Source organism: Crenobacter oryzisoli (assembly GCF_030385785.1).
Lineage (GTDB): Bacteria > Pseudomonadota > Gammaproteobacteria > Burkholderiales > Chromobacteriaceae > Crenobacter_A > Crenobacter_A oryzisoli.
In genome coordinates, this window is the sequence record NZ_JAUEDK010000023.1 from 1 (window position 1) to 54926 (window position 54926).

The following is a 54926-nucleotide window of genomic DNA, read 5'->3' on the forward strand; positions in this document are numbered from 1 at the left end:
GAAAAGTTCGAGCGGACAAAACCGCACGTAAACGTTGGCACCATCGGTCACGTGGACCATGGTAAGACCACTCTGACTGCAGCGATCACCACCATTCTGTCGAAGAAGTTCGGTGGCGAAGCCAAGGGCTACGACCAGATCGACAGCGCGCCGGAAGAAAAGGCTCGTGGTATTACTATTAATACCGCGCACGTTGAATACGAAACCGAAAGCCGTCACTACGCACACGTAGACTGCCCGGGCCACGCCGACTATGTGAAGAACATGATCACTGGCGCTGCGCAGATGGACGGCGCGATCCTGGTGTGCTCGGCCGCTGACGGTCCGATGCCGCAGACCCGCGAACACATCCTGCTGTCCCGTCAGGTAGGCGTTCCGTACATCATCGTCTTCCTGAACAAGGCTGACCTGGTGGACGACGCTGAACTGCTGGAACTGGTGGAAATGGAAGTGCGCGACCTGCTGTCGTCGTACGACTTCCCGGGCGACGACACCCCGATCATCGTGGGTTCTGCTCGTCTGGCGCTGGAAGGCGACCAGTCCGAATACGGCGAGCCGGCGATCTTCCGCCTGGCCGACGCTCTGGACAGCTACATCCCGACCCCGGAGCGTGCTGTTGACAAGCCGTTCCTGCTGCCGATCGAAGACGTGTTCTCGATCTCGGGTCGCGGCACCGTAGTAACCGGTCGCGTAGAGCGCGGTATCGTCAAGGTCGGTGAAGAGCTGGAAATCGTGGGCCTGAAGGCTACCGCCAAGACCACCTGCACCGGCGTGGAAATGTTCCGCAAGCTGCTGGACCAGGGTCAGGCCGGCGACAACGTGGGCGTGCTGCTGCGCGGCACCAAGCGTGAAGATGTAGAGCGTGGTCAGGTTCTGGCCAAGCCGGGCAGCATCACCCCGCACACCAAGTTCGAAGCTTCGGTGTACGTGCTGAGCAAAGAAGAGGGTGGTCGTCATACCCCGTTCTTCGCGAACTACCGCCCGCAGTTCTACTTCCGTACCACCGACGTGACCGGTGCCATCTCCCTGAAAGAGGGTGTGGAAATGGTTATGCCGGGTGACAACGTGGAGTTCTCGGTTGAACTGATCGCTCCGATCGCCATGGAAGAAGGTCTGCGCTTCGCTATCCGCGAAGGTGGCCGTACCGTCGGCGCCGGCGTGGTTGCTAAGATCATCGCTTAATTGTTGATCTAAAGGTTTTAGGCCAGTAGCTCAATTGGTAGAGTATCGGTCTCCAAAACCGAGGGTTGGGGGTTCGAGACCCTCCTGGCCTGCCAAATAAGACTAACCGGCGAATTTTCGCCGGTTGGTCTTTTGTCGCATACGCGCAAGAGATATTCCCCTCATGGAAATGCAAGACAAAATCAAACTGGTGCTGGCGGGCCTCTTGGTCGTTGCTGGTATTGCTGGTTTCTATCTGATTCCTGAGACGCAGGGCATTCTGCGTGTGCTGGCCTTCGTGGCCGGTCTGGTTGCTGCCGCCGGGGTGATTTGGGTGTCGCAGCCGGGCAAGGCGTTTGCCGGTTACGCGCAGGAATCGGTGGGCGAAGCTCGCAAGGTAGTGTGGCCCTCCCGCAAGGAGGCGATGCAGATGACCGGGCTGGTCTTCCTGTTCGTGCTGGTGCTGTCGCTGTTCATGTGGTCGGTCGATTCGACCTTGTCCTGGGTGTTCTATGACTTGCTGCTGGGTCGGGGTTAACTGATGGCTAAACGTTGGTATGTTGTGCACGCCTATTCGGGTTTCGAAAAGAGCGTGCAGAAGGCGCTTCGCGAGCGTATCGACCGCGAAGAGAAGCAGGACCTGTTTGGTCAGATCCTAGTGCCGGTAGAAGAGGTGGTCGACGTCAAGAATGGTCGTCGCTCAATCACCGAGCGCAAGTTCTTCCCGGGTTATGTGTTGGTCGAGATGGAAATGACCGACGACACTTGGCACTTGGTGAAGAGCACGCCGAAAGTGACCGGCTTCGTTGGTGGTACCGCCAACCGTCCGGCGCCGATTTCCGCGAAGGAAGTCGAGGCGATCATGCAGCAGATGCAGGAAGGCGTCGAAAAGCCGAAGCCGAAGGTGTTGTTCGAGGTGGGTGAGCGCGTGCGCGTCACCGAGGGTCCGTTCACCGACTTCAATGGTTCGGTCGACGAGGTCAACTACGAGCGCAACAAGCTGCGCGTGTCGGTGCAGATCTTCGGTCGCGACACCCCGGTCGAGCTGGAATTCAGTCAGGTCGAAAAGCTGTAAGCGATTGCTTTGTGATTTCAATGGAAGCGTGTATACTTACGCGCTTTCGTCGGGAAGCGGGTGCTGTTGCCCGCGTTAAACCCATCTTAGGAGCCTCATTGTGGCAAAGAAAATTGTCGGCTACGTAAAGCTGCAAGTGCCCGCTGGTAAAGCCAACCCGTCGCCACCGATCGGTCCGGCGCTGGGTCAGCGTGGCCTGAACATCATGGAATTCTGCAAGGCGTTCAACGCCGCGACCCAAGGCATGGAGCCGGGTCTGCCGATTCCGGTGGTTATCACCGCCTACGCGGACAAGTCCTTCACCTTCGTGATGAAGACCCCGCCGGCCACCATTCTGCTGAAGAAGGCCGCTGGTATCCAGAAGGGTAGCCCGAAGCCGCATACCGACAAGGTTGGTAAGGTGACCCGCGCTCAGCTGGAAGAGATTGCCAAGACCAAGCAGCCGGATCTGACCGCTGCTAACCTGGATGCCGCTGTGCGCATCATCGCTGGTTCGGCCCGCTCGATGGGTCTGGAAGTGGAGGGTCTGTAAGATGGCTAAGCTGTCCAAACGTCTGCAGGCGCTGAAATCCAGCGTTGATCGCAACAAACTGTACCCGGTTGAAGAAGCCCTCGCGCTGGTGAAGGGCGCCGCTACCGCCAAGTTCGACGAGTCGATCGACATCGCCGTGAACCTGGGCGTGGATCCGCGTAAATCCGACCAGGTTGTGCGTGGTTCGGTTGTGCTGCCGCGTGGTACCGGTAAGTCGGTGCGCGTTGCCGTGTTCGCCCAAGGCGCGAACGCCGAAGCCGCCAAGGCTGCTGGTGCTGAAGTGGTTGGTTTCGAAGACCTGGCCGAGCAAGTTAAAGCCGGCAATCTGGACTTCGACGTTGTGATCGCTTCGCCGGACGCAATGCGTATCGTCGGCCAGCTGGGTCAGATCCTCGGCCCGCGTGGTCTGATGCCGAACCCGAAGGTTGGCACCGTGACCCCGAACGTCGCCGAAGCCGTGAAGAACGCTAAGGCAGGTCAAGTTCAATACCGTACCGACAAGGCCGGTATCGTTCACGCCACCATCGGCCGCGCTTCGTTCGAGGCCGATGCCTTGCGCGAGAATCTGACCGCTCTGGTTGATGCCCTGGTGAAGGCCAAGCCGGCCGCCGCCAAGGGCCAGTACCTGCGCAAAGTCGCCGTGTCCAGCACCATGGGCGTGGGCGTTCGCGTAGATACCGCTACCGTTACTGCCTAAGTAATGGTAATAGGCGGGCCGCCCGGCTCGCCAAGGCTTTGGGCTGGAGGCAGGCGTGCCTGCCTCCAGATTGTCAAAGACCGTAGGAGCCTTCCGGCTTAATCGCTGCTCGCAGCATCCTACGCAGATGGTGAACCCGAACAGCAGGCTTTATATCTGTTGTCGTAATCAGAGCCCATGTAGCTCAGGGGTAGAGCACTCCCTTGGTAAGGGAGAGGTCGGCAGTTCAATTCTGCCCATGGGCACCAGTTACGATGACGGAAATCCGTAATGTCTCCTGAAACTGGTCGCCGCTGCACTGAAGGGGAATGGCGCAAGCTGTTCCGTTCATGACTAGGAGGTAGACCTTGAGTCTCAATATCGAAGCCAAGAAGGTGGTAGTGGCTGAAGTGGCGGCAGAAGTTGCCAACGCTCAGACCATCGTTATCGCCGAATACCGCGGCGTCGGAGTGGGCAGCATGACCCAGCTGCGTGCGAAAGCGCGTGAGCAGGGCGTGTACCTGCGTGTTCTGAAGAACACGCTGGCTCGCCGCGCAGTGGAAGGCACCCCGTTTGCTGGTCTGGCCGAACATATGGTCGGTCCGCTGGTCTACGGTGTTTCCGCTGACCCGGTGGCAGCTGCCAAAGTTCTGCATCAATTCTCCAAGCAGGACGACAAATTTGTCGTCAAGGCCGGTTCCTACGATGGCAAGGTGCTGAACGTCGCTCAGGTTGCTGAGCTTGCGTCCATCCCGGGTCGCGAAGAGCTGCTGTCCAAGCTGCTGTACGTTATGCAGGCTCCGGTTGCTGGTCTGGCTCGCGCTCTGGCCGCTGTGGCAGAGCAGAAGCAGGCCGAAGCCGCTTAATCCGATTTGCTTTAAACGAATACCGATTCAGGAGTTTTACAAATGGCTATTACTAAAGACGACATCCTCGAAGCCGTTGCCGCTATGCCGGTTATGGAACTGAACGAGCTGGTTAAGGCGTTCGAAGAGAAGTTCGGCGTATCCGCTGCTGCCGTTGCCGTTGCCGGCCCGGCTGCTGGTGGCGCTGCCGCTGCTGAAGAAAAGACCGAGTTCGACGTGGTTCTGACCGCTGCTGGCGATCAGAAAGTGAACGTGATCAAGGTTGTTCGTGCTCTGACCGGTCTGGGCCTGAAAGAAGCCAAAGACCTGGTAGACGGCGCTCCGAAGACCCTGAAGGAAGCCGTGTCGAAGGCCGAAGCCGACGATATCGTGAAACAGCTGATCGAAGCTGGCGCGAAAGCAGAAGTGAAGTAAGCTTCCTATACAGGAAGAGCGTTAGGGCTGGCGGAGTAATCCGCCAGCCTTGTTGCGCTTGTTAGCGTCAAGCTGACAAACGTCAGCATTACAATTGCGCATGACTGCTGACCTTTGGTTGCTTGCGCCACCCCACCTCGATGGAGACTCTATGAGTTATTCGTTTACTGAGAAGAAACGTATCCGCAAGAGTTTTGCGAAACGTGCCAGCGTTCTCGATGTCCCCTTCCTGTTGGCGACCCAGATTGATTCGTACACCGAGTTCTTGCAGCTTGGCACACCGTTCGATCAGCGCAAGGATGTGGGCCTGCAGGCGGCATTCAAATCGATCTTCCCGATCAATAGCCACAATGGCTATGCGCGTCTGGACTTCGTCCACTACGTGCTGGGCGAGCCGCCGTTCGATATGCAGGAATGCCAGCTGCGAGGCATTACTTACGCTGCTCCGCTGCGTGCGCGGATTCGTCTGACGATCCTCGACAAAGAGTCGTCCAAGCCGGTGGTGAAGGAAGTGCGCGAGAACGAGGTGTACATGGGCGAGATCCCGCTCATGACCACCAACGGTTCGTTCATCATCAACGGTACCGAGCGGGTCATCGTGTCCCAGCTGCACCGTTCCCCGGGCGTGTTCTTTGAGCACGACCGCGGCAAGACCCACTCGTCCGGTAAGCTGCTGTTCTCCGCCCGCGTGATTCCATACCGCGGCTCCTGGCTTGACTTCGAATTCGATCCGAAGGACCTGTTGTACTTCCGTATCGACCGCCGCCGCAAGATGCCGGGCACGATCCTGCTGAAGGCGCTGGGCTACACCGAAGAGCAGATCCTGGCCGAATTCTACGACGTCGACACCTTCTACCTGACCGACAACGGCGTGTACATGAAGGTGGTGGCCGATCGTCTGAAGGGCGAAGTCGCCAAGAACGACATCGTGGCGCCGGATGGCAAAGTGATCGTCCAGAAGGACAAGCGCATCACCGCCAAGAACATCCGCGACATCGCTGCGGCGAACATCGACCGGATCGAAGTGCCGTTCGATACGCTGGTGGGCAAGATGCTGGCCAAGAACGTGGCGAATCCGGAAACCGGTGAAGTGCTGGCGCGAGCCAACGACGAGATCACCGACGACCTGGTGGCCAAGCTCGATATCCACGAAGTGCCGGAAATCGAGGTGCTGTACATCAACGACCTGGACCAGGGCGGCTACATCTCGCAGACGCTGCGCAGCGACGACATCCAGGACCGTCAGCAGGCCCGCGTGGCGATCTACCGCATGATGCGTCCGGGCGAACCGCCGACGGAAGACGCGGTTGAGCTGCTGTTCAACCGTCTGTTCTTCAGCGAAGATTCGTACGACCTGTCGCGCGTCGGTCGCATGAAGTTCAACACCCGCACCTACGAGCACAAGCTCGACGAGAAGTCGCCGGAATGGTTCCGCTCGCTGCTGGCTGACAAGTTTGGTCACCGTCGCGGTGTGATGGACGGCATCCTGTCGACCGAAGACATCGTGTCGGTGATGGCGATCCTGGTTGAACTGCGCAACGGCCGTGGCGAAGTGGACGATATCGATCACCTCGGTAACCGCCGCGTGCGTTCGGTGGGTGAACTGGCCGAGAACCAGTTCCGCGCCGGTCTGGTGCGTGTCGAGCGCGCGGTGAAGGAACGCCTGAATCAGGCCGAGTCCGACAACCTGATGCCGCACGACCTGATCAATGCCAAGCCGGTGTCGGCCGCGATCAAGGAATTCTTCGGTTCCTCGCAGCTGTCGCAGTTCATGGACCAGACCAACCCGCTGTCGGAAATCACCCACAAGCGTCGTGTCTCGGCCCTGGGCCCGGGCGGTCTGACCCGCGAACGCGCCGGCTTCGAAGTGCGTGACGTACACCCGACCCACTACGGCCGCGTCTGCCCGATCGAGACCCCGGAAGGCCCCAACATCGGTCTGATCAACTCGCTGTCGGTGTTTGCTCGTACCAACGAATACGGCTTCCTGGAGACCCCGTACCGTCGCGTGATCGACAGCAAGGTGACCGACCAGATCGACTACCTGTCGGCGATCGAGGAAGGCCGCTATGTGATCGCTCAGGCCAACGCCGAGCTGGACGACGAAGGCACGCTGATCGACGAGCTGGTGACCTGCCGCGAGAAGGGCGAAACCATCCTGTCCACCCCGGACCGCGTCCAGTACATGGACGTGGCGACCGGCCAGGTGGTATCGGTGGCCGCCTCGCTGATTCCGTTCCTGGAACACGATGACGCCAACCGTGCACTGATGGGCGCCAACATGCAGCGTCAGGCCGTGCCGTGTCTGCGCCCGGAAAAGCCGTTCGTCGGCACCGGTATCGAGCGCTCGGTGGCGGTCGACTCGGGTACCACCGTGATCGCCCGTCGTGGCGGCGTGGTCGACTATGTCGATGCGACCCGTGTGGTGGTGCGCGTCAACGACGAAGAAGCGACCGCTGGTGAAGTGGGTGTGGATATCTACAACCTCACCAAGTTCACTCGCTCCAACCAGAACACCAACATCAACCAGCGTCCGCTGGTGAGCGTCGGCGATATGATCGCCCGTGGCGACGTGGTGGCTGACGGCGCCTCGACCGACCTGGGCGAGCTGGCGTTGGGTCAGAATATGACCATCGCCTTCATGCCGTGGAACGGCTACAACTTCGAGGACTCGATCCTGATCTCGGAGAAGGTCGTTGCCGAAGACCGTTACACCTCGATCCACATTGAGGAACTGTCGGTTGTTGCGCGCGACACCAAGCTGGGGCCGGAAGAAATCACCCGAGACATCCCGAACCTGTCCGAGCGCATGCAGAACCGCCTGGACGAGGCCGGCATTGTCTACATCGGTGCCGAAGTGGAAGCCGGTGACGTGCTGGTCGGCAAGGTGACACCGAAGGGTGAAACCCAGCTGACTCCGGAAGAGAAGCTGCTGCGCGCGATCTTCGGTGAGAAAGCGTCCGACGTGAAGGACACCTCGCTGCGCGTGCCAACCGGCATGGTCGGCACCGTGATCGACGTACAGGTATTCACCCGTGAAGGCATCGAGCGCGACAAGCGCGCCCAGTCGATCATCGACGCGGAACTGAAGCGCTACCGCCTCGACCTGAACGACCAGTTGCGTATTTTCGCCAACGACGCGTTCAGCCGTATTGAGCGCCTGATCGTCGGCAAGGTGGCCAACGGTGGTCCGAAGCGTCTGGCCAAGGGCACCGAGATCACCACTGCTTACCTGGAAGAGCTGCCGTCCAAGCACGACTGGTTCGACATCCGTATGAGCGACGAAGACGTTGCCAAGCAGCTCGAACTGATCAAGGACAGCCTGGCGCAGAAGCATGAAGAATTCGACCTCAAGTTCGATGACAAGAAGCGCAAGCTGACCCAGGGCGACGAACTGCCGCCGGGCGTGCAGAAGATGGTCAAGGTCTATGTGGCAGTGAAGCGTCGCCTGCAGGCCGGTGACAAGATGGCTGGTCGTCACGGTAACAAGGGTGTGGTATCGCGCATCCTGCCGATCGAAGACATGCCGTACATGGCCGACGGCCGTCCGGTCGACATCGTGCTGAACCCGCTGGGCGTACCGTCTCGTATGAACATCGGTCAGATTCTCGAAGTGCACCTGGGCTGGGCCGCCAAGGGTATCGGCGAGCGCGTCAACAAGATGTTGGCCGAACAGCGCGACATCGCCGAGCTGCGCAGCTACCTCGAGTCGGTTTACAACGAAACCGGCAAGAAGGAAGAGCTCGCCAGCTTCAGCGACGCCGAGATCCGCACGCTGGCCGAGCACCTGAAGAAGGGTATGCCGTTCGCGACCCCGGTATTCGACGGTGCCAAAGAAGCCGAGATCATGCGCATGCTGGACCTCGCCTACCCTGACAGCGACCCGATGACCGAGCAGCTGGGCTTCAACGATTCGAAGACCCAGATGAACCTGTACGACGGCCGCTCGGGCGAAGCCTTCGATCGCAAGGTCACTGTCGGCGTGATGCACTACCTGAAGCTGCACCACCTGGTCGACGACAAGATGCACGCCCGTTCCACCGGCCCGTACTCGCTGGTGACCCAGCAACCGCTGGGTGGTAAGGCACAGTTCGGTGGTCAGCGTTTCGGTGAGATGGAAGTGTGGGCGCTGGAAGCGTATGGCGCCGCCTACACCCTGCAGGAAATGCTGACGGTGAAGTCGGACGATGTGACCGGTCGTACCAAGGTGTACGAGAACATCGTCAAGGGCGAGCACAAGATCGACGCCGGCATGCCGGAATCGTTCAACGTGCTGGTGAAGGAAATCCGTTCGCTAGCGCTCGACATCGACCTGGAACGCTATTGATCACTGCGTGAGGTGTGGAGTGCGAAGGTTGGCCAGTGGCCGGCCTTCGCGCCTGATCCTCACCCCGCACGGGAGTAAAAATGAAAGCTTTGCTCGATCTCTTTAAGCAAGTAACGCAAGAAGAAGAATTCGACGCGATCAAGATCGGCATCGCCTCGCCCGAGACGATCCGCTCCTGGTCCTTCGGTGAAGTCAAGAAGCCGGAAACCATCAACTACCGTACCTTCAAGCCGGAACGCGACGGCCTGTTCTGCGCGCGCATCTTCGGCCCGGTGAAGGATTACGAGTGCTTGTGCGGCAAATACAAGCGCTTGAAGCACCGCGGCGTGATCTGCGAGAAGTGCGGCGTCGAAGTGACCCTGTCCAAGGTGCGCCGCGAGCGCATGGGCCACATCGAACTGGCCTCGCCGGTCGCTCACATCTGGTTCCTGAAGTCGCTGCCGTCGCGTCTGGGCATGGTGCTCGACATGACGCTGCGCGACATCGAGCGCGTGCTGTACTTCGAAGCGTTCGTGGTGACCGAGCCGGGCATGACCAGCTTGCAGCGCGGCCAACTGCTGTCGGAAGAAGACTATCTCGACTTGGTTGACGAGCACGGTGAGGAATTCACCGCGCTGATGGGCGCGGAGGCCGTGCGCGACCTGCTGCGCAAGCTCGACCTGACCTCCGAGATCGAACAGCTGCGCCGCGACCTGGAATCGACCGGTTCCGACACCAAGATCAAGAAAATCGCCAAGCGCCTGAAGGTGCTCGAGGCGTTCCAGCGCTCCGGCATGAAGCCGGACTGGATGATCCTGGAAGTGCTGCCGGTGCTGCCGCCGGAACTGCGCCCGCTGGTGCCGCTGGACGGCGGTCGTTTCGCGACCTCCGACCTGAACGATCTGTACCGTCGCGTGATCAACCGGAACAACCGTCTGAAGCGCCTGCTCGAGCTGCGCGCGCCGGACATCATCGTGCGCAACGAGAAGCGCATGCTGCAGGAATCGGTGGACTCGCTGCTGGACAACGGCCGTCGCGGCAAGGCGATGACCGGTGCCAACAAGCGTCCGCTGAAGTCGCTGGCCGACATGATCAAGGGTAAGGGCGGTCGCTTCCGTCAGAACCTGCTGGGTAAGCGCGTGGACTACTCCGGTCGTTCGGTGATTACCGTGGGCCCGTACCTGCGTCTGCACCAGTGCGGCCTGCCGAAGAAGATGGCGCTGGAACTGTTCAAGCCGTTCATCTTCCACAAGCTGGAAGTGATGGGCCTGGCGTCCACCATCAAGGCGGCCAAGAAGCTGGTCGAGCAGGAAGTGCCGGAAGTGTGGGACATCCTCGAGGACGTGATCCGCGAGCATCCGGTGCTGCTGAACCGTGCGCCGACCCTGCACCGCCTGGGCATCCAGGCGTTCGAGCCGGTGCTGATCGAAGGCAAGGCGATCCAACTGCACCCGCTGGTCTGCGCGGCGTTCAACGCCGACTTCGACGGTGACCAGATGGCCGTTCACGTGCCGCTGTCGCTGGAAGCGCAGATGGAAGCCCGCACCCTGATGCTGGCCACCAACAACGTGCTGTCGCCGGCCAACGGCGAGCCGATCATCGTACCGTCGCAGGATATCGTATTGGGTCTGTACTATATGACCCGCGACAAGGTGAACGGCAAGGGTGAAGGCATGGTGTTCGCCGACACCAAGGAAGTGCATCGCGCCTACGAAACCCGTCAGGTCGAGCTGGCCACCCGCATCACCGTCCGCCTGAAAGAATGGGAAAAGGACGAGCAGGGCGAATTCCAGCCGGTGGTCCGTCGCTACGAAACCACGGTCGGCCGAGCGCTGCTGTCGGACATCCTGCCGAAGGGCCTGCCGTTCGAGAACATCAACAAGGCGCTGAAGAAGAAAGAGATCTCCAAGCTGATCAACGTCTCCTTCCGTCGTTGCGGCATCCGCGACACGGTGATCTTCGCCGACCAGCTGATGTACACCGGTTTCGCCTTCTCGACCCGCGGCGGCATCTCGATTTGCGTCGACGACATGCAGATCCCGGCCAAGAAGGTCGAACTGCTGGCCGAAGCGCAGAAAGAAGTCAAAGAGATCGAAGAGCAGTACCGTCAGGGTCTGGTGACCCAGGGCGAGCGCTACAACAAGGTGGTGGACATCTGGGGTCGCATCGGCGACAAGATCGCCAAGGCGATGATGGACGACCTGTCGAAGCAGAAGGTCATCGACCGCGACGGCAACGAAGTCGACCAAGAGTCGTTCAACTCGATCTACATGATGGCCGACTCCGGTGCGCGGGGTTCCGCGGCACAGATCAAGCAGCTGGCCGGTATGCGGGGCCTGATGGCCAAGCCGGACGGCTCGATTATCGAGACGCCGATTACCGCGAACTTCCGCGAAGGTCTGACCGTACTGCAGTACTTCATCTCGACCCACGGTGCCCGTAAGGGTCTGGCGGATACCGCGCTGAAGACTGCGAACTCGGGTTACCTGACCCGTCGTCTGGTCGACGTGACGCAGGATCTGGTGGTGATTCAGGACGATTGCGGCACCTCGAACGGCTTCGTGATGAAGGCGGTGGTGCAGGGCGGTGACGTGATCGAAGCGCTGCGCGACCGTATCCTCGGCCGCGTGACCGCGGTTGACGTGGTGGATCCGTCCACCGGCGAAACCCTGGTCGAAGCCGGCACGCTGCTCGACGAAACGCTGGTCGACCAGATCGACGGCTCGGGCGTCGACGAAGTGAAGGTGCGTACCGCGATCACTTGCGACACCCGCTATGGCCTGTGCGCCAAGTGCTACGGTCGCGACCTGGCCCGCGGCAAGTCGGTGAACGCCGGCGAAGCGGTCGGTGTGATCGCCGCCCAGTCGATCGGTGAGCCGGGTACCCAGCTGACCATGCGTACCTTCCACATCGGTGGTGCCGCGTCGCGTTCCGCCGCAGCCAGCCAGGTTGAAGGTAAGTCGAACGGTACCGTGCGCTTCTCCAGCCAGATGCGTTACGTCACCAACAGCAAGGGCGAGCTGATCGTGATCACCCGCTCCGGCGAAGTGGTGATCCACGACGACATCGGCCGCGAGCGCGAGCGCCACAAGGTGCCGTACGGTGCGACGCTGATGGTGACCGACGGTCTGGTGATCAAGGCCGGCGCCGTTTTGGCGACCTGGGACCCGCACACCCGCCCGATCATCACCGAGTACGCTGGTCGCGTGAAGTTCGAGAACGTCGAGGAAGGCAACACCGTTGCCAAGCAGACCGACGATGTGACCGGTCTGTCGACCTTGGTCGTGATCGATCCGAAGCGCCGCGCCGGTTCGCAGAGCAAGCTGCTGCGTCCGCTGGTGAAGCTGCTCGACGAGAACGGCAACGAAGTGCGCAACAGCGGTTCGGACACGGCCGTGTCGATCACCTTCCAGGTGGGCGCGATCATCACCGTGCGCGACGGTCAGGAAGTGGGCAAGGGCGAAGTGCTGGCGCGTATCCCGCAGGAAACCACCAAGACCCGCGACATTACCGGTGGTCTGCCGCGTGTGGCCGAACTGTTCGAAGCGCGTGCACCGAAAGACGCCGGCATGCTGGCCGAAGTCACCGGTACCGTGTCGTTCGGTAAGGACACCAAGGGCAAGCAGCGTCTGATCATCACCGATCTGGACGGCAATGCGATGGAAAGCCTGATTCCGAAGGACAAGCACGTGCTGGTGCACGACGGACAGGTGGTGAACCGCGGCGAAATCATCGTCGACGGTCCGGTCGATCCGCACGACATCCTGCGCCTGCAGGGTATCGAGGCGCTGTCGCGCTACATCGTCCAGGAAGTGCAGGAGGTCTACCGTCTGCAGGGTGTGAAGATTAACGACAAGCACATCGAGGTGATCATCCGCCAGATGCTGCGTCGCGTGAACATCTCCGACTCGGGCAACACCGACTTCATTCAGGGCGAACAGGTGGAGCGTGCCGAAGTACTGGCCGCCAACGACCGCATGGTGGCCGAAGGCAAGGAGCCGGCGCATTACGAGAACGTGCTGTTGGGTATCACCAAGGCCTCGCTGTCGACCGACTCGTTCATCTCGGCGGCGTCGTTCCAGGAAACTACCCGCGTGCTGACCGAAGCGGCAATCATGGGCAAGAAGGACGACCTGCGCGGCCTGAAGGAAAACGTGATCGTCGGCCGTCTGATCCCGGCGGGTACCGGTCTGGCTTACCACCGCAGCCGTCGCCGTCAGGGCGAAGAGGGTGGTCTCGAGCAACTGATGCTGGAGCCGTCGACCGAATCGGTCGAAACCAACGAGTAAGCCTCGCGAACAGCCCGGTTCGCCGGGCTTGCAAAAAACGCTGCCAATTCAACGATTAACGCTGAAGGGGCAGCGTTTTTCTCATTGACGCTGCTTGACTGATTAAAATATAATCCGCTGCTTGGCGGTATGGTGCCGCCAGTTTTACCTCAATTAGGAACTGAAGTAATGCCAACCATTAACCAACTCGTGCGCAAGGGCCGCGTCGCCATCAAGGCGAAGAGCAAGGTCCCGGCACTGGAATCCTGCCCGCAGAAGCGCGGCGTGTGCACCCGTGTGTACACCACCACCCCGAAGAAGCCGAACTCGGCTCTGCGTAAGGTGTGCAAAGTGCGTCTGACCAACGGTTTCGAAGTGATTTCGTACATCGGCGGTGAAGGCCACAACCTGCAGGAACACTCGGTAGTGCTGATCCGCGGCGGTCGTGTAAAAGACTTGCCGGGTGTGCGTTACCACACCGTCCGCGGTTCGCTGGATACCGCTGGCGTGAAAGATCGTAAGCAGGCCCGTTCGAAGTACGGCGCCAAGCGTCCGAAGTAAGCTTCGGCATCTGTCGGCAGCCCGTGGCTGTCGAGTAAGTGACCGCTTGATTGGGTGGTCATGAGCCCATTGCTCAACTGAATAAATTTAAGGAATTACCATGCCGAGACGCAGAGAAGTCCCGAAGCGCGATGTATTGCCGGATCCGAAGTTCGGTAGCCAAGACCTGTCGAAGTTCATGAACGTTGTCATGATCGACGGCAAGAAGTCGGTAGCCGAACGCATCATCTACGGCGCGCTGGACCAGATCGCCAAGAAAACTGGCAAGGACGCCATCGAAGTGTTCAACACTGCGATCGCGAACGCCAAGCCGGTTGTCGAAGTAAAGAGCCGCCGTGTCGGTGGCGCCAACTATCAAGTTCCTGTTGAGGTCCGCCCGTCGCGTCGCCTGGCTCTGGCAATGCGTTGGCTGCGTGACGCTGCGCGCAAGCGCGGCGAGAAGTCCATGGACCTGCGTCTCGCCGGTGAGCTGCTCGATGCCTCCGAGGGTCGTGGCGGTGCTATGAAGAAGCGTGAAGAAGTTCACCGCATGGCTGAAGCCAACAAGGCGTTCTCGCACTTCCGCTTCTAATTTTCTCTTAAAGATAAGGCAACCGCTGTGGCTAGGAAAACTCCTATCGAGCGCTACCGTAACATCGGTATCAGCGCTCACATCGACGCCGGCAAGACCACTACGACCGAGCGTATTCTGTTCTACACCGGTGTAAACCATAAGATCGGTGAAGTACATGATGGCGCAGCCACCATGGACTGGATGGAGCAGGAGCAGGAGCGTGGTATTACCATCACCTCCGCTGCTACCACCACCTTCTGGAAAGGTATGGGCCTGCAGTTCCCGGAGCACCGCTTCAACATCATCGACACCCCGGGTCACGTGGACTTCACCATTGAGGTGGAGCGTTCCATGCGTGTCCTGGACGGCGCCGTAATGGTGTACTGCGCGGTGGGTGGCGTTCAGCCGCAATCCGAGACCGTATGGCGTCAGGCCAACAAGTACCAAGTGCCGCGTCTGGCCTTCGTGAACAAGATGGACCGTCAGGGTGCCAACTTCTTCCGCGTGGTTGACCAGATGAAGACTCGTCTGCGTGCCAACCCGGTACCGATCGTGGTGCCGATCGGCGCCGAAGACGGCTTCACCGGCGTGGTCGATCTGCTGAAGATGAAAGCCATCATTTGGGACGAAGCCTCGCAAGGCATGAAGTTCGAATACGGTGACATCCCGGCCGACGTGCAGGCGACCGCTGAAGAGTGGCGCGAGAAGATGATCGAAGCCGCCGCTGAGGCGAACGAAGACATGATGAACAAGTACTTGGAAGAGGGCGAGCTCTCCGAAGAGGAAATCATCAAGGGTCTGCGCGAGCGTACCCTGAAGTGCGAAATCCAGCCGATGCTGTGCGGTACCGCCTTCAAGAACAAGGGCGTGCAGCGCATGCTCGACGCCGTGATCGAACTGCTGCCGTCGCCGGTGGACGTGCCGGCCATCAAGGGCGAAACCGACGGTGTTGAAGCCGAGCGTCACGCTTCGGACGATGAGCCGTTCTCGGCCCTGGCGTTCAAGCTGATGAACGACCCATACGTCGGTCAGCTGACCTTCTTCCGCGTCTACTCGGGCGTGGTGAAGTCGGGTGACTCGGTGATGAACTCGGTCAAGGGCAAGAAAGAGCGTATCGGCCGTATCGTGCAGATGATGGCGAACGACCGTATCGAGCTGGAAGAAGTGCGTGCCGGCGACATCGCCGCCGCCATCGGCCTGAAGGAAGTGACCACCGGTGAAACCCTGTGTGCCGCCGAGTCGCCGATCATCCTCGAACGCATGGAATTCCCGGAGCCGGTGATTCACGTTGCCGTTGAGCCGAAGACCAAGGCCGACCAGGAGAAGATGGGTATCGCTCTGAACCGCCTGGCCAAGGAAGACCCGTCGTTCCGCGTGCGTACCGACGAAGAGTCGGGTCAGACCATCATTTCCGGTATGGGCGAACTGCACCTGGAAATTCTGGTTGATCGCATGAAGCGTGAATTCGGTGTGGAAGCCAACGTGGGTGCCCCGCAAGTGGCTTACCGCGAAACCATCACCAAGACCGTGACCGACGTCGATGGCAAGCACGTCAAGCAGTCCGGTGGTAAGGGTCAGTACGGTCACGCCGTGATCACCCTGGAGCCGTCTGGCGAAGGCAACGGCTACAAGTTCATCGACGAGATCAAGGGCGGCGTGATTCCGCGCGAATTCATCCCGTCGGTCGACAAGGGCATCCAGAACACCCTGAGCAACGGTATCCTGGCCGGCTTCCCGGTGGTGGACGTGACCGTGCGTCTGACTTTCGGTTCCTACCACGACGTCGACTCTTCGCAGATCGCGTTCGAACTGGCTGGTTCGATGGCGTTCAAGGAGGCGATGCGTCGCGCGGGTCCGTGCATCCTCGAGCCGATGATGGCCGTGGAAGTGGAAACCCCGGAAGAGTACATGGGCGACGTGATGGGCGACCTGAACCGTCGTCGCGGCATCGTTCAGGGTATGGACGACGACGAAGCGGGTGGCAAGAAGATCCGCGCCGAAGTCCCGCTGGCGGAAATGTTCGGTTACTCGACCGACCTGCGTTCGGCCACCCAGGGTCGTGCTACGTACTCGATGGAGTTCAAACACTACTCCGAGGCGCCGAAACACATCGCTGACGCGGTGATGAACGCTAAGAAGTAATCTGCGCGCTGAGGTTGGCCGAACCGGTTTCGGCCGACCTGGCTCTGTTGTTCTTTAAATCAAGGATTTTTGCAAAATGGCAAAAGAAAAGTTCGAGCGGACAAAACCGCACGTAAACGTTGGCACCATCGGTCACGTGGACCATGGTAAGACCACTCTGACTGCAGCGATCACCACCATTCTGTCGAAGAAGTTCGGTGGCGAAGCCAAGGGCTACGACCAGATCGACAGCGCGCCGGAAGAAAAGGCTCGTGGTATTACTATTAATACCGCGCACGTTGAATACGAAACCGAAAGCCGTCACTACGCACACGTAGACTGCCCGGGCCACGCCGACTATGTGAAGAACATGATCACTGGCGCTGCGCAGATGGACGGCGCGATCCTGGTGTGCTCGGCCGCTGACGGTCCGATGCCGCAGACCCGCGAACACATCCTGCTGTCCCGTCAGGTAGGCGTTCCGTACATCATCGTCTTCCTGAACAAGGCTGACCTGGTGGACGACGCTGAACTGCTGGAACTGGTGGAAATGGAAGTGCGCGACCTGCTGTCGTCGTACGACTTCCCGGGCGACGACACCCCGATCATCGTGGGTTCTGCTCGTCTGGCGCTGGAAGGCGACCAGTCCGAATACGGCGAGCCGGCGATCTTCCGCCTGGCCGACGCTCTGGACAGCTACATCCCGACCCCGGAGCGTGCTGTTGACAAGCCGTTCCTGCTGCCGATCGAAGACGTGTTCTCGATCTCGGGTCGCGGCACCGTAGTAACCGGTCGCGTAGAGCGCGGTATCGTCAAGGTCGGTGAAGAGCTGGAAATCGTGGGCCTGAAGGCTACCGCCAAGACCACCTGCACCGGCGTGGAAATGTTCCGCAAGCTGCTGGACCAGGGTCAGGCCGGCGACAACGTGGGCGTGCTGCTGCGCGGCACCAAGCGTGAAGATGTAGAGCGTGGTCAGGTTCTGGCCAAGCCGGGCAGCATCACCCCGCACACCAAGTTCGAAGCTTCGGTGTACGTGCTGAGCAAAGAAGAGGGTGGTCGTCACACCCCGTTCTTCGCGAACTACCGTCCGCAGTTCTACTTCCGTACCACCGACGTGACCGGTGCCATCTCCCTGAAAGAGGGTGTGGAAATGGTTATGCCGGGTGATAACGTAGAGTTCTCGGTTGAACTGATCGCTCCGATCGCCATGGAAGAAGGTCTGCGCTTCGCAATCCGCGAAGGTGGCCGTACCGTCGGCGCCGGCGTGGTTGCTAAGATCATCGCCTAATCAGATCGGAGAACGATATGCAAAGCCAGAAAATCCGCATCCGCCTGAAGGCGTTCGATTACAACCTGATCGATCGTTCCGCCCAGGAAATCGTTGAAACCGCCAAGCGCACCGGCGCCGTGGTCAAAGGTCCGGTTCCGCTGCCGACCAAGATCGAGCGTTTCAACGTCCTGCGTTCGCCGCACGTGAACAAGACCTCCCGCGACCAGCTGGAGATCCGCACTCACCTGCGTCTGATGGACATCGTTGACCCGACCGACAAAACCGTCGATGCTCTGATGAAGCTCGACCTGCCGGCTGGCGTGGACGTGGAAATCAAGCTGCAATAATCACACGGTTCAAGCGCCGTTTGCGCTAAGTGCTTGCGGCGCTTGAATTTTCTGTGATACATTTGCGGACTTGCCATTTTGGCAAGTCCGCTTTTGTTTTAGATTGCTGGTCAATCGTAATCAGCACCTGCAAAAGGAAATAAACATGACTTTAGGTCTTGTCGGTCGCAAAGTCGGCATGACCCGCATTTTTGCCGAAGACGGTGCATCCGTTCCGGTAACTGTGCTGGACATGTCCGCTAACCGCGTGACGCAAATTAAGAATGCCGACGTAGACGGCTACACTGCCGTTCAGGTGACCTTCGGTTCCCGCAAGGCTAATCGTGTGACCAAGGCTGAAGCCGGTCATTTTGGCAAGGCTGGCACTGAAGCCGGTCGTGGCCTGCACGAATTCGCCCTGTCGGCCGAAACCCTGGCTAACTACAAGGCTGGCGACGCCATCACCGTCGAAATCTTCACCGTGGGTCAACTGGTCGATGTGACCGGCACCTCCAAGGGTAAGGGTTTCTCGGGTGTGATTAAGCGTCACAACTTCAGCTCCAACCGCGCATCGCACGGTAACTCGCTGTCGCACAATACGCCGGGTTCTATCGGTCAAGCTCAAGATCCGGGCCGTGTATTCCCGGGTAAGCGCATGGCTGGTCAGTACGGCAACGTCAAGAGCACCGTTCAGTGCCTCGAGATCGTGCGCATCGATGCCGAGCGTCAGCTGCTTCTGGTCAAGGGCGCAGTCCCGGGTGCCAAGAACGGCGACGTAGTCGTTCGTCCTAGTGTGAAGGCGGGTGCGTGATGGAATTGAAAGTAATCAATGCACAAGGTCAGGCTGCCGAAGGCCTGCAGGCGTCCGAAACCCTGTTCGGTCGTGAGTACAACGAAGCTCTGGTTCACCAGGTCGTCACCGCTTTCCTGGCTAACGCCCGCAGCGGTAATCGTGCCCAGCTGAACCGTCGCGACGTCAAGCACTCGACCAAGAAGCCGTGGCGCCAGAAGGGTACCGGCCGTGCTCGTTCCGGTATGTCCTCCTCGCCGGTATGGCGTGGTGGTGGTCGTGCGTTCCCGAACAGCCCGGACGAGAACTTCGCCCAGAAAGTTAACCGTAAGATGTTCCGTGCCGGTATGGCCGCGATCCTGTCGCAGCTGGTCCGTGACGAACGTCTGATCGTTGTTGACGAGCTGTCCGTTGCATCCCCGAAGACCAAGGAATTCGCTGCCAAGGCGAAGGCCCTGGGCGTGGAGCAGGCTCTGTTCGTGACCAAAGAGATGGACGAAAACCTCTACCTCTCGTCCCGTAACCTGCCGAACGTGCTGGTGATCGAAGCTCAACAGGCTGACCCGTATAGCCTCCTGCGCTTCAAGAAAGTTGTGATCACCCGCGACGCCGTGAAGCACCTCGAGGAGCAGTGGGCATGAATCAAGAACGTCTGATGCAAGTAATCCTTGCTCCGGTAGTCTCCGAAAAGAGCACGTTCGTTGCTGAGAAGCACCAGCAAGTTGTCTTCCGCGTAGCAACCGATGCTACCAAGCCGGAAGTCAAGGCTGCGGTGGAACTCCTGTTCAACGTAAAAGTTCAGGATGTGACCACTGTGAACGTTAAGGGCAAGGTCAAGCGCTTCGGCCAACGTTTCGGCCGTCGCAAAGACTGGAAAAAGGCTTATGTAAGCCTGGTTCCGGGTCAAGAACTTGACCTGAACGCCGCTGCTGCGGAGTGAGGAGATAGAGCATGCCTATCGTAAAAGTAAAGCCGACTTCTGCGGGTCGCCGTGGCATGGTCAAGGTGGTGTCGCCTGACCTGCACAAAGGTGCACCGTATGCGCCGCTGCTGGAGAAGAAAATCTCCACCGCCGGCCGCAACAACAATGGTCATATCACCACTCGCCACATGGGCGGTGCACACAAGAAGCACTACCGTGTGATCGACTTCCGTCGCAACAAGGATGGTATCCCGGCGAAGGTTGAACGTTTGGAATACGACCCGAACCGTACCGCGCACATCGCGCTGCTGTGCTACGCCGACGGCGAACGCCGCTACATCATCGCCCCGCGCGGTGTGAAGGCTGGCGCCGTGCTGCTGTCCGGCGCTGAAGCGCCGATCAAGGCTGGTAACGCCCTGCCGATCCGCAACATTCCGGTTGGTACCACCATCCACTGCATCGAAATGCAGCCGGGCAAGGGTGCGCAAATCGCCCGTTCGGCCGGTGCTTCGGTGATGCTGCTGGCCCGTGACGGTTCTTACGCTCAGCTGCGTTTGCGCTCGGGTGAGATCCGCAAGGTGCACGTTGACTGCCGCGCCACCGTTGGCGAAGTGGGCAACGAAGAGCACAGCCTGCGCAAGATCGGTAAAGCCGGTGCCAACCGCTGGCGCGGTATTCGTCCGACCGTTCGCGGTACTGCGATGAACCCGATCGACCACCCGCACGGTGGTGGTGAAGGTAAGACCGGCGAAGGCCGCGTACCGGTTAGCCCGTGGGGCACGCCGGCGAAGGGCTATCGCACCCGTCGCAACAAGCGTACGAGCAACATGATCGTACGCCGTCGCTTCTCGAACAAAGGGTAATTGACATATGGCACGTTCGCTGAAAAAAGGCCCGTTTGTTGATCTGCACCTGTTGAAGAAGATCGACGCGGCTCGTGCGACCAATGACAAGCGTCCGATCAAGACCTGGTCGCGTCGTTCGACCGTCCTGCCGGACTTCATTGGCCTGACCATCGCTGTTCACAACGGCCGTACCCACGTTCCGGTTTATGTTTCCGAGAACATGGTGGGTCACAAACTGGGTGAATTCTCGCTGACTCGTACCTTCAAAGGCCACGCGGCCGACAAGAAGGCGAAGAAGAAATAAGGTGATGCAATGAGAGTTTCTGCACAACTTAACAATACGCGCCTGTCGGCACAGAAGTGCCGCCTGGTAGCGGATCTGATTCGCGGCAAGTCGGTTGAGCACGCCCTGAATATCTTGACCTTCAGCCCGAAAAAAGGCGCTGAGCTGATCAAGAAAGTGCTGCTGTCGGCTATCGCCAACGCCGAGCACAACGAAGGCGCGGATATCGACACCCTCAAAGTGACGACCATCTACGTCGACAAGGGGCCGAGTCTGAAGCGTTTCACCGCCCGTGCCAAAGGCCGCGGTAACCGCATCGAAAAGCAGACTTGCCACATCACGTTGACCGTGGGCAATTGAGGGAATAGCAATGGGTCAGAAGATTCATCCGACGGGGTTCCGTCTTGCCGTAAACAAGAACTGGGCGTCCAAGTGGTTCGCTAGCTCCCAGAACTTCCCGGGCATGCTGAAGCAGGACATCGAAGTCCGCGAGTTCCTGAAAAAGCGCCTGGCTCACGCGTCCGTTGGTCGTGTGATCATCGAGCGCCCGGCCAAGTCCGCCCGCATCACCATTCACAGCGCCCGTCCGGGTGTCGTGATCGGTAAGAAGGGCGAAGACATCGAGCTGCTCAAGAAAGAGCTGCAAGCTCGCCTGGGCGTGCCGGTGCACGTGAACATCGAAGAAGTCCGCAAGCCGGAAATCGACGCGCAAATCATCGCTGACGGCATTGCCGCCCAGCTGGAAAAGCGCGTGATGTTCCGCCGTGCGATGAAGCGTTCGATGCAGAACGCCATGCGCATGGGCGCTCAGGGCATCAAGATCATGTCCTCGGGTCGTCTGAACGGCATCGAAATCGCTCGTACCGAATGGTACCGCGAAGGCCGCGTGCCGCTGCACACTCTGCGTGCTGACGTGGACTACGCGACTTCCGAAGCGCACACCACCTACGGTGTCATCGGTATCAAGGTTTGGGTTTACAAGGGTGAGTTGAAGCCGGGTCAGGCTCCGGCCGCACCGGTAGCCCCTGAGAAGAAATCCAGAAAGGCAGGTGGTCGAAATGCTGCAGCCAACTAGACTCAAGTACCGTAAACAGCAGAAGGGCCGCAACACCGGCATCGCTACCCGTGGTAACAAGGTTAGCTTCGGTGAGTTTGGTCTGAAAGCCGTCGGTCGTGGTCGCCTGACTGCTCGTCAGATCGAAGCTGCCCGTCGTGCGATGACCCGTCACATCAAGCGTGGCGGTCGCATCTGGATCCGCGTGTTCCCGGACAAACCGATCACCTCCAAGCCGGCCGAAGTCCGGATGGGTAACGGTAAAGGTAGCCCGGAATACTTCGTGGCGGAAATCCAGCCTGGCAAGATGCTGTACGAAATGGATGGTGTGAACGAAGAGCTGGCACGTGAGGCTTTCCGTTTGGCCGCAGCTAAATTGCCGATCGCGACTGTGTTTGTGACTAGACAGGTAGGTCAGTAATGAAAGCGTCCGAACTGAAAGCAAAGAGCGTGGACGAGCTGAAGGCTGAACTGTTGAGCCTTCTGAAGGCCCAGTTCGCGCTGCGTATGCAGCATGCTACCCAGCAGCTCGCTAAGAACAGTGAACTGAAGAAAGTGCGTCGTGACATCGCTCGCGTTCGCACCATTCTGAAAGAGAAGGCTGCTTAACATGAGCGAAACCAAAGTGGTACGTACGCTGACCGGTAAGGTTGTCAGCGACAAGATGGACAAGACCGTAACCGTCCTGGTCGAGCGCAAGGTTAAGCACCCGATCTACGGCAAGGTAATCCGTCGTTCGAAGAAGTTCCACGCTCACGATGAGCAAAACGAGTACCGCGAAGGCGATATCGTTGTTATCAGCGAATCCCGTCCGCTCTCGAAGACCAAGTCGTGGGTCGTGACTGCACTGGTCGAGAAAGCTCGTCAAGTGTAATGCTTGCAGAGGGGGTGACCCCTCTGTATAATGGCCACTTTCTCGCCTTTAGAAAAAGGCGAATCCGCCCGTACGGGTTCCAAGACTGGCCGTTTGATACGCCGCGTAAGCGGCGTTTTGCCTAGATATGGTTGCACCCTCGCAACCCGCTGTCGCGGCGAAAGTGACGGAATAAGTTGGAAAGAAAGGTAATCACACAATGATTCAAATGCAGACCATGCTGGAGGTCGCAGATAACACTGGTGCGCGCAAAGTAATGTGCATCAAGGTTCTCGGCGGCTCCAAGCGTCGCTACGCATCCGTAGGCGACATTATCAAGGTGAGCATCAAGGACGCCGCTCCGCGCGGTCGCGTCAAGAAGGGTGACGTGTACAGTGCCGTGGTTGTGCGCACTGCCAAGGGCGTTCGTCGCCCGGACGGCTCGCTGATCAAGTTTGACAACAACGCGGCTGTGTTGCTCAACACCAAGCTTGAGCCGATTGGCACCCGTATCTTCGGGCCGGTGACTCGCGAACTGCGTACCGAGCGCTTCATGAAGATCGTGTCGCTCGCGCCGGAAGTGCTGTAAGGAGAGGTCGCATGCGTAAGATTCGCAAGGGTGACGAGGTCATCGTTACCACTGGTAAAGACAAAGGCAAGCGTGGCGCCGTGCTGCGCGTGCTGGACGAAAAAGTGATCGTGGAAGGCGTGAACGTCGCCAAGAAACACCAGAAGCCGAACCCGGTTCGCGGTGTTGCTGGTGGTGTTGTCGAGAAGACCATGCCGATTCACGTGTCTAACGTGGCGATTTTCAACCCGGCTACCCAGAAGGCTGATCGCGTTGCGATCAAGCAACTGGAAGATGGCCGCAAGGTTCGCGTGTTCAAATCGAACGGCGAAATCGTCGGCGCGTAAGGAGCAAACATGGCACGTCTTTACGATTTCTATAAGAGCGATGTTGTACCCGAGCTGATCAAGCAGTTCGGCTACAAGTCGGTCATGGAAGTGCCGCGCATCGAGAAGATTACCCTGAACATGGGTGTCGGCGAAGCGGTGGCAGACAAGAAGGTCATGGAACATGCCGTGGCCGATCTTCAGAAGATCGCAGGTCAAAAACCGGTTGTGACGGCAGCCAAGAAGTCGATCGCCGGCTTCAAGATCCGTGATGACTACCCGGTTGGTTGCAAGGTGACCCTGCGTCGCGAACGTATGTACGAATTCCTGGATCGCCTGGTGACGATCGCGCTGCCGCGCGTTCGTGACTTCCGCGGTGTGTCCGGCAAATCGTTCGATGGTCGCGGCAACTACAACATGGGTGTGCGTGAGCAGATCATCTTCCCGGAGATCGAGTACGACAAGATCGATGCTCTGCGTGGTATGAACATCACGATCACCACCTCGGCGAAGACTGACGAAGAAGCCCGCGCTCTGCTGGCTCTGTTCAAGTTCCCGTTCAAGGGTTAAGCACATGGCAACACTTGCACTGATCAATCGTGAGAAGAAGCGCGCTAAGCTGGTGGCTAAGTTTGCCGGCAAACGCGAGCAGCTCCTCGAGATCGCCAATAATCTGTCGCTCACCGAAGAAGAGCGTTTCGAAGCACGCCTGAAGCTGCAGGCGCTGCCGCGTAACGCCAGCCCGGTTCGCCAGCGTCGCCGCTGCGCCATCACCGGTCGTCCGCGTGGCGTATTCCGCAAATTCGGTCTGGGTCGCAACAAGCTGCGTGAGATCGCCATGAAAGGCGAGATCCCGGGTGTTGTGAAGGCCAGCTGGTAATAGGAGATACCGAATGAGCATGCATGATCCTATTTCCGATATGTTGACCCGCGTTCGTAACGCACAGCGTGCAGCCAAGGTGTCGGTTTCTATGCCGTCCTCGAAGCTGAAACTGGCGATTGCCCAGGTGCTGAAAGACGAAGGTTATATCGAAGACTTCGCCGTAGGTGGCGAAGAGAAGAAGCCGGTTCTCGACATCCAGCTGAAGTACTACGCTGGCCGTCCGGTGATCGAACGCATCGAACGCGTTTCGCGTCCTGGTCTGCGTGTCTACAAAGGCACCAGCGAGATTCCGAAGGTGATGAATGGCCTGGGCGTGACCATCGTGTCGACTTCCAAGGGCGTCATGACCGATCGCAAAGCGCGCGCAGCCGGTATCGGCGGCGAGCTGCTCTGCATCGTGGCTTAATGGAGGGTTGAATGTCTCGCGTAGCTAAGAACCCGGTTGCGATCCCGGCTGGCGTTGAAGTGAAGTTCAACGCGACCGACGTGACCGTGAAAGGCAGCCTTGGCACCCTCAGCACGCCGCTGTGCGGGGATGTCGAAATCAAGCTCGATAACAACGAGCTGACCTTCGCTGCGAAAAACGATAGCAAGTTCGCACGTGCCATGTCCGGCACGCTGCGTGCTCTCCTCAACAACATGGTGACCGGTGTCTCCAAAGGCTTCGAGAAGAAGCTGCAGCTGGTGGGTGTGGGTTACCGCGCTCAAGCCGCTGGCGATACCCTGAACCTGTCGCTTGGTTTCTCGCACCCGGTGGCCCACAAGATGCCGGAAGGCATTACCGTGGCGACTCCGACGCAGACCGAAATCCTGGTTAAGGGCGCTAACAAGCAGCTCGTTGGCCAGGTGGCTGCCGAGATCCGCGCTTACCGCTCGCCGGAGCCCTACAAAGGTAAGGGTGTTCGTTATGCGGATGAAGTCGTGGTTCTCAAAGAGACCAAGAAGAAGTAATTGAGGCGCTGAAATGGACAAGAAACAAGCTCGACTCCGCCGTGCACGCAAAACCCGTGCTCGGATTGCGGAGCTCAAGATGGTGCGGCTCAGCGTGCATCGCACGAACGGCCACATCTACGCTCAGATCATCGATGAGACTGGTAGCCGTGTGCTGGCCAGCGCTTCGACTCTTGAAGCTGAAGTGCGTTCGGATGCAGGCAATGGCGGCAACGTGAAAGCGGCCGTCGCTGTAGGCAAACGCATCGCCGAGAAGGCTAAAGCAGCTGGCATCGAGAAAGTGTCGTTTGACCGCGCCGGCTTCAAGTACCACGGCCGTGTCAAGGCCCTGGCTGATGCCGCTCGCGAGCACGGTCTCGTATTCTAATTCGGAGTGAAGAATGGCTAAGCACGAAATGGAAGATCGTGGCGACGGTCTGATCGAGAAAATGATCAGCGTCAACCGCGTCACCAAAGTGGTGAAGGGCGGTCGTATCATGGCCTTCTCCGCGCTCACCGTGGTGGGTGATGGTGATGGCGGTATCGGCATGGGCAAAGGCAAGTCGAAAGAAGTGCCGGTTGCCGTGCAAAAAGCGATGGAACAAGCCCGTCGCACCCTGGTGAAGATCCCGCTCAAGAACGGCACCCTGCATCACGCCGTAGTGGGTAAGCACGGTGCTACCACCGTCTTCATGCAGCCGGCCAAAGAAGGTACCGGTGTGAAGGCTGGCGGCCCGATGCGTGTGATCTTCGACGCCATGGGCGTTCACAACGTGTCCGCGAAGATTCACGGTTCGACCAACCCGTACAACGTGGTTCGCGCCACGCTGGACGGTCTGAACAAGATCTGCACTCCGTCGCAGATTGCTGCGAAGCGTGGTCTGACCGTCGAGGACATCCTGGGGGTGGAGCATGAGTAACGCTAAAACCGTGAAAGTGACGCTGGTGAAGAGCCTGATCGGCCGCCTCGAGTCGCACAAGGCGTGCGCTCGTGGCTTGGGCCTGAAGAAGATTCGCCAGACCGTCGAAGTGATCGACACGCCTGAGAACCGTGGCATGATCAACAAGATCAGCTACCTTCTGAAGATTGAGGGCTAAATCATGTTGCTGAACACGATTAAACCGGGCGCCGGCGCTAAACACGCCAAGCGCCGCGTTGGTCGCGGCATCGGTAGCGGCTTGGGTAAGACTGCCGGTCGTGGTCACAAGGGCCAGAAGAGCCGTGCCGGTGGTTTCCACAAGGTCGGTTTTGAAGGCGGCCAGATGCCGCTGCAGCGCCGTCTGCCGAAGCGCGGCTTCAAGTCGCTGACCGCTGGCAAGACTGCTGAAGTGCGTCTGTCCGAACTGAACCTGCTGCCGGTTGACGACATCGATCTGCTGGCGCTGAAGCAGGCTGGCCTGATCGCTATCCAGTCGCTGTCGGCCAAGGTCATTCTGTCCGGCAAAGTTGAGCGTGCTGTGACGCTGCGTGGTGTGCTGGCTACCGCCGGTGCCCGTGCTGCGATCGAAGCCGCTGGCGGCAGTATTGTTGAATAAGGCGCACGTCGGTGGCGAATACTTCTCTAGTGGCAAGCGCCAATAAATTTGGCGATCTGAAAAAGCGCATTTGGTTCTTGATCGGTGCGTTGATCGTATACCGGATCGGGGCTCATATCCCGGTTCCGGGCATCAATCCTGCCGAACTAGCGAAGTTGTTCCACTCGTCGCAAACGGGCCTCCTGGACATGTTTAACATGTTTTCCGGGGGGGCCCTGTCGAGATTTACGGTATTTGCCATTGGCATCATGCCGTATATCTCGGCTTCCATCATTCTGCAGCTTGCGGGCGAGGTCGTGCCCAGTCTCAAGCAGCTGAAGAAGGAAGGCGACGCGGGGCGGCGCAAGATCACTCAGTACACTCGCTACGCCACAGTGCTACTCGCGACTTTCCAAAGTTTCGGTATCGCTGTGATGCTGTTTAAGCAGCCGAATCTGGTGGTGACGGCTCAGTGGGAGTTCTACCTCACCACGGTTGTTACCCTGGTAACGGGTACGATGTTCTTGATGTGGCTGGGTGAACAGATCACCGAGCGCGGCATCGGCAACGGTATTTCGCTGATCATCTGCTCGGGTATTGCGGCAGGTGTACCGGCAGCAATCGGCAAGACGCTGACTCTGACGAGCCAGGGTTCGTTGCCGATTCTGTTTGCGATCGTGCTGTTCATTGCCGTAATTGCCGTTACCTACCTGGTCGTGTTCGTCGAGCGCGGTCAGCGCAAGGTGCTGGTCAACTACGCCAAGCGCCAGGTGGGCAACCGGATCATGCAGGGCCAGAGCACGCACTTGCCGCTCAAGCTCAACATGGCCGGCGTGATTCCACCTATCTTTGCTTCGAGCATTATCCTGTTCCCGGCTACCGTGCTGGGCTGGTTTGGCAATACGCAAGGGTTTGGTTGGCTGAAGTCGGTGGCAGACAAACTGCACCCGGGCCAGCCGATTTACGTGCTGCTTTACGCGGCAGCCATCATCTTCTTCTGCTATTTCTACACGGCGTTGGTCTTCAACCCGAAGGAAACGGCGGACAACCTGAAGAAGAGTGGGGCGTTCGTTCCGGGTATTCGTCCGGGTGAACAGACTTCTCGGTACATCGAGAAGATCCTCCTGCGGCTGACGCTGATTGGAGCGATTTACATCACGCTGGTCTGCTTGCTGCCAGAATTCCTGATCCTGAAGTGGAACGTTCCGTTCTATTTTGGGGGTACCTCGCTGCTGATTATGGTAGTGGTGACCATGGATTTCATGGCACAGGTCCAGTCCTACGTGCTGTCACACCAGTACGAGAGCTTGCTGAAGAAGGCCAACTTCAAAGGCAATGCGCTCACCCGCTGATTGACCGAGTTCACTGGGTTTATGGCTAAGGAAGATACGATCCAGATGCAGGGCGAGGTCCTGGAAACGTTGCCTAACGCGACTTTCAGGGTCAAGCTGGAAAATGGACACGTAGTACTCGGGCATATTTCCGGGAAGATGCGGATGCACTACATCCGCATCCTGCCGGGCGACAAGGTGACGGTGGAAATGACCCCGTACGATCTGTCGCGTGCCCGAATCGTGTTCCGTGCGAAGTGATTGCTTCGCGCGCGTTTAGATAAGGAACTGACATGCGAGTACAGCCTTCGGTAAAGAAAATTTGCCGTAACTGCAAAATCATTCGTCGCAATCGCGTAGTTCGCGTGATCTGCACGGATCCGCGTCACAAGCAAAAACAAGGCTAACATTTGTTAGACCTGTTTTTGCGTGTTACAATCGCAAACTTTTCAAGGTCTTAAGGAAAGAGTATGGCCCGTATTGCAGGGGTAAACATCCCCAATCATGCGCACGCCGTAATCGGCCTGCAGGCCATCTATGGTATCGGTTCCACCCGTGCGAAGGGCATCTGCGCCTCCGCCGGGATCAACACCACCACCAAGGTGAAGGATCTGACCGAAGCCGAGATGGAGACGCTGCGTGAAGAAGTGGCCAAGTTCACCGTAGAAGGTGACCTGCGTCGCGAAATCACCATGAGCATCAAGCGTCTGATGGACATGGGCTCCTACCGTGGCATGCGTCATCGCCGTGGTCTGCCGTGCCGTGGCCAGCGTACCCGCACCAATGCCCGTACCCGCAAGGGTCCGCGCAAGGCTATTGCCGGCAAGAAGTAATTTAAGGAACACAGAGAATGGCTAAAGCAAACACAGCTGTCCGTGTACGCAAAAAGGTGCGCAAGTCTGTTAGCGAAGGCATCGTGCACGTGCACGCTTCGTTCAACAACACCATCATCACCATCACCGATCGTCAAGGGAATGCTTTGTCTTGGGCTACCTCCGGCGGTGCTGGTTTCAAAGGCTCGCGCAAGAGTACACCCTTTGCTGCTCAGGTAGCAGCAGAGCATGCTGGTAAAGTTGCCCAAGAATACGGTGTGAAGAACCTGGAAGTTCGCATCAAGGGCCCGGGCCCGGGTCGCGAATCCTCCGTGCGTGCTCTCAACGCGCTGGGCTTCAAGATTACCAGCATCTCCGACGTGACGCCGGTGCCGCATAACGGCTGCCGTCCGCCTAAAAAACGTCGTATCTAATTCGGAGAGTGTGAGAACATGGCACGTTACATCGGCCCAAAATGTAAACTCGCGCGTCGCGAAGGTACCGACCTGTTCCTGAAGAGCGCCCGACGCTCTCTGGACTCCAAGTGCAAGCTGGACAAAGCTCCGGGTCAGCACGGTGCCAAGACACCCCGTCTGTCGGACTACGGTGTTCAACTGCGCGAGAAGCAAAAGATCCGCCGTATCTACGGCGTTCTGGAACGTCAGTTCCGCAAGTATTTCGCTGAAGCCGTTCGCCGCAAGGGTTCGACTGGCGAAAACCTGCTGCAAATCCTCGAGTCCCGTCTGGACAACGTGGTTTACCGCATGGGTTTCGGTTCCACCCGCGCTGAAGCACGTCAGCTGGTGAGCCACAAGGCCATCACGGTAAACGGCATCGTGGTCAACATCCCGTCGTACCAGGTGAAAGCCGGCGACGCGGTGGTGGTTCGCGAGAAGTCCCAGAAGCAGGTTCGTATCCAGGAAGCGCTGGCGCTGGCTGGCCAAGCCGGTTTCCCGGCTTGGGTTTCGGTGGATGCCAAGAAAATGGAAGGCGTGTTCAAGAACATGCCGGAACGTTCCGAACTGTCTAGCGATATCAACGAACAGCTTGTTGTGGAATTCTACTCCAAGTAATCGCTAGCCCATAAGGAATGACAATGCAAAACAGCGCTTCGGAATTTCTGAAACCGCGCCTCATCGATGTTCAGCCGATTTCGGCCACGCATGCACGCGTGTCGATGGAGCCGTTCGAACGCGGCTACGCCCACACCCTGGGCAATGCGCTTCGTCGCATTCTGCTGTCGTCGATGCCCGGCTTTGCTCCGACCGAAGTGACTATCGCTGGCGTTTTGCATGAGTATTCCGCTCTGGACGGTGTTCAGGAAGATGTCGTCGACATCCTCCTGAACCTGAAAGGCGTGGTGCTTAAGCTGCATGGTCGTGACAGCGTGGTGCTCTCCCTCAAGAAAGAGGGCGAGGGCGCTGTCTTGGCTGGCGATATCGAGTTGCCGCACGACGTCGAGGTGATCAATCCGGATCATGTGATCGGTCACCTGGCCGCTGGCGGCAAGATCGAGATGGAAGTCAAGGTCGAGAAGGGCCGTGGCTACCAGCCGGTGGCTAGCCGCGTGAACCACGAAGAGAACCGTACCATCGGTACCATCCAGATGGATGCGTCGTTCTCGCCGGTGCGTCGCGTGAGCTTTGCTGTGGAGTCGGCACGCGTTGAACAGCGTACCGACCTCGACCGTCTGGTGCTCGACATCGAGACCAACGGCGTGATCGAACCGGAAGAAGCAGTCCGCTCCGCGGCTCGCATTCTGGTCGACCAGCTGTCGATCTTCGCCGATCTGCAAGGCACGACGGTAGAGGAAGTGGTCGAGAAGGCTCCGCCGATCGATCCAATCCTGCTGCGCCCAGTCGACGATCTCGAACTGACGGTACGTTCGGCCAACTGCCTGAAGGCTGAGAACATCTACTATATCGGTGATCTGATTCAGCGCACCGAGACTGAGCTTCTGAAAACCCCGAACCTGGGTCGCAAGTCGCTCAATGAAATTAAAGAAGTTCTCGCCTCCAAAGGTCTGACTCTCGGCATGAAGCTGGAGAACTGGCCGCCGGCAGGGCTGGAAAAGCCGTAAGGTTTGAGACTAAAGGACATTAAGAATGCGTCATCGTTACAGTAATCGTAAACTGAACCGCACGACCAGCCACCGCCTGGCGATGCTGCGCAACATGGCGAACTCGCTGCTGCGTCACGAAGTGATCGTGACCACGCTGCCGAAAGCCAAGGAACTGCGTCGTGTGGCCGAGCCGCTCATCACGCTCGGCAAAAAGCCGTCGCTGGCCAACCGCCGTCTGGCGTTTGACCGCACTCGTGACCGCGACATCGTCGTTAAGCTGTTCGACGAGCTGGGCCCGCGTTTCGCAGCCCGCAATGGCGGTTACGTGCGCATCCTGAAGTACGGTTTCCGCAAGGGCGACAACGCCCCGCTGGCTCTGGTTGAGCTGGTTGACCGTGCTGAAGGTGCGCCGGTAGAAGTCGTAGAAGAAGCTGCTGCCTAATCGATAGCGCTTGTTCAGAAAAAGCCAGCCCTAGGGCTGGCTTTTTTGCGTCCGCCTTTGGCCGCGATCTTGCGGTTAGGGTGGAGAGGTTGGGTTAAAATAGCCCATCAGATCAATGGCTTGGGATTGACTCATCTGTCGGATGATGCGGCTTGGCTGCTCAACGCGCAGGTGGCCTTGTGCTAAAATCGCCCAACTTATTCATTTGCCTGTGAAAATTGCCGCCCCATTGGTTGTCCGGGCGCTTGGTCACGGGTGAGATCACCGGGTCGCTGCCAGCCAATGGGAGCGGCGGCCCGCTTCAACGGGAAGTGCCGCAACAATGAAGAAGGTGTACATCAAGACCTTCGGCTGTCAGATGAACGAGTATGACTCGGACAAGATGGTCGATGTGCTGGGCAGCAAGGAGCCGCTCGAGAAAACCGACAAGCCGGAAGAAGCCGACGTTATCTTGTTCAACACCTGCAGTGTGCGTGAGAAGGCGCAGGAGAAGGTATTCTCGGACCTGGGGCGCATCCGACACTTGAAGGATCAGAATCCCAACTTGGTGATCGGGGTGGGTGGCTGTGTGGCATCGCAGGAGGGCGAGGCGATCGTGAAGCGAGCGCCGTTCGTCGACGTGGTGTTCGGGCCGCAGACGCTGCACCGTCTTCCGGAGCTGATTTCGGCCAAGCAGGAGAGCGGCGCTTCCCAAGTGGACATCTCATTCCCTGAGATCGAGAAGTTCGACCACATTCCGCCTGCGAAGGTGGAAGGCGGCGCGGCCTTTGTGTCGATCATGGAAGGCTGTTCTAAATACTGTTCGTTCTGCGTGGTGCCCTACACCCGCGGAGAGGAAGTGTCGCGGCCGTTCGACGACGTGCTGACCGAGATCGCGGGCCTGACCGCGCAGGGGGTGAAGGAAATCACCCTGTTGGGGCAGAACGTCAACGCCTATCGCGGACTGATGGCGGATGGCGAGATCGCCGACTTCGCGCTGCTGCTCGAATATGTGCACGAGATTCCGGGCGTGGAACGCATCCGCTTCACCACCAGCCATCCGCGTGAATTCTCTCAGCAGATCATCGACTGTTATGCCAAGCTGCCGAAACTGGTCTCGCATCTGCACCTGCCGGTGCAGAGCGGGTCGGACCGGGTGCTGATGGCGATGAAGCGCGGTTATACTGGCCTGGAATATAAGTCGATCATTCGCAAACTGCGCGCGATCCGCCCGGACTTGTGCCTGTCGAGCGACTTCATCGTCGGTTTCCCGGGGGAATCCGAGGCGGATTTTGAGGCGACGCTGAAACTGGTGAAGGACTTGGAGTTCGATTTCAGCTTCGTGTTCATTTACAGTCCGCGCCCCGGCACACCGGCGTCCAACTTGCCGGACGACACCCCTCATGCCGAGAAGGTGCGCCGCCTGGAGGCCCTGAACGAGGTGATCGAGGCGAAGGGCTTCGAGATCAACCGCAGCATGGTCGGCACGGTGCAGCAGGTGCTGGTTGAAGGCATCTCAAAGAAGGATCCGTCGATGCTGGCGGCGCGCACGATGAACAACCGCGTGGTGAACTTCGTCGGCCATCCACGTCTGATCAACCAGATGATCGACGTGGTGATCACCGAAGCGTATCCGCATTCGCTCGGTGGCGAGGCGGTGATTGTCGAGGCGGTGTAAGGGTTTCGCCCGGGCGGTGGCGGCGGTATCCTAACTGTTTCGCGACTATCATGGGTAGCATGCCATGTTCATCGTTTCGCTGAGCTATACTGCGGCGCTCGAAGAGATCGACGTGCACTTGGCTGAACATGTCGAGTGGTTGGAGGCCGGCTACGCGGCTGGGGTGTTTCTCGCTTCAGGGCGCAAAGTGCCGCGCGATGGAGGAGTGATCCTGGCGCGCGGCGAGCGTGCAGCGCTGGAAGCGCGGTTGGCCGACGACCCGTTCGCACGGGCAGGCCTCGCGCGTTATGAGATTACCGAGTTCATTCCTACCATGACCGTCGACGAGCTTGCCGCCGTGCGCGAGCGCTTACCGGCCTGATCCGCGGAGTTGTCCTACTTGCACACTGAGAATCTGAGTTTCAACCCGATAGACAATGAGCGGCTGGCCCGACTGTGCGGCCCGCTGGACGAAAATCTACGTCAGATCGAGACCGCGCTCGATGTGGTCATTCACCGCCGTGGCGAGGCGTTCCGCATCAAGGGCGAGCTAGCACGCGAGGCGGTGACGGCACTGACCCGTTTCTATCTGTTGGCCGAAAAGCAGGACCTGGAGGTTGACGATATCCAGCTCGGCCTGGTCGAGGTGCGTCGCCATCAGCAGCCGCTGAGTGCCGCCGATGAGGCGAGCGCGCCGGTGCTGCAGACCCGTCGTGGTGAACTGCGCGGTCGCACCCCGCGCCAGTCGGGCTATATCAAGGCCATCCTGGAACACGATGTGACTTTCGGCCTGGGACCGGCTGGTACCGGTAAGACCTATCTGGCGGTGGCCTGTGCGGTCGATGCGATCGAGCGCGATGCGGTCAAGCGCATCGTGCTGGTGCGTCCTGCGGTGGAGGCTGGCGAGAAGCTCGGCTTCCTGCCCGGCGACCTCGCGCAGAAGGTCGATCCGTATCTGCGTCCGCTTTACGACGCGCTCTATGACCTGCTCGGTTTCGACAAGGTGACGCGTTACTTCGAGAAGAACCTGATCGAGATCGCACCGCTCGCCTATATGCGCGGGCGCACGCTGAACAGCGCCTTTATCATCCTTGACGAGGCGCAGAACACCACGCCCGAGCAGATGAAGATGTTTCTGACTCGGATCGGTTTCGGCTCCAAAGCGGTGATTACCGGCGACCAGAGTCAGGTCGACCTAGCTCGCCACCAGAAGAGCGGCCTCGCCGAAGTCGAGCGCATCCTTGGTCATGTGCGCGGCATCCATTTCCACCGTTTCCAGAGCGACGACGTGGTGCGCCACCCGCTGGTGCAGAAGATCGTCGACGCTTACGATGCATATCAGGGTAGTACCGATGAAAATCGCCAAGCGTAACCCGCTGCGCCAGCGGTTGGCCGAACGGCTCAATCTGGCGCTGGCTATCCGTAGCGCGGCAACCGACCTGCCGCGTGTCGCAGAGCTGAAGCGCTGGGCGCGCGCCGCGCTGCAGGCCGACGTGCGCCAGGCCGAGATTTCGCTGTTGATCGTCGACGCTGAAGAAGGCCAGACGCTCAACCGCGACTATCGCGGCAAAGACTATGCGACCAATGTATTGAGTTTCGCGCTGAACGAGGGTGAGCCGGTACCCGGCATGCCGTTGTTCGGCGATCTGGTGCTGTGCGCGCCGGTGGTGGCGCGTGAGGCGGCCGAGCAAGGCAAGCCGCTCGCTGCCCACTATGCCCATTTGACCGTGCACGGCATGCTGCACCTGCAAGGTTTCGACCACGAAGACGACGCCGAGGCCGAGGAGATGGAGGCGCTGGAGACGCGCATCCTCGCCGGCCTGGGCTATCCCGACCCCTATCTTGAGGCCAACCCGTAATTCCACCATGGACGACCCCAGTAAGCCCCGATTGAACTGGTTCGAGCGCCTGCTCAACCGCCTGTCCCACGAGCCGGAAGACCGCGAAGAACTGGTCGCGCAACTGCGCTCCGCCTTCGAGCGCAACCTGATGGACGCCGACGCACTGGCGATGATCGAAGGGGTGCTCAATTTCAGCGAGATGACGGTGCGCGATGTGATGGTGCCGCGCAGCCAGATGGACGTACTGCGGGCCGACGACCCGATCGAGCGCTTCCTGCCCTTCGTGGTGGAGATGGCGCACTCGCGCTTCCCGGTGGTCGGCCATGACAAGGACGACGTGCTCGGCGTGCTGCTCGCCAAAGACCTGCTGCGCTATTTCACCAGCCCGGATACCTTCGACCTGCGTGCCAGCCTGCGCAAGCCGGTGTTCGTGCCCGAGTCGAAGCCGCTGAATACCTTGCTGAAGGACTTCCGCTCTGCGCGCTATCACATGGCGATCGTTGTCGACGAATACGGTGGCGTATGCGGCCTGGTGACGATCGAGGACGTGATCGAGCAAATCGTCGGCGACATCGAGGACGAATACGACTTCGACGACAGCGAGGACAACATCGTCGCGATGCGCAACGGCCGTTACCGGGTGAAGGCACTCACCGAGATCGCCGATTTCAACGAATTCTTCGATACCGATTTTTCCGACGACGAGGTCGATACCGTCGGCGGCCTGGTGATCGGCGCGTTCGGGCTGATGCCCAAGCGCGGCGAGAAGGTCGATATCGGCCCCTTCACCTTCACCGTGCTGCGCGCCGACAGCCGCCGCTTGCACACATTGAGCGTCGAGCCACGCCGCGAGCCGGAAACCACGGACTGACGCATGCTGCGTTCCCTTTGCTATCTGCTACTGGCGATCGTCGCCGGCGCGTTGACGGTGTTTGCGTTTGCGCCGTTCCGGTTGTTCTGGCTGATGCCGCTGCTGCTCGCTGTGCCGGTGGTACTGGCGCAGAGAGCCCCACGCCATGCCTTTTTGCTTGGCTACCTGTGGGGACTGGCGACGTATACCAGCAACTTCCACTGGATTTACAACAGCCTGCACGACATCGCCGGCTTGCCGGCGTGGATCGCCGCGCCGCTGGTGCTGCTACTGCCAGCGTATCTCGCACTGTATCCGGGTTTGGCGACCTGGTTCGCGGTTCGGGTCGATACGCGGCCATGGCTGCGCTGGGCTGTGGCGTTTCCGGCTGCCTGGACGGTGACCGAATGGCTGCGCAGCTGGATGTTGACCGGCTTCCCCTGGGGGGCCGTCGGCTATTCGCAGATTACCGAGAGCCCGCTGGCGGGCTTTGCCCCGGTGACCGGCACGCTAGGGGTGACGTATGCGGTGGCGCTGTCCGTCGGCCTGATCGCGCTGTTGCCGCTGGTGACGTGGCGCAGCCGGCTGGTCGCCGTGCTGGCAGGGCTGGCGCTGTGGAACGGCGGGCTGTGGCTGAAGGGTCAACAATGGACCTCGCCGGTCGGCCAGCCGGTGCGGGTGGCGCTGGCGCAAGGCAATATCCCGCAGTCGCTGAAGTGGGATCCAGCCAATTTCGAAAGCTCGTTGAGGCGCTACTACCAGCAGGTGGCGACCACCCGGGCCGACCTGATGATCCTGCCGGAGACCGCGCTGCCGGTGTTTCTCGGCGATCTGCCGTCTGGCTACCTGACCATGATCACCAATGCCGCCGCTATTAATCATATGGCGCTGGCGACCGGTATCCCGCGTCGCACTCCGGACGGCCGCGGCTACCTGAATGCGGTGGTGGCGCTGAGCGACCCGACCCAGCCCTACTATGCCAAGGACCACTTGGTACCGTTCGGTGAGTTCGTGCCATTGCCGCTGATCACCGGTTGGATCTACCAGTTCATGAACATGCCGCTGTCCGGCTTTACCCGTGGCGGCGAGAACCAAGCGCCGTTGAGCCTGGCTGGGCAACAGGTGGCGTTCAACGTCTGCTACGAGGACAGCTTCGGTAACGAGCTGATTGGCCCGGCTGCCCGCGCCACCATTCTGGCCAACGTTAGCAACCTTGCCTGGTTCGGGCAGAGCAATGCGATGAGCCAGCACCTGCAGCTGTCGCAGGCGCGGGCGCTGGAAACCGGCCGCTACATGCTGCGTGCCACCAATACCGGTATGACCGCGATCATTCTCCCGAACGGCGAGATCGGTTCGGTGGCAGCGCCGGATTCCCAGCAGGTGCTGATCGGCACCGTCACTGGCCATACCGGGCTGACGCCGTATATGCGTTACGGCGACCTGCCGGTGTTGCTGCTGGCCGGTGTGCTGATGCTGCTGACCCTGCTGACCGGCTGGTGGCGCAACCGGCGAGGCTGAGCACTTGCACCGCTCCATGGAGACCCCGCTTCGGCGGGGTTTTTGTTGGCCCCGCTTGGAGAGTCGGGCGGAATGAAAAAAGCCCGGCGCTGGACCGGGCAAGGGATGACAGGGTCGCTGTCTTGATGCACCTGTTTACTTCATCGTCGGCATCGCGAACTCGGCGGTCAGCGATTCCGGCCAGCGGCTGGTGACGGTCTTCAGCCGGGTGTAGAAGCGCACCCCCTCCGGGCCGTGGATTGAGTGATCGCCGAACAGCGAGGCTTTCCAGCCCCCGAAGCTGTGGAACGCCATCGGCACCGGGATCGGTACGTTGATGCCGACCATGCCGACCTGGATGCGGCTGACGAACTCGCGCGCGGCGCGGCCGGACGCGGTGAACAGGCTGGTGCCGTTGGCGAACTGGTGGCTATTGATCAGCTCGATCGCCGCCTCGAAGTCGGGCACGCGCACCACCGACAGCACCGGGCCGAAGATTTCTTCCTTGTAGATAGTCATGTCGGTGCCGACCTGGTCAAACAGGCACGGGCCGATGAAGAAGCCATCCTCATGGCCGGCCACCTTCAGGCTGCGGCCGTCCACCACCAGCTTGGCGCCTTCGCGCACGCCGCTGTCGACATAGCCCGAGACCTTGTCCAGATGCTGACGGGTGACCAGCGGGCCCATCTCGGCAACCGGGTCGTCGCCGGCGCCAACCTTCAGCGAACGGGCGCGTTCGGCCAGCTTGGCGACCAGCGCGTCGGCCACGTCGCCAACCGCCACTGCCACCGAGATCGCCATGCAGCGCTCGCCGGCCGAGCCGTAGGCGGCACCCATCAGCGCCTCGACCGCCTGGTCGAGGTCGGCGTCCGGCGCGACTACCAAGTGGTTCTTGGCGCCGCCGAGCGCCTGCACGCGCTTGCCGTGCGCAGCGCCGGTCTCGTAGATGTGCTTGGCGATCGGCGTGGAGCCGACGAAGCTGATTGCGGCCACGTCCGGGTGGGTCAGCAAGCCGTTCACCGCATCCTTGTCGCCGTGCAGCACGTTGAATACGCCGTCCGGCAGACCGGCCTGCTTGAGCAGGTCGGCGAGGAACAGGCCGGCAGACGGGTCGCGCTCGGATGGCTTGAGGATGAAGGTGTTGCCGGTGGCGAGCGCGACCGGAATCATCCACAGCGGCACCATGGCCGGGAAGTTGAACGGGGTGATGCCGGCGACCACGCCGAGCGGCTGGCGCAGGCTGAAGCTGTCGACGCCGCTGCCGACCTGTTCGGAGTATTCGCCCTTCAGGAGCTGCGGGATGCCGCAGGCGAACTCGATCACTTCCATGCCGCGGGTGATTTCGCCGAGCGCGTCGGACACCACCTTGCCGTGCTCGCTGGAGATCAGTTCGGCCAGGGCCTGGGCGTTTTGTTCGAGCAGTTCCTTGAACTTGAACATCACCCGGGCGCGGCGCAGTGGGGTGGTGGCGGCCCAGGCCGGGAAGGCATCGCGGGCGGCGGCGACCGCCGCGTCGACCTCAACTGCGGAGGCCAGCGGTACCTGGCGCGCCACGGCGCCGGTGGCCGGATTGAACACGTCGCCGAAGCGGCTGCTCTGGCCGTCGACGAGACGGCCGGCGATGAAATGCTGAAGTGTCTGCATGATTAATCCGTGTTGCGAGGGCGCCGCGCGCCAGGGCGCGGCGCGGTGTCGATAAGCGGGGCGATCAGGCGGTGGCGTTGATCGCGTAGTCGATGATGCCGAACAGCTGCTGGATCTCGGCCTCGCTGATGATCAGCGGTGGCGAGACGGCGATGATGTCGCCGGTGAAGCGCACCAGTGCACCCTTTTCCCAGCATTTCAGGAACACGTCGAAGGCGCGCTGTCCCGGCGCGCCCGTGCGGCTTTCCAGCTCGATGCCGGCTACCAGGCCCAGGTTACGGATGTCCTTCACGTGGCGGGTGCTGCGCAGCGCGTGGGCGGCGTCCTCGAAGACCTGCGACTTGGCGGCGGAGGCCTGGAACAGCCGCTCGTCTTGGTACAGGTCCAGCGTGGCGATCGCCGCGGCGCAGGCCAGCGGGTGGGCCGAGTAGGTGTAGCCGTGCGGGAACTCGACGGCGCGTTCCGGTGCGGCGGCCATGAAGGCGTCGTGGATCTCGCGCTTGGTCAGTACCGCGCCCATCGGTACCACGCCGTTGGTCAGGCCCTTGGCGCAGGTGAGGATGTCCGGCAGCACGTCGAATTTGTTGGCGGCCCAGTCGGCACCGAGTCGGCCAAAGCCGGTGATCACCTCGTCGAAGATCAGGAGGATGCCGTACTTGTCGCAGATTTCGCGCAGGCGCTTCAGGTAGCCCTTCGGTGGGATCAGCACGCCGGTGGAACCGGCCATCGGCTCGACGATCACCGCGGCGATGGTCGACGGGTCGTGCAGGGTGACGATGCGCTGCTCCAGCTCGTCGGCCAGTTCTGCGCCGTGCTCCGGCTCGCCGCGGCTGAAGGCGTTGCGGGCCAGGTCGTGGGTGTGAGACAGGTGGTCGACCGTCGGCAGCGATACCGGGAAGTGCTTGCGGTTGCCGGCCATGCCGCCGACCGAGATGCCGCCGTAGTTGACGCCGTGGTAGCCGCGCTCGCGGCCGATCAGCTTGACGCGTGCCGCGTCACCGCGCACCCGGTGGTAGGCCTGGGCGATCTTCAGCGCAGTGTCGGCCGCCTCGGAGCCCGAGTTGACGAAGAACACCCGGTCGAGACCCTGCGGCGCCATCGCGGCGAGCTTCTCGGCCGCCTCGAACGCCTTCGGATGGGCCATCTGGAATGGCGGGGCGTAGTCGAGGGTGGCGATCTGCTGCTGTACCGCCTCGACGATGGGCTTGCGGTTGTGGCCGGCGTTGACACACCACAGGCCGGCGCTGCCGTCGAGGATCTGGCGGCCGGCGTCGTCGGTGTAGTACATGCCGTCGGCCTTCACCAGCATCCGCGGTGCGGACTTGAAGTGGCGGTTGGCGGTAAACGGCATCCAGTAAGCGTCCATGGCGGGGCGATTCATTGGCAGGTCTCCTCAGGGTGGCACCACCTGTCTCGGCGGCGGCTCTGTTTAAGAATCTAGACAGAAAACCAGTACAATCACAGGTACAGTTGGGCGGAATTTCCGACGTTCTGTACTGACGCTTCGGCCAGTACAGTAGGTTGATCAGCGGCCGCGCCGCCGGCCTATGGTGTGTCGTTATAGACGGCGTACGGCATCCTGGAGAATGCGATGAGCGATAAGGACATCAAGTTGGCACCCGGACAGACTCGGGTCGAGTGGCTGGTCGGGCGCTTGATTGGTGCGATCGAGCAGGGGCGCTACCTGCCCGGCAGCCGGGTGCCATCGATCCGCCGTACCGCCGCCGATGCAGGCCTGAGTCCGTTTACCGTCGCCGACGCCTACGACCGGTTGGTGACGCGCGGCTATCTGTCGGCACGCCGCGGCGCCGGTTACTACGTCGAGGCCAGACAGGTGACGCCGCCACCGCGACCGGCGGTGCTCGACGAATTGCCGATCGACGATTCCTGGCTGCTGCGCAGCGTCTACGAGACGCGCCAGCTCGGCGTACGCGCCGGTTGCGGCTGGCTGCCGGCCGGCTGGTACGACGACGAGGCGCAGCAGCGCGCACTGCGCGCACTGGCGCGCGGCGGCATCGTCGGCGACCACTACGGGGAGCCGAAGGGGTATGGCGCGCTGCGCGCTGAGCTTGCCCGCCAGTTGGCCGAACGCGGCATCCCGACCGGACCGGAGCAGCTGGTGCTGACGCAGGGTGCCAGCAAGGCGCTCGACATGGTCGCGTGTACCCTGGCGCGGCCTGGCGACACCCTGCTGGTCGACGATCCGGGCTACTGCAACCTGATCTCCTGCCTGACCTTCCGCGGCTTCAAGCTGGTCGGCGTGCCGTGGACGGCGCAGGGTCCGGACACCGCGGCGCTGGAGGCGCTGCTCGCCGAGCACCGGCCGCGCGCCTACTTCACCAATCCGTGGCTGCACAATCCGACCGGCGCCAGCTACACGTTGCCGGTGGCGCATCGGGTGTTGAAACTGGCCGAACAGCACAATTTCTGGATCGTCGAGGACAATGTGTCGGCCGACCTGTGCGCCGAGCGCACGCCGAGCCTGGCGGCGCTAGATGGCCTGTCGCGGGTGCTCTACATCGGCAGCTTCTCCAAGACGCTGTCACCGGGCCTGCGCGTCGGCTTCATTGCCGCGCCGACCGAGCCGGTGGAGCGGCTGGTGCGCTACAAGATGCTGTCCGGCCTGACCACGCCGGAATTGAACGAGCGTCTTGCGCTGGCGCTGGTGTCGGACGGTCGCTATCGGCGCCAGGTCGAGCGGCTGCGCCAGCGGCTCGCCGGCGCGCAGGCGAGGGTGGGGCGGCGACTGCAGGAGCTGGGCTGGACGCTGTTTACGCAGCCGACCGGCGGGCTGTTTCTGCTGGCCCGTCCGCCGCGCGACGTCGACCCGCAAGCGTTGGCCGAATCGGCGCAGGCCGAGGACATTCTGCTCGCGCCAGGCCGTCTGTTCAGGCCGCATGGCGCCGCCTCGCCGTGGCTGCGCTTCAACGTTGCGTACAGCGACGACGAGAAGCTGTGGCGCTTCCTGGCGCGCTCGGTCGAGCAAACAGCCGATTGAGCACGCTATCCAAACGGAGTACGCTCGCAGGCTTCACGAGGGAGAGAACAGCATGCAGTTGAGCCAGCTTTATGTGCACCCACTCAAGTCCGGCCGCGGCATCGCCTATAGCCGCGCTTACGCTGGCCTGCAGGGCTTGCTGCACGACCGCGAGTGGTTGATCACGCTGCCGGACGGCCAGTTCATCACCGCGCGCGACGAGGCCAAGCTGGTGACGCTCCGCGTCACGCCGCTGGCGGGTGCGCTGCTGCTGCATGCGCCGGGCCGTGCACCGATCGCCGCGTTGACGCCGGTCTACACTGAGCCAGTCGCGACCACCGTTTGGCGCGACCATTTCACCGCGCAGCACGGCGACCCGGATGTCGACGCCTACCTATCGGACTGGCTCGGCAAGCCGTGCCAGCTGCTGTGGCTGGGTGCGAAGCCGACCCGCTCGCAGAAGACCATCGCTGCGCCGTTGTCGTTCGCAGACGGTTATCCCTACCTCTTGATCAATCGTGTCTCGCTCGATGCGCTGAACGAGATGCTGCCGCGCCCGGTGACCGAGCGCCACTTCCGCCCCAATCTGGTGATCGACGGTGCGTTGCCTTGGGAGGAGGACGACTGGCAGGTGCTGAAGATCGGCGACATCGTGTTCGACGTCGCCAAGCCGTGCACCCGCTGCGTGCTGACCACCATCGACCCCGAGCTGGGCGAGCGCGATCCGGGCGGCGAGCCGCTGAAGACGCTGATCCGCACCCGCCAGCTGCCGGAGGGTATCTGCTTCGGCGTCAACCTGGTGGCGAGGAGCGAGGGCATCCTCGAGGTTGGCGCGCCGGTTGAAGTGCTGGAGGGCAAGTACCGCTTCTGAGGGCGCATCGCCAGCAGAGAAAGGGCCGGGAGCGGATGCTTCCGGCTTTTTTGTGTCGGCTCGATCAGCGCGACACATCAGTTAGGGCAGGGCATGGGAGTGCCAGCGGGTAGATAACGGCAATGGTTGCTATACGCAACGATATCGCTTAAAGTGCCCAACTAGTTTCTTGCGGTATTACTAGAATGGCTAGTCAAACTGAGGCCGCCCTGTTGCGGCAAGTCATGTACGGCTTCTTCGCCGAGCAGCGCCAACAGCTGACGCTCGCCAATATCGTGGGCAGCCACCGGCTGCTGCTGCCATTGGCACGCCACGAGCCGATGTCGCAAGCCGAGCTCGGCCGGTTGGTGATGCTGGAAAAGAGCTGGGTCAGCCGTGCGATCGACCGGCTGGTGGCGCAGGGCTGGGTCAACAAGGCGCCCAGCCGTCACGACGGCCGGGTGGTCGAGTTGACGCTGACCGCTGCCGGTCGCAAAGAAGCGGCGCGCATCGAGGCGCTGCTCGACGAGCATGCCACCACGGTGTTGGAGCGCTTGGACGATGACCAGCGTGCTGCGCTGGTGTCGGCGCTGCGAGCGTTGGCCGAAGCCGTGTTGCCCGCTCGTGTCGCGTAATTTGTAGAGTCCCCCTGTACGGATATCCCATGGCTCCTCCCCGCTCCCGATTCGAATCCCTCGCCGCGATGATCGGCATCTGTCTGGTGCTGATGCTGATCGCGCTCGACCAGACCGTCGTCGGCACTGCGCTGCCGCGCGTGGTCGCCGAGCTGCAGGGCTTTGCCCTGTATCCCTGGGTGGCTTCGGCCTACCTGATGACCAACGCGGTCACCATCCCGATCGCCGGCCGGCTCGGTGACCTGTACGGCCGCAAGCCCTTCGTGCTGGTGTCGATCATCGTGTTCACGCTCGCTTCGGCGCTGTGCGGCATGTCGCAGAGCATGCTGCAGCTGGTGCTGGCACGCGCGCTGCAGGGCCTGGGCGGCGGCATGCTGGCCGGTGCCGCGTTTGCCGCCGTCAGCGACCTGTTTCCCGACCCGATGCAGCGGGTGCGCTGGCAGGCGATGCTGTCGGCGGCTTTTGGCATCGCCACCACCGTCGGCCCGGCGCTGGGCGGCTGGCTGACCGAGCATCTGGGCTGGCGCAGCGTATTCTACGTCAACCTGCCGATCGGTCTCTTGGCCTTCCCGGTCGTATGGCGCTTCCTGCCGCGGGTGGTGCACCATCAGGGCGATCGCCGCATCGATTGGCTGGGTGCGCTGCTACTCACCGTCGCGGTGGTGACGTTGCTGGTGACCACCGAGCAGGGCGAGCGGCTCGGCTTCGCCAACCCGCTGTTCTGGGGGCTGGTGGCGTTGTCGCTGGGGCTGGGCTGGCTGTTCATCCGTCACCAGCATCGCTCCGCCGCGCCGATCATCCCGGCGCACCTGTTCGACAACCGCACGGTGAGACAGCTATGCGCGCTGGGCGCACTGACCGGGCTGGTGATGTTCGTGCTGGTGTTCTACGCGCCGCTGCTGCTGCAGGGCGGCTTCCACCTGTCGCCGAAGGAGGCGGGCCTCTTGGTGACGCCGCTGCTGGTCAGCATCACTGTGGGCAGCATCATCAATGGCCGCCTGCTGCCCAAGCTGCCGCATCCGGAGAAGCTGATCTCCTGGGGGCTGATCGGCTTGGCGGTGGGGGCGGCGTTGCTGGCCACGCTGAGCCATGAGACCAGTCACGCGCTGATGGCGGTGATGTTCGGCCTGTGTGGGCTGAGCCTGGGCTTCCAGCTGCCCAACCTGACGCTGCAGATCCAGGCGGCGGTGGAGAAGCGCGACACCGGCATCGCCTCGGCGCTGATCCAGACCACCCGCACGCTGGGCAGCATGGTCGGCGCCAGCGTGGCCGGCCTGGTGGTCAACCTGCAGTATGGCCGCACGGTGGCGGCGGCGCTGGCCGAGGGCAAGGTCGGCGATGCCGCGGTGCACCGGCTGTTCGCCACCCCGCAGCTTCTGGTGCGTCAGCAGGACCTGGACAGCTTGGCGCGTTTCGGCCAACAACTGCACTTCGATGCGGCGGCGTTGGTCGAGCAGGGGCGGCTGGGCCTGGTCGGTGGCATCCATCAGGCCTTCGCCGGTTGTGTGCTGGTGACGCTGCTGAGCTTCGTCATCGCTCGCAGGTTGCCGCCGTTTGTCCCAAGAGGGGCTGCACGCGGCAGATAAGCCGTTTCGGTGAGTCGTCTACCCTGTTACGGGCGTCCTTGTGGCGCCCGTTGTCGTTTTGCGAGCGACGATGTCACTGTTATCGATAGTGGAAAACCATTTATATGGGCTAAAAGCTGATGTTGCCGGCAACCCCACCTAGGAAATCGCCGAGATGATCGGCCAGATTCAGCAACGCAGCAGCCAGGTGTCCGAGCCGTTGCAGGACGGTGTGGAACGGCTCGGCAGCGGGGGGCGTTCTTCAAGCTGTAGTCCGCCGGCTTGGCTGGCCGGCTGGTGGTGACGTGCTTGATCTGCAGCGTTCAACGAACACGGCCCGGTATGACCGGGCCGTGTTGTCGTGGACGAGCGCTCAGTGGCGCGAGGCGAAGGCTAGTCGGCATGCCAGTGCGGCGAATACCGAACCGAGTAGGTACTGCGGCAGCTTGTGATAACGCAGGCTGGGCGATGCCAGGCGGCGCAGGCGGCTGGCGGTCAGGATCACCAGGCCGTTCACCAGCAGGCCGACCAGGTTCAGCACGGTAGCCAGTAGCAGCATCTGCAGCACCAGCGAGCTGCTGCCCGGTTTGACGAATTGCGGGAACAGCGCCAGCACGAACAGCGCCATCTTGGGGTTGAGCAGATTGGTCAGTAGCCCTTGGCGGAACACTCGCCCCAGCGGCAGGCGCGGCGATGCGCCATCAGGGGTGCTGGCTACGCCATCGGCTCGCACGGTTTTCCAAGCCAGGAAGAGCAGGTAGGCGGCACCGGCGAGGCGGACCACATCGTAGGCGACCGGTACCAGCAAAAACAGCTGTGACAGCCCCAGAGCGGCGGCCAAGGCATGGCAGTAGGTGCCCAATTGGATGCCGGCCAGGGAGGCGAAGCCGGCGCCGCGGCCCTGGCTGACGCTGCGCGAGGCGATCAGCAGCATGTCCGGGCCGGGGGTCGCAGCCAGCACCAGGCAGGCGGAAGCGAACAGCGCAAGTGTGTAAATGTCCGGCATGGCGGGGGCCTCGGGAAAAGGCGAGTGTAGCATGCACGCCGCGGCGCGCATGGCTGCCCAGGCCTATGGCCTTCTGAGATTGCCGGCTTATCAATCACTTGGCGTTATCGCAGTGCGGGAGTATAAGAAACCTCGTCACACACTGTGACAAACTGTGACGCACTGCAACATCTGTAAACACTTCTACACTGGAGTCCTGGCGCCGGACCGATACAATGAGCTTGTACCTGCCGTCGTCCTGAACCCGTTCAGGTGGCACCCGCGGAATCCCCCTCTGCACGGTGCCATGGTATGTGCAGCTTTTCTCCTTCTTTGTGTCCAAGCTTAGCGGCGGCCCCATGGCCGCCATTTTTTTTGTCGACCAAAAGCCGCTGCTATCGGGGAAGGCCAGCGTCGCCAAGCGTATCCATGGCGAGATGTAGGCCTACGGCACGCGAAGCCCTGCGAAAGACAAGGAACTGGCAAGATCGCCGCAGGCGGCTAACCTTGATCTGATGGTCGGCGTGTGATGGTTGCCCACTGTCTTGCTCGTTGCGGCCCAGCTCGATGTGGGCTCATGAGCGCTGGTGCTTATCGGATCGATCGGTCTCTGTCCATGCAACGCTTCCTCGTTATTGTCGGGCTGCTGCTGGTCATCGTCGGTGTGGCCTGGCCTTGGCTGTCAAAGTTTCCGCTTGGTCATCTGCCGGGTGACATTCACATCGTCAGGGCGGGATTCAGCTTCCACTTTCCTATCGTGACGTGCATCGCCATCTCTCTGCTGCTGTCCCTGCTGCTCTGGATCTTTCGGCGCTGAAGCGGTGGCGCCTGATGGCGTCATCCGCGCTCACTCCCGGGGCCCTTGAGCCGCGTGGGCGTCAAGCCCGGTGACGAGCGCCTCGGCGACGGCCTGCTGGCGCGCTTCGGCATTGGCGGCGGGAGCCGGGAACGATAGCCGCTGTCGCTGGCCGCGATATTCCAGATCGGCGCCATAGGCATCGAGCCCCAGCCAGCGGGCATCGGGAAAACGCGATGCGAGGGCGGAGAGTTCCACCGCTTCTTGTTCCGCTACGAGCACCTCTGCCTGGCCCAGTTCATTGTCCTCGATCCAGCCCATCCGCCCGAAACCGGCGATCAGCCGCCATGCCAGCGGCTCCAGTCGGTAGAAGGCGAAATCGCCAAGCGCGAGATAGTCGGCTGCTTCGGGGTAATAGCGCAGATAGCGCTCGGTCATGATGGCATCGGCCCCGACTGGCTGGACTTCTCCCACCACGGTCAGCCGTGCGCTGCTGAGCACATCGGTGGCGTCCGGCTCGGCCACCAACAGGCTGGCGCGCGGGTCGGCGGCGAGGTTGCGGGTGTGCTCGGCGAGACGGCTGATCAGGAACAGCGGCCGGTGCTGGGCATCTGGCACGAAGGGCAGTAGGGTGGCGAACGGGTAACCGGGCAGGTGCAGGGAATGGCTGGCTAACGCGCCGTGGGCGGCGGTGTGCAGCAGGTCGATGACATGGCTGGGCGGGATCTTCATGGCGGTGTCCGGACGGCGTCAGGGGTGACGAAAGCATAGCCGCTTCGCCGCGAAAGGCAATCAGGAGGGCCGTTGGCGTGCGGTCCAGTGCCGGCGAGCGGCTCGTGGAACCCGACCATGACCATGGTCGCACTGGCACAGGATCTGGCGGCTTGGCTGAGCGCCCGTTAAGTCCAGCCTCTAGATCGAGCGGCGAGAGTGCCGCTTCAAGAGGGGCGCTCTTCGCGCCAATCGGCCAACCTGTATCCAAGGTTGGCTAAATCCTTTCAACCCTCTTCCAGGCGGCCGCCGTCGCGAACCGTCAGCTCCTTCATGATGTGACCATCGCGGATAAAGACGGCACGATGTTGGATGCCGGCGTAGGCACCGGAGCTGTTCTTGATGTTGACATTGTAATAGGCGAGATAGCCGTAGGTGATCACGGTGAGGTCGTGCCGACTCCAGGCCGGCGTTATCGAGCTTAGTCCCTTGAGCTGGTAGGCAGTGCCGTGAAGCGTGCTGGCCAAGTGCCCTCGGATCAGGGCAGCTGCTTCGCGCTGCGTGGGCTTATGGCCGTAGTCGGCCGCCTCTTGCTGCGCTAGAGAGGGGTCACGCATGCCGGCGCAGCCGGACAGGCCGAGTGTGGCGGCGAGAGCCGCCGCAGCGAGTAACGTTCTTGCCAAGGACATATTTTTTACGAGGGGGCGTTCGTGCTACGGGTTTTATAATCGGTTGCTTTACCGCGCTGGTCTCATCATCGTGCGGGGGCTGCGATAGCCCCTTTGTACGTCCTTCGGGCCGGATGTCGCCGAATTGTTCAGCTCGGTCTTGTCGACGCTCGCCTCGCCCAGGGGGATGCTTGAGCCTTGTCCCCATCTGCACGGTTCTTGTCCGGTCGCTGTCTGGTCGAGCTCCAAATCGGGGAATGGAGCAGGAGGCATCTGTATCATCGCCTATAAAATCAGGCGTCGATTCTAGCAGGCTGAATGTGAAATGAATGTTGCGCGCCGAGCCGTCTAGCCTGGAATCTGACGAGCGGTTCCAGCGCTTTGCCGGCTTTCAAGGCGGCCTTCCACTCAAGGCCCAGTCCAGCGATGGCACCTTGTTGCCGGCCCGCAAGGTACAGCGATCGAGCATGTGGAATGCTTGCGTTAAAAGTGCGAGAAATGTTCCTTGTCGGAATAAACCAAATGGCTATTCATGAAGGGCGATGAGCTGCGGGTGCTCGAGTTCAATTGATAAACCCGCTCCACACAAAACAAAGCCGCCCGGAGCTTGAGGCCGGGGCGGCTCGCTTCCTGGGCGGCGACATCACTCAAGAACAGATTCAGCGATCTGGATAAGGGTCGGCTGGCGGGGTGGCTGGCACGTTCGGCCAGGAGTCGAATGGGCAGCTATCAACCATAATGCTTCTCCAATAATAATGACAATGACTTTGCTGAATCGGCCTAGATCGACTTAGCGTCATTCCTCGCCTTCTCCATGGACGAAAAGGCAAAGTTTCCTGAAGGTGATTGACAGAACTATTCGTCAGTCAAATGGCTGGGCCGCTTCGTCGTCCCTCAGGTCAGTCGTATTAAACATCTGGATTCTTGAATGTTGACCCCCGCTATCGGAGTGGGGTCGCAGCCCCCCCTCGTCCGCCAAAGGGAAAGCGCGAAGCGAAGTCGTCTTTTGGTACCCGGAGGTATTTGACTGGGCAATGAGGGGCCGGCAAGTCAGTGGAAATGCCGCCCAGCCTGGCTTACCGCACTAACCGATAGTTGCTACCCGGTGGTTATTGCCCAGCCAAGGAGTGTCTGGTGACATCCAGATGGTGAGCTTGGCCCGGTACTGTAGGCTGCGGTTGTTGGCTGGTTTGGTGGTGCGGTAGCTAGTCTTGCGCGGGTTCATCTGGCGATGACTACATGCACAAGGCCGCGAAGATAAGAAAAAATAATTGGAATATATGGCCGCTTCGTGGGGGTGTGACATGCCATATAAATCAACGGAGAGGCTGGTAAGCGCTAAAGCTGGGCCATTTGCTGGTGTTGAGCCTTTGTTCAGCCCAGAAACGGAAAAAGGGGTTACGTTTGCACGTAACCCCTTAAAATCCTGGTGGCGAATCAGGGACTCGAACCCCGGACCTGCGGATTATGATTCCGTCGCTCTAACCGACTGAGCTAATTCGCCGTTACTCGCTGCGCTTGGCGCTGCGAAGTGGAGCGAACTATACGTGGCGGCTTTTTGGCTGTCAACACCCTGTGCCGAAAATTTTTCATTTCAGTGAAATGTCATTCTGCTACAAAGTGTGGCAGCGGTCGCCCTGGGTGAAGCCGATCCAGTCGATCGGCACGTTGCGGCCGAAGCCGATCACCTTGAACAGCTCGCCCATCTCGGCCGGGTTGGTCAGTTTCTGCACCGCGTTGGCCATGGGCAGGTAAGTGGCGTGGTCGTCGATGTCGAGGGCGGCCAGTTCGGCGGTGAGGCCGGCGTTGATCAGGAACTGCGCCTGGGTGGTGTAGCCGATCAGGTCGAGGCCGGCGTCGAGGCCGGCTTCGGCGATCAGGGTGAAGTCGACGTGGCAGGTCAGGTCCATCAGGCCGGGCAGATAGAACGGGTCGTCGACGGTGTGGTGGCGGTAGTGGCCGATCAGCGTGCCCATGTGGCGCTGCGGGTGGTAGTACTCGGCGCGCGGGAAGCCGTAGTCGATCAGCAGGATGGCGCCGCGTACCAGCCGTTCGGCCAGCAGGGTAATGAATCCACGGTTGGCCAGGCTGATTTCGCTGGTGTAGCCGGACAGCGGCGGGAACACCGTATCGGCCAGCCTCTGCAAGGCGGCGTCGACGATCGGGCGGTCTTCCCAGGCGAACGCGCCATCGCGCACGGTGACGCCGCGTTGCAGCGGCGCGCCGTCCCAGCGCAGCAGTTCGCAAGGCATGGCGTCGAGCACTTCGTTGCCGATCACCACGCCGTCGAGCTCGGTCGGTAGTTCGACGAGCCACTCGACCCGATCGAGCCAGTGCGGCACCCGTTCGGCCAAGGTTTGACGCTGGCGCTCGATCAGCTCGGGCGACAGGTCGACGATGCAGTAGCGCGCAGGCGGTACGCCGAGTGCGTCGAGCGCGGCGAGCAGGTCGGCGGCGAGCATGCCGGTGCCGGCGCCGAACTCGTAGACGATGCCGGCGGTGTGCGGCAGCAGTTCGGCCAGCTGGCGCGCTACGGTGCGCGCGAACAGCGGGGTCAGCTCCGGGGCGGTGACGAAGTCGCCGGCCGCGCCGAACTTGCGGCTGCCACCGGCGTAGTAGCCCAGGCCCGGCGTGTACAGCGCCAGTTCCATATAGCGCGAAAACGGCAGCCAGCCGTCATGGGCGGCGATCTGGTCGGCGATGTGGCGAGAGAGTGCCTGGCTTGCGGCCAGTGCATCGGCGGACGGGGAGGGAAGGGTGCTCATTGGAGGTAAACCGTTATACTCTGGCGCGAATTGTCGATGAATTCGTCGAGGTTGAGAAGAATGAAGAAGATGCATGGCGCAGCCTTGGTGCTGGCGGCGCTGCTGACTGGCATTGCCCATGCTGCTGACTGGCAGGTCAGCAGCCCGTACGCCGACAACGCCTTGGAGACGGCCTGGATCCGCTCGGGCAGCACCGATGTGCTGTGGTCGTGCCGCGCCGACGCCGGCCAGCCGGTGCTGGCGCTGGAGGTGCCTGCATCCAGCAGCTTCGATCTGGGGGCTTTCGAGGGGCGGGGTGCGGCTGGCGAGAAATACAAGCTCGCGGCAATTGGTCTGGACGGCAAGTTTACCCCGGTCAATGTTAGCGGCTGGCATGTCGACAGCGACCACTTCCACTGGGAGGTGACGTTGCCGCCGGCGCTGCTGGCGCGGGCGATCAAGGCGCGGTTGCTGGCGTTATCGGTGAAGCCGGCCAGGGGGAGCGGCAACCGTTACCGGCTGTGGGTCGAACTGCCAGCCAACCACGCGACGCTGCTCGAGGTGTTGCAGCCTTGCCTGGACGCGAATAACTAACCCACGACGAGGATTGCCCATGCACGACAAGGTGGTTTTGATCACCGGCGCGGCAAGACGCGTCGGCGCCGGCATTGCCCGGCATCTGCATGAGCACGGCTGGCGGCTGGCGCTGCACTGCCGAGGCTCGCGCGCCGAGGCCGATGACTTGGCCGAACAGCTGAACGCGCAGCGCGCCGGCTCGACCATGGTGTTGCAGGCTGACCTGCTCGACAATGAACGTTTGCCGGGGCTGGTCGACGCGACGGTGGCGGCGTTCGGTCGGCTGGATGCGCTGGTCAACAATGCATCGAGCTTCTTTCCGACCGAGGTCGGGGAGGTGACCGAGGCGGCGTGGCATGACCTGATGGGTTCGAACTTGAAGGCGCCGTTGTTTCTCGCCCAGGCGGCCGCACCGCATCTGGCGGCCTGCGGCGGTGCCATCGTCGGCATCGTCGACATCCATGCCGAGCGGCCGATGAAATCACACCTGGTCTATAACCTTGCGAAGGCCGGCCACGCGCAGCTGATCCGCTCGCTGGCGATCGAGCTGGCGCCGAAGGTGCGTGTCAACGGCGTGGCGCCGGGCAGCAACGTCTGGCCGGAGGGCGATTCGTTCTTCGACTCCAAGCTTCGGACGGAGATCGAGGCGAGCATTCCGCTGCAGCGCACCGGAACACCAGACGACATCGCCCGCACCGTGCGTTTCCTGCTCGACGATGCGCCTTACATCACCGGACAGATCATTGCGGTGGACGGCGGGCGCAGCGTGGTGCTGTAGCCGCGTCACGCCGCCGCTTTTGGCCAACGTCGGCCGCCCGCGCCGCCCGCGCTTCGCCGCCGGGCGGCGTTTTTGCACGCGGGCTGAAATCGGCGCCGCTTTGCGCTAAAATCGCCTGTTTTTCAAATTCTTAGCCGCACCCCATGCACGACACCGAACAAGGTCTTGATCCCAAGGCCAAAAAGGAACTCTTCGAGGCGAACAAGCTCGCCAAGCGGCTGCGCCACCATGTCGGCGACGCCATCAACGATTTCAACATGATCGAGCAGGGCGACCGCATCATGGTCTGCCTGTCCGGCGGCAAGGACAGCTATGCCATGCTCGACATCCTGCTCGGCCTGCAGAAGTCGGCGCCGATCGACTTCTCGATCGTGGCGGTGAACCTGGACCAGAAGCAGCCGGGCTTTCCCGAGCACGTGCTGCCGACCTATCTGACTGAGCTCGGCATCGAGTACCGCATCGTCGAGGAGGACACCTACTCCATCGTCAAACGCGTGGTGGAAGAGGGCAAGACCACCTGTGCACTGTGTTCGCGGCTGCGCCGCGGCATCCTGTACCGCGTCGCCGACGAGCTGGGCGCGACCAAGATCGCGCTGGGCCACCACCGCGACGACATCCTGCAGACGCTGTTCCTCAACATGTTCTACGGCGGCAAGCTCAAGGGCATGCCGCCGAAGCTGGTGTCGGATGACGGCAAGCATATGGTGATCCGCCCGCTGGCTTACTGCCGCGAGAAGGATATCGAACGCTATGCCGCGATCAAGCAGTTCCCTATCATCCCGTGCAATCTGTGCGGCTCGCAGCCGAACCTGCAGCGCCAGGTGATCAAGGAGATGATCAACGACTGGGACAAGCGCTTCCCGGGGCGTGTCGAGACGATGTTCCGTGCGATGCAGAATGTCGTGCCGTCGCATCTGGCGGACACCGAGCTGTTCGACTTTGCGGGTTTGAAGACCGGCGCGGTGCCGGAGGCCGGTGGCGACATCGCCTTCGACAAGGAAGAATTCCGCGATCCGCAGCCGGAAGGTGCTGATGCGCTACGCGGCATCAGCATCCTCGATTCGCGTAAGCCTTCGACGATCGTTGGGGAGCAGACCTGTGGCAGGTAAGGCGAGACATCCGTTCCGGCGCCGGGTGCGCCAGGGGCAGGACGCGCTGCCCGAGGTGGAGATTTCCGAGGTCGACAACATCCGCTCGCTGCACCTCGGTAGCGAGACGGTGCAAAGCTCGATGGACATCGACGATCCGGAGCGGTTGGTGCTGTCGTACAGCCGCTCGATGATGGGCTGGCTGCTGTTCAACGACGCGCCCCAGCATATTCTGCAGATCGGCCTCGGCGGCGGTTCGTTCGCGCGCTGGATCGACTTCTACCTGCGCGACGCCAAGAGCGTGGCGGTGGACATCAACCCGCAGGTGATCGCGGTGGCGCGAGCGTTCTTCGAGCTGCCGGAAGAGGGCGAGCGCTTTGAGATCGTCGAGGGCGACGGCGCCGACTATGTGAAGGTGCTGCGCGAGTCGACCGACGCGATCCTGGTCGACGGTTTCGACGGTTTCCAGATCGTCGATGCGCTGACCACCGAGGAATTCTTCGAGGACTGCAAGCGCGCACTGACACCGGACGGCGTGTTCGTCACCAATTGGTGGAGCGGCGACATCCGTTACGTGAGCTTCCTGGAGCGACTGCTGTCGGTGTTCGAGGGGCGGGTGCTGGAGCTGCCGGCGTCGACGCACGGCAACGTGGCGGTGATGGCGTTCAAGAACTCGCCGAGCCCGGTGCGGCTCGATGCGCTCGCCAAGCGCGCGGAACAACTGGAGGCGCGCTTCGGTCTGGAATTCGGCGACTTCGTCGGCAGGCTCAAGTCGAACAACCTGCATTCGGCCAACCGCCTGACGGTGTAACGATTCGTACATCGGCACCGCGCCGCGCGGGGCGAGGCGTATAATCGCCGACAATCGCGCGGCAGTGCGTCGGTTTGCGGCAGAACAGCGTCAAGTTTGGCCGAAACCACTACACCGGCCGCCAGCGGGCCGCTGCCGGCGCTTCGCGTCGCCAGCCCGGACATGATATCGGCAGTGGGCGCTACCCGCGCGCTGCCACGACATTCTCAAGCTTTGGATCGTGATCGTGATCAAACAGCAACTGCTCCAGAAAGTGGCGGACAAATCCGCCGTCATCGGCATCGTCGGGCTGGGCTATGTCGGCCTGCCGCTGATGCTGCGCTTCGCCGAAGTGGGCTACAAGGTGCTCGGCTTCGACATCGACCAGAGCAAGGTCGACGCGCTGAGCGCCGGCCGTTCCTACATCGAGCACATCAGCGCCGACAGCATCGTCGAAGCGCGCGAGCGTGGCTTCGAGGCGACCACCGACTTCAGCCGCGCACCGGAAGCCGACACGCTGATCCTGTGCGTGCCGACCCCGCTGAACAAG

At 61.1% G+C, this 54926-nt stretch carries 65 protein-coding genes and 3 tRNA genes (1 of these 68 running past the window's edge); 61 read left to right on the forward strand and 7 right to left on the reverse strand.

Annotated features, from left to right (window positions below; translation table 11 throughout):
- The 50 genes from tuf (QU481_RS13215) to lnt all read left to right on the forward strand — a co-directional run.
- Window positions 1-1182, forward strand: a 1182-nt coding sequence (gene tuf, locus QU481_RS13215; RefSeq protein ID WP_289830493.1) for an elongation factor Tu, incomplete at its 5' end; no start/stop codon positions are given.
- 19 nt (window positions 1183-1201) lie between these two features.
- A tRNA-Trp gene (locus QU481_RS13220) sits at window positions 1202-1277 on the forward strand.
- Between the two features lie 68 nt (window positions 1278-1345).
- A complete protein-coding gene (secE, locus tag QU481_RS13225; protein ID WP_289830494.1) occupies window positions 1346-1699 on the forward strand; it encodes a preprotein translocase subunit SecE in 354 nt (117 codons plus the stop codon).
- Window positions 1700-1702: 3 nt separating this feature from the next.
- On the forward strand, window positions 1703-2236 hold the full coding sequence (gene nusG / locus QU481_RS13230; RefSeq protein WP_289830495.1) for a transcription termination/antitermination protein NusG: 534 nt from the start codon (window positions 1703-1705) through the stop codon (window positions 2234-2236).
- A 100-nt stretch (window positions 2237-2336) separates the two neighbouring features.
- Complete coding sequence (gene rplK, locus QU481_RS13235) at window positions 2337-2768, forward strand: 50S ribosomal protein L11 (RefSeq protein WP_289830496.1); 432 nt, start codon at window positions 2337-2339, stop codon at window positions 2766-2768.
- A 1-nt stretch (window position 2769) separates the two neighbouring features.
- Entirely contained in the window at window positions 2770-3465 is a 696-nt protein-coding gene (rplA, locus tag QU481_RS13240) for a 50S ribosomal protein L1 (protein WP_289830497.1), read from the forward strand.
- A gap of 173 nt (window positions 3466-3638) precedes the next feature.
- Window positions 3639-3713, forward strand: a tRNA-Thr gene (locus QU481_RS13245).
- A gap of 99 nt (window positions 3714-3812) precedes the next feature.
- Entirely contained in the window at window positions 3813-4310 is a 498-nt protein-coding gene (gene rplJ, locus QU481_RS13250) for a 50S ribosomal protein L10 (RefSeq protein WP_289830498.1), read from the forward strand.
- Between the two features lie 42 nt (window positions 4311-4352).
- The gene (gene rplL / locus QU481_RS13255) at window positions 4353-4724 is read left to right on the forward strand and encodes a 50S ribosomal protein L7/L12 (RefSeq protein ID WP_289830499.1); all 372 of its coding nucleotides are present in this window, start codon (window positions 4353-4355) and stop codon (window positions 4722-4724) included.
- 151 nt (window positions 4725-4875) lie between these two features.
- Window positions 4876-9051: a DNA-directed RNA polymerase subunit beta gene (gene rpoB / locus QU481_RS13260; RefSeq protein WP_289830500.1), complete on the forward strand. Its 4176-nt coding sequence runs from the start codon at window positions 4876-4878 to the stop codon at window positions 9049-9051.
- A gap of 80 nt (window positions 9052-9131) precedes the next feature.
- Window positions 9132-13319, forward strand: a complete 4188-nt coding sequence (rpoC, locus tag QU481_RS13265) for a DNA-directed RNA polymerase subunit beta' (protein WP_289830501.1) — start codon at window positions 9132-9134, stop codon at window positions 13317-13319.
- A gap of 168 nt (window positions 13320-13487) precedes the next feature.
- Window positions 13488-13859 carry a 30S ribosomal protein S12 gene (rpsL, locus tag QU481_RS13270; protein WP_289830502.1) on the forward strand — a complete coding sequence of 124 codons (372 nt, stop codon included), beginning with the start codon at window positions 13488-13490 and terminating at the stop codon, window positions 13857-13859.
- 100 nt (window positions 13860-13959) lie between these two features.
- Window positions 13960-14430 (forward strand): 30S ribosomal protein S7, encoded by a 471-nt coding sequence (rpsG, locus tag QU481_RS13275; protein WP_289830503.1) that lies wholly within the window; start codon window positions 13960-13962, stop codon window positions 14428-14430.
- A gap of 27 nt (window positions 14431-14457) precedes the next feature.
- A complete protein-coding gene (fusA, locus tag QU481_RS13280; protein WP_289830504.1) occupies window positions 14458-16554 on the forward strand; it encodes an elongation factor G in 2097 nt (698 codons plus the stop codon).
- A gap of 76 nt (window positions 16555-16630) precedes the next feature.
- Window positions 16631-17821 (forward strand): elongation factor Tu, encoded by a 1191-nt coding sequence (gene tuf / locus QU481_RS13285; protein WP_289830505.1) that lies wholly within the window; start codon window positions 16631-16633, stop codon window positions 17819-17821.
- A gap of 17 nt (window positions 17822-17838) precedes the next feature.
- Window positions 17839-18150: a 30S ribosomal protein S10 gene (rpsJ, locus tag QU481_RS13290; protein ID WP_017507377.1), complete on the forward strand. Its 312-nt coding sequence runs from the start codon at window positions 17839-17841 to the stop codon at window positions 18148-18150.
- Window positions 18151-18295: 145 nt separating this feature from the next.
- A complete protein-coding gene (gene rplC, locus QU481_RS13295) occupies window positions 18296-18940 on the forward strand; it encodes a 50S ribosomal protein L3 (protein ID WP_289830506.1) in 645 nt (214 codons plus the stop codon).
- Window positions 18940-19560 (forward strand): 50S ribosomal protein L4, encoded by a 621-nt coding sequence (rplD, locus tag QU481_RS13300; protein WP_289830507.1) that lies wholly within the window; start codon window positions 18940-18942, stop codon window positions 19558-19560. Before rplC ends, rplD begins: the two co-directional genes overlap by 1 nt.
- A complete protein-coding gene (rplW, locus tag QU481_RS13305) occupies window positions 19557-19859 on the forward strand; it encodes a 50S ribosomal protein L23 (protein ID WP_289830508.1) in 303 nt (100 codons plus the stop codon). The genes rplD and rplW overlap by 4 nt, the downstream gene beginning before the upstream one ends.
- Before the next feature lie 11 nt (window positions 19860-19870).
- On the forward strand, window positions 19871-20704 hold the full coding sequence (gene rplB, locus QU481_RS13310) for a 50S ribosomal protein L2 (RefSeq protein ID WP_289830509.1): 834 nt from the start codon (window positions 19871-19873) through the stop codon (window positions 20702-20704).
- A 7-nt stretch (window positions 20705-20711) separates the two neighbouring features.
- Window positions 20712-20990 (forward strand): 30S ribosomal protein S19, encoded by a 279-nt coding sequence (rpsS, locus tag QU481_RS13315; protein WP_289830510.1) that lies wholly within the window; start codon window positions 20712-20714, stop codon window positions 20988-20990.
- A gap of 9 nt (window positions 20991-20999) precedes the next feature.
- Window positions 21000-21329, forward strand: a complete 330-nt coding sequence (rplV, locus tag QU481_RS13320; protein WP_289830511.1) for a 50S ribosomal protein L22 — start codon at window positions 21000-21002, stop codon at window positions 21327-21329.
- Window positions 21330-21339: 10 nt separating this feature from the next.
- Window positions 21340-22044 carry a 30S ribosomal protein S3 gene (gene rpsC, locus QU481_RS13325; RefSeq protein WP_289830512.1) on the forward strand — a complete coding sequence of 235 codons (705 nt, stop codon included), beginning with the start codon at window positions 21340-21342 and terminating at the stop codon, window positions 22042-22044.
- Complete coding sequence (rplP, locus tag QU481_RS13330; protein ID WP_289830513.1) at window positions 22028-22444, forward strand: 50S ribosomal protein L16; 417 nt, start codon at window positions 22028-22030, stop codon at window positions 22442-22444. Before rpsC ends, rplP begins: the two co-directional genes overlap by 17 nt.
- Window positions 22444-22632 carry a 50S ribosomal protein L29 gene (rpmC, locus tag QU481_RS13335; protein ID WP_289830514.1) on the forward strand — a complete coding sequence of 63 codons (189 nt, stop codon included), beginning with the start codon at window positions 22444-22446 and terminating at the stop codon, window positions 22630-22632. The genes rplP and rpmC overlap by 1 nt, the downstream gene beginning before the upstream one ends.
- A gap of 1 nt (window position 22633) precedes the next feature.
- A complete protein-coding gene (gene rpsQ / locus QU481_RS13340; protein ID WP_289830515.1) occupies window positions 22634-22897 on the forward strand; it encodes a 30S ribosomal protein S17 in 264 nt (87 codons plus the stop codon).
- Window positions 22898-23096: 199 nt separating this feature from the next.
- On the forward strand, window positions 23097-23465 hold the full coding sequence (gene rplN, locus QU481_RS13345; protein ID WP_289830516.1) for a 50S ribosomal protein L14: 369 nt from the start codon (window positions 23097-23099) through the stop codon (window positions 23463-23465).
- Between the two features lie 11 nt (window positions 23466-23476).
- Window positions 23477-23791 carry a 50S ribosomal protein L24 gene (rplX, locus tag QU481_RS13350; protein WP_289830517.1) on the forward strand — a complete coding sequence of 105 codons (315 nt, stop codon included), beginning with the start codon at window positions 23477-23479 and terminating at the stop codon, window positions 23789-23791.
- 9 nt (window positions 23792-23800) lie between these two features.
- Window positions 23801-24340: a 50S ribosomal protein L5 gene (rplE, locus tag QU481_RS13355; RefSeq protein WP_289830518.1), complete on the forward strand. Its 540-nt coding sequence runs from the start codon at window positions 23801-23803 to the stop codon at window positions 24338-24340.
- Window positions 24341-24344: 4 nt separating this feature from the next.
- Entirely contained in the window at window positions 24345-24650 is a 306-nt protein-coding gene (gene rpsN / locus QU481_RS13360; protein WP_289830519.1) for a 30S ribosomal protein S14, read from the forward strand.
- 13 nt (window positions 24651-24663) lie between these two features.
- On the forward strand, window positions 24664-25059 hold the full coding sequence (gene rpsH, locus QU481_RS13365; protein WP_289830520.1) for a 30S ribosomal protein S8: 396 nt from the start codon (window positions 24664-24666) through the stop codon (window positions 25057-25059).
- Window positions 25060-25070: 11 nt separating this feature from the next.
- Window positions 25071-25604, forward strand: a complete 534-nt coding sequence (gene rplF, locus QU481_RS13370; RefSeq protein ID WP_289830521.1) for a 50S ribosomal protein L6 — start codon at window positions 25071-25073, stop codon at window positions 25602-25604.
- 13 nt (window positions 25605-25617) lie between these two features.
- Entirely contained in the window at window positions 25618-25971 is a 354-nt protein-coding gene (rplR, locus tag QU481_RS13375) for a 50S ribosomal protein L18 (RefSeq protein ID WP_289830522.1), read from the forward strand.
- Window positions 25972-25984: 13 nt separating this feature from the next.
- Window positions 25985-26503 carry a 30S ribosomal protein S5 gene (rpsE, locus tag QU481_RS13380; RefSeq protein WP_289830524.1) on the forward strand — a complete coding sequence of 173 codons (519 nt, stop codon included), beginning with the start codon at window positions 25985-25987 and terminating at the stop codon, window positions 26501-26503.
- Entirely contained in the window at window positions 26496-26681 is a 186-nt protein-coding gene (gene rpmD, locus QU481_RS13385) for a 50S ribosomal protein L30 (protein WP_289830525.1), read from the forward strand. Before rpsE ends, rpmD begins: the two co-directional genes overlap by 8 nt.
- Before the next feature lie 3 nt (window positions 26682-26684).
- Window positions 26685-27119 (forward strand): 50S ribosomal protein L15, encoded by a 435-nt coding sequence (gene rplO, locus QU481_RS13390; protein WP_289830526.1) that lies wholly within the window; start codon window positions 26685-26687, stop codon window positions 27117-27119.
- An 11-nt stretch (window positions 27120-27130) separates the two neighbouring features.
- Window positions 27131-28450 carry a preprotein translocase subunit SecY gene (gene secY / locus QU481_RS13395; protein WP_289830527.1) on the forward strand — a complete coding sequence of 440 codons (1320 nt, stop codon included), beginning with the start codon at window positions 27131-27133 and terminating at the stop codon, window positions 28448-28450.
- A 21-nt stretch (window positions 28451-28471) separates the two neighbouring features.
- Window positions 28472-28690, forward strand: coding sequence for a translation initiation factor IF-1 (gene infA, locus QU481_RS13400; protein WP_144372263.1), 219 nt, complete (start codon window positions 28472-28474; stop codon window positions 28688-28690).
- Between the two features lie 32 nt (window positions 28691-28722).
- A complete protein-coding gene (gene rpmJ, locus QU481_RS13405; protein ID WP_011137711.1) occupies window positions 28723-28836 on the forward strand; it encodes a 50S ribosomal protein L36 in 114 nt (37 codons plus the stop codon).
- A 63-nt stretch (window positions 28837-28899) separates the two neighbouring features.
- On the forward strand, window positions 28900-29262 hold the full coding sequence (gene rpsM, locus QU481_RS13410; protein WP_289830530.1) for a 30S ribosomal protein S13: 363 nt from the start codon (window positions 28900-28902) through the stop codon (window positions 29260-29262).
- 17 nt (window positions 29263-29279) lie between these two features.
- On the forward strand, window positions 29280-29675 hold the full coding sequence (gene rpsK, locus QU481_RS13415; RefSeq protein ID WP_289830531.1) for a 30S ribosomal protein S11: 396 nt from the start codon (window positions 29280-29282) through the stop codon (window positions 29673-29675).
- Between the two features lie 18 nt (window positions 29676-29693).
- On the forward strand, window positions 29694-30314 hold the full coding sequence (rpsD, locus tag QU481_RS13420; protein ID WP_289830532.1) for a 30S ribosomal protein S4: 621 nt from the start codon (window positions 29694-29696) through the stop codon (window positions 30312-30314).
- A gap of 23 nt (window positions 30315-30337) precedes the next feature.
- Window positions 30338-31321 carry a DNA-directed RNA polymerase subunit alpha gene (locus tag QU481_RS13425; RefSeq protein ID WP_289830534.1) on the forward strand — a complete coding sequence of 328 codons (984 nt, stop codon included), beginning with the start codon at window positions 30338-30340 and terminating at the stop codon, window positions 31319-31321.
- A gap of 25 nt (window positions 31322-31346) precedes the next feature.
- Entirely contained in the window at window positions 31347-31745 is a 399-nt protein-coding gene (gene rplQ, locus QU481_RS13430; protein ID WP_289830535.1) for a 50S ribosomal protein L17, read from the forward strand.
- 322 nt (window positions 31746-32067) lie between these two features.
- The gene (gene miaB, locus QU481_RS13435) at window positions 32068-33402 is read left to right on the forward strand and encodes a tRNA (N6-isopentenyl adenosine(37)-C2)-methylthiotransferase MiaB (protein WP_289830536.1); all 1335 of its coding nucleotides are present in this window, start codon (window positions 32068-32070) and stop codon (window positions 33400-33402) included.
- Between the two features lie 64 nt (window positions 33403-33466).
- Entirely contained in the window at window positions 33467-33763 is a 297-nt protein-coding gene (locus QU481_RS13440; protein WP_289830537.1) for a YciI family protein, read from the forward strand.
- Between the two features lie 18 nt (window positions 33764-33781).
- Window positions 33782-34753, forward strand: coding sequence for a PhoH family protein (locus QU481_RS13445; RefSeq protein ID WP_289830538.1), 972 nt, complete (start codon window positions 33782-33784; stop codon window positions 34751-34753).
- Entirely contained in the window at window positions 34734-35240 is a 507-nt protein-coding gene (gene ybeY / locus QU481_RS13450) for an rRNA maturation RNase YbeY (protein ID WP_289830539.1), read from the forward strand. The genes QU481_RS13445 and ybeY overlap by 20 nt, the downstream gene beginning before the upstream one ends.
- A 7-nt stretch (window positions 35241-35247) precedes the next feature.
- Complete coding sequence (locus QU481_RS13455; RefSeq protein ID WP_289830540.1) at window positions 35248-36093, forward strand: CorC family transporter; 846 nt, start codon at window positions 35248-35250, stop codon at window positions 36091-36093.
- 3 nt (window positions 36094-36096) lie between these two features.
- Window positions 36097-37590 carry an apolipoprotein N-acyltransferase gene (gene lnt, locus QU481_RS13460; RefSeq protein WP_289830541.1) on the forward strand — a complete coding sequence of 498 codons (1494 nt, stop codon included), beginning with the start codon at window positions 36097-36099 and terminating at the stop codon, window positions 37588-37590.
- A 135-nt stretch (window positions 37591-37725) separates the two neighbouring features.
- Here lnt and QU481_RS13465 read toward each other — a convergent pair whose 3' ends face one another.
- Window positions 37726-39213, reverse strand: coding sequence for a CoA-acylating methylmalonate-semialdehyde dehydrogenase (locus QU481_RS13465; protein WP_289830542.1), 1488 nt, complete (start codon window positions 39211-39213; stop codon window positions 37726-37728).
- 64 nt (window positions 39214-39277) lie between these two features.
- Window positions 39278-40594, reverse strand: a complete 1317-nt coding sequence (gene aptA / locus QU481_RS13470) for an omega-aminotransferase AptA (RefSeq protein WP_289830543.1) — start codon at window positions 40592-40594, stop codon at window positions 39278-39280.
- 210 nt (window positions 40595-40804) lie between these two features.
- Here aptA and QU481_RS13475 point away from each other — a divergent pair, with 210 nt between their 5' ends.
- The 5 genes from QU481_RS13475 (at window position 40805) to QU481_RS13495 (ending at window position 45544) form a co-directional block, all read left to right on the forward strand.
- Complete coding sequence (locus QU481_RS13475; protein ID WP_289830544.1) at window positions 40805-42211, forward strand: aminotransferase-like domain-containing protein; 1407 nt, start codon at window positions 40805-40807, stop codon at window positions 42209-42211.
- 52 nt (window positions 42212-42263) lie between these two features.
- Window positions 42264-43061, forward strand: coding sequence for an MOSC domain-containing protein (locus tag QU481_RS13480; protein WP_289830545.1), 798 nt, complete (start codon window positions 42264-42266; stop codon window positions 43059-43061).
- 185 nt (window positions 43062-43246) lie between these two features.
- Window positions 43247-43675: a MarR family winged helix-turn-helix transcriptional regulator gene (locus QU481_RS13485; protein WP_289830546.1), complete on the forward strand. Its 429-nt coding sequence runs from the start codon at window positions 43247-43249 to the stop codon at window positions 43673-43675.
- A gap of 29 nt (window positions 43676-43704) precedes the next feature.
- Window positions 43705-45261, forward strand: coding sequence for an MFS transporter (locus QU481_RS13490; RefSeq protein ID WP_289830547.1), 1557 nt, complete (start codon window positions 43705-43707; stop codon window positions 45259-45261).
- Between the two features lie 154 nt (window positions 45262-45415).
- Window positions 45416-45544 (forward strand): hypothetical protein, encoded by a 129-nt coding sequence (locus tag QU481_RS13495; protein WP_289830548.1) that lies wholly within the window; start codon window positions 45416-45418, stop codon window positions 45542-45544.
- Window positions 45545-45613: 69 nt separating this feature from the next.
- On the opposite strand, the gene QU481_RS13500 is transcribed toward QU481_RS13495, so the two are convergent.
- Window positions 45614-46246 (reverse strand): LysE family translocator, encoded by a 633-nt coding sequence (locus tag QU481_RS13500; RefSeq protein WP_289830549.1) that lies wholly within the window; start codon window positions 46244-46246, stop codon window positions 45614-45616.
- 595 nt (window positions 46247-46841) lie between these two features.
- On the opposite strand from QU481_RS13500, the gene QU481_RS13505 reads away from it, so the two are divergent.
- Complete coding sequence (locus QU481_RS13505; protein WP_289830550.1) at window positions 46842-47042, forward strand: DUF2905 domain-containing protein; 201 nt, start codon at window positions 46842-46844, stop codon at window positions 47040-47042.
- Between the two features lie 30 nt (window positions 47043-47072).
- On the opposite strand, the gene QU481_RS13510 is transcribed toward QU481_RS13505, so the two are convergent.
- The 4 genes from QU481_RS13510 to QU481_RS13525 form a co-directional block, all read right to left on the reverse strand.
- Entirely contained in the window at window positions 47073-47753 is a 681-nt protein-coding gene (locus QU481_RS13510) for a HugZ family pyridoxamine 5'-phosphate oxidase (RefSeq protein ID WP_289830551.1), read from the reverse strand.
- 266 nt (window positions 47754-48019) lie between these two features.
- Window positions 48020-48415, reverse strand: coding sequence for a hypothetical protein (locus QU481_RS13515; RefSeq protein ID WP_289830552.1), 396 nt, complete (start codon window positions 48413-48415; stop codon window positions 48020-48022).
- Between the two features lie 1412 nt (window positions 48416-49827).
- Window positions 49828-49904, reverse strand: a tRNA-Met gene (locus QU481_RS13520).
- A 109-nt stretch (window positions 49905-50013) separates the two neighbouring features.
- Window positions 50014-51165 carry a class I SAM-dependent methyltransferase gene (locus QU481_RS13525; protein WP_289830553.1) on the reverse strand — a complete coding sequence of 384 codons (1152 nt, stop codon included), beginning with the start codon at window positions 51163-51165 and terminating at the stop codon, window positions 50014-50016.
- Window positions 51166-51225: 60 nt separating this feature from the next.
- On the opposite strand from QU481_RS13525, the gene QU481_RS13530 reads away from it, so the two are divergent.
- From QU481_RS13530 to QU481_RS13550, 5 genes are all read left to right on the forward strand, one after another.
- Entirely contained in the window at window positions 51226-51738 is a 513-nt protein-coding gene (locus QU481_RS13530; RefSeq protein WP_289830554.1) for a hypothetical protein, read from the forward strand.
- A 19-nt stretch (window positions 51739-51757) separates the two neighbouring features.
- On the forward strand, window positions 51758-52498 hold the full coding sequence (locus QU481_RS13535; RefSeq protein ID WP_289830555.1) for a pteridine reductase: 741 nt from the start codon (window positions 51758-51760) through the stop codon (window positions 52496-52498).
- Between the two features lie 143 nt (window positions 52499-52641).
- Complete coding sequence (ttcA, locus tag QU481_RS13540; RefSeq protein WP_289830556.1) at window positions 52642-53607, forward strand: tRNA 2-thiocytidine(32) synthetase TtcA; 966 nt, start codon at window positions 52642-52644, stop codon at window positions 53605-53607.
- On the forward strand, window positions 53597-54397 hold the full coding sequence (locus QU481_RS13545) for a polyamine aminopropyltransferase (RefSeq protein WP_289830557.1): 801 nt from the start codon (window positions 53597-53599) through the stop codon (window positions 54395-54397). The genes ttcA and QU481_RS13545 overlap by 11 nt, the downstream gene beginning before the upstream one ends.
- Window positions 54398-54626: 229 nt before the next feature.
- A protein-coding gene (locus QU481_RS13550; protein ID WP_289830589.1) for a nucleotide sugar dehydrogenase crosses the window boundary here: on the forward strand, window positions 54627-54926 show its 5' portion. Its footprint extends 1005 nt past the window's final position; 300 of the gene's 1305 nt are visible here — the first part of the coding sequence; it begins with the start codon at window positions 54627-54629; its stop codon lies off the right edge, out of view.

What these genes read in the sequence shown, in the direction of transcription:
- secE (WP_289830494.1), top strand. Translation starts at nt 1,346, where the DNA reads ATGGAAATGCAAGACAAAATCAAACTGGTGCTGGCGGGCCTCTTGGTC.
- nusG (WP_289830495.1), top strand. Translation starts at nt 1,703, where the DNA reads ATGGCTAAACGTTGGTATGTTGTGCACGCCTATTCGGGTTTCGAAAAG.
- rplA (WP_289830497.1), top strand. Translation starts at nt 2,770, where the DNA reads ATGGCTAAGCTGTCCAAACGTCTGCAGGCGCTGAAATCCAGCGTTGAT.
- rplL (WP_289830499.1), top strand. Translation starts at nt 4,353, where the DNA reads ATGGCTATTACTAAAGACGACATCCTCGAAGCCGTTGCCGCTATGCCG.
- rpoB (WP_289830500.1), top strand. Translation starts at nt 4,876, where the DNA reads ATGAGTTATTCGTTTACTGAGAAGAAACGTATCCGCAAGAGTTTTGCG.
- rpoC (WP_289830501.1), top strand. Translation starts at nt 9,132, where the DNA reads ATGAAAGCTTTGCTCGATCTCTTTAAGCAAGTAACGCAAGAAGAAGAA.
- rpsL (WP_289830502.1), top strand. Translation starts at nt 13,488, where the DNA reads ATGCCAACCATTAACCAACTCGTGCGCAAGGGCCGCGTCGCCATCAAG.
- rpsG (WP_289830503.1), top strand. Translation starts at nt 13,960, where the DNA reads ATGCCGAGACGCAGAGAAGTCCCGAAGCGCGATGTATTGCCGGATCCG.
- tuf (WP_289830505.1), top strand. Translation starts at nt 16,631, where the DNA reads ATGGCAAAAGAAAAGTTCGAGCGGACAAAACCGCACGTAAACGTTGGC.
- rpsJ (WP_017507377.1), top strand. Translation starts at nt 17,839, where the DNA reads ATGCAAAGCCAGAAAATCCGCATCCGCCTGAAGGCGTTCGATTACAAC.
- rplC (WP_289830506.1), top strand. Translation starts at nt 18,296, where the DNA reads ATGACTTTAGGTCTTGTCGGTCGCAAAGTCGGCATGACCCGCATTTTT.
- rplD (WP_289830507.1), top strand. Translation starts at nt 18,940, where the DNA reads ATGGAATTGAAAGTAATCAATGCACAAGGTCAGGCTGCCGAAGGCCTG.
- rplW (WP_289830508.1), top strand. Translation starts at nt 19,557, where the DNA reads ATGAATCAAGAACGTCTGATGCAAGTAATCCTTGCTCCGGTAGTCTCC.
- rplB (WP_289830509.1), top strand. Translation starts at nt 19,871, where the DNA reads ATGCCTATCGTAAAAGTAAAGCCGACTTCTGCGGGTCGCCGTGGCATG.
- rpsS (WP_289830510.1), top strand. Translation starts at nt 20,712, where the DNA reads ATGGCACGTTCGCTGAAAAAAGGCCCGTTTGTTGATCTGCACCTGTTG.
- rplV (WP_289830511.1), top strand. Translation starts at nt 21,000, where the DNA reads ATGAGAGTTTCTGCACAACTTAACAATACGCGCCTGTCGGCACAGAAG.
- rpsC (WP_289830512.1), top strand. Translation starts at nt 21,340, where the DNA reads ATGGGTCAGAAGATTCATCCGACGGGGTTCCGTCTTGCCGTAAACAAG.
- rplP (WP_289830513.1), top strand. Translation starts at nt 22,028, where the DNA reads ATGCTGCAGCCAACTAGACTCAAGTACCGTAAACAGCAGAAGGGCCGC.
- rpmC (WP_289830514.1), top strand. Translation starts at nt 22,444, where the DNA reads ATGAAAGCGTCCGAACTGAAAGCAAAGAGCGTGGACGAGCTGAAGGCT.
- rpsQ (WP_289830515.1), top strand. Translation starts at nt 22,634, where the DNA reads ATGAGCGAAACCAAAGTGGTACGTACGCTGACCGGTAAGGTTGTCAGC.
- rplN (WP_289830516.1), top strand. Translation starts at nt 23,097, where the DNA reads ATGATTCAAATGCAGACCATGCTGGAGGTCGCAGATAACACTGGTGCG.
- rplX (WP_289830517.1), top strand. Translation starts at nt 23,477, where the DNA reads ATGCGTAAGATTCGCAAGGGTGACGAGGTCATCGTTACCACTGGTAAA.
- rplE (WP_289830518.1), top strand. Translation starts at nt 23,801, where the DNA reads ATGGCACGTCTTTACGATTTCTATAAGAGCGATGTTGTACCCGAGCTG.
- rpsN (WP_289830519.1), top strand. Translation starts at nt 24,345, where the DNA reads ATGGCAACACTTGCACTGATCAATCGTGAGAAGAAGCGCGCTAAGCTG.
- rpsH (WP_289830520.1), top strand. Translation starts at nt 24,664, where the DNA reads ATGAGCATGCATGATCCTATTTCCGATATGTTGACCCGCGTTCGTAAC.
- rplF (WP_289830521.1), top strand. Translation starts at nt 25,071, where the DNA reads ATGTCTCGCGTAGCTAAGAACCCGGTTGCGATCCCGGCTGGCGTTGAA.
- rplR (WP_289830522.1), top strand. Translation starts at nt 25,618, where the DNA reads ATGGACAAGAAACAAGCTCGACTCCGCCGTGCACGCAAAACCCGTGCT.
- rpsE (WP_289830524.1), top strand. Translation starts at nt 25,985, where the DNA reads ATGGCTAAGCACGAAATGGAAGATCGTGGCGACGGTCTGATCGAGAAA.
- rpmD (WP_289830525.1), top strand. Translation starts at nt 26,496, where the DNA reads ATGAGTAACGCTAAAACCGTGAAAGTGACGCTGGTGAAGAGCCTGATC.
- rplO (WP_289830526.1), top strand. Translation starts at nt 26,685, where the DNA reads ATGTTGCTGAACACGATTAAACCGGGCGCCGGCGCTAAACACGCCAAG.
- infA (WP_144372263.1), top strand. Translation starts at nt 28,472, where the DNA reads ATGGCTAAGGAAGATACGATCCAGATGCAGGGCGAGGTCCTGGAAACG.
- rpmJ (WP_011137711.1), top strand. Translation starts at nt 28,723, where the DNA reads ATGCGAGTACAGCCTTCGGTAAAGAAAATTTGCCGTAACTGCAAAATC.
- rpsM (WP_289830530.1), top strand. Translation starts at nt 28,900, where the DNA reads ATGGCCCGTATTGCAGGGGTAAACATCCCCAATCATGCGCACGCCGTA.
- rpsK (WP_289830531.1), top strand. Translation starts at nt 29,280, where the DNA reads ATGGCTAAAGCAAACACAGCTGTCCGTGTACGCAAAAAGGTGCGCAAG.
- rpsD (WP_289830532.1), top strand. Translation starts at nt 29,694, where the DNA reads ATGGCACGTTACATCGGCCCAAAATGTAAACTCGCGCGTCGCGAAGGT.
- QU481_RS13425 (WP_289830534.1), top strand. Translation starts at nt 30,338, where the DNA reads ATGCAAAACAGCGCTTCGGAATTTCTGAAACCGCGCCTCATCGATGTT.
- rplQ (WP_289830535.1), top strand. Translation starts at nt 31,347, where the DNA reads ATGCGTCATCGTTACAGTAATCGTAAACTGAACCGCACGACCAGCCAC.
- miaB (WP_289830536.1), top strand. Translation starts at nt 32,068, where the DNA reads ATGAAGAAGGTGTACATCAAGACCTTCGGCTGTCAGATGAACGAGTAT.
- QU481_RS13440 (WP_289830537.1), top strand. Translation starts at nt 33,467, where the DNA reads ATGTTCATCGTTTCGCTGAGCTATACTGCGGCGCTCGAAGAGATCGAC.
- ybeY (WP_289830539.1), top strand. Translation starts at nt 34,734, where the DNA reads ATGAAAATCGCCAAGCGTAACCCGCTGCGCCAGCGGTTGGCCGAACGG.
- QU481_RS13455 (WP_289830540.1), top strand. Translation starts at nt 35,248, where the DNA reads ATGGACGACCCCAGTAAGCCCCGATTGAACTGGTTCGAGCGCCTGCTC.
- lnt (WP_289830541.1), top strand. Translation starts at nt 36,097, where the DNA reads ATGCTGCGTTCCCTTTGCTATCTGCTACTGGCGATCGTCGCCGGCGCG.
- QU481_RS13465 (WP_289830542.1), bottom strand. Translation starts at nt 39,213, where the DNA reads ATGCAGACACTTCAGCATTTCATCGCCGGCCGTCTCGTCGACGGCCAG.
- aptA (WP_289830543.1), bottom strand. Translation starts at nt 40,594, where the DNA reads ATGAATCGCCCCGCCATGGACGCTTACTGGATGCCGTTTACCGCCAAC.
- QU481_RS13475 (WP_289830544.1), top strand. Translation starts at nt 40,805, where the DNA reads ATGAGCGATAAGGACATCAAGTTGGCACCCGGACAGACTCGGGTCGAG.
- QU481_RS13480 (WP_289830545.1), top strand. Translation starts at nt 42,264, where the DNA reads ATGCAGTTGAGCCAGCTTTATGTGCACCCACTCAAGTCCGGCCGCGGC.
- QU481_RS13485 (WP_289830546.1), top strand. Translation starts at nt 43,247, where the DNA reads ATGGCTAGTCAAACTGAGGCCGCCCTGTTGCGGCAAGTCATGTACGGC.
- QU481_RS13490 (WP_289830547.1), top strand. Translation starts at nt 43,705, where the DNA reads ATGGCTCCTCCCCGCTCCCGATTCGAATCCCTCGCCGCGATGATCGGC.
- QU481_RS13495 (WP_289830548.1), top strand. Translation starts at nt 45,416, where the DNA reads ATGATCGGCCAGATTCAGCAACGCAGCAGCCAGGTGTCCGAGCCGTTG.
- QU481_RS13500 (WP_289830549.1), bottom strand. Translation starts at nt 46,246, where the DNA reads ATGCCGGACATTTACACACTTGCGCTGTTCGCTTCCGCCTGCCTGGTG.
- QU481_RS13505 (WP_289830550.1), top strand. Translation starts at nt 46,842, where the DNA reads ATGCAACGCTTCCTCGTTATTGTCGGGCTGCTGCTGGTCATCGTCGGT.
- QU481_RS13510 (WP_289830551.1), bottom strand. Translation starts at nt 47,753, where the DNA reads ATGAAGATCCCGCCCAGCCATGTCATCGACCTGCTGCACACCGCCGCC.
- QU481_RS13525 (WP_289830553.1), bottom strand. Translation starts at nt 51,165, where the DNA reads ATGAGCACCCTTCCCTCCCCGTCCGCCGATGCACTGGCCGCAAGCCAG.
- QU481_RS13530 (WP_289830554.1), top strand. Translation starts at nt 51,226, where the DNA reads ATGAAGAAGATGCATGGCGCAGCCTTGGTGCTGGCGGCGCTGCTGACT.
- QU481_RS13535 (WP_289830555.1), top strand. Translation starts at nt 51,758, where the DNA reads ATGCACGACAAGGTGGTTTTGATCACCGGCGCGGCAAGACGCGTCGGC.
- ttcA (WP_289830556.1), top strand. Translation starts at nt 52,642, where the DNA reads ATGCACGACACCGAACAAGGTCTTGATCCCAAGGCCAAAAAGGAACTC.